The sequence below is a fragment of the Pseudoalteromonas sp. Z9A4 genome (assembly GCF_011378845.1).
Lineage (GTDB): Bacteria > Pseudomonadota > Gammaproteobacteria > Enterobacterales > Alteromonadaceae > Pseudoalteromonas > Pseudoalteromonas arctica.
Map to the genome: position 1 here is coordinate 1 of NZ_WTLA01000030.1, position 43,294 is coordinate 43,294.

38 protein-coding genes and 1 pseudogene are annotated in these 43,294 nt (G+C 40.3%); 18 read left to right on the plus strand and 21 right to left on the minus strand.

From position 1 onward, the window contains the following. A pseudogene (locus GQR54_RS16880) lies at positions 1-132 on the plus strand (elongation factor Tu); the annotation flags it as partial. 426 nt (positions 133-558) lie between these two features. Here GQR54_RS16880 and GQR54_RS16885 read toward each other — a convergent pair. From GQR54_RS16885 to GQR54_RS16905, 5 genes are all read right to left on the minus strand, one after another. Next, positions 559-1,755, minus strand: coding sequence for a dipeptidase (locus GQR54_RS16885; RefSeq protein ID WP_166379155.1), 1,197 nt, complete (start codon positions 1,753-1,755; stop codon positions 559-561). A gap of 64 nt (positions 1,756-1,819) precedes the next feature. Continuing rightward, positions 1,820-2,074, minus strand: a complete 255-nt coding sequence (locus GQR54_RS16890; RefSeq protein ID WP_007582257.1) for a YheU family protein — start codon at positions 2,072-2,074, stop codon at positions 1,820-1,822. After that, positions 2,071-3,063 (minus strand): hydrolase, encoded by a 993-nt coding sequence (locus tag GQR54_RS16895; protein ID WP_007582255.1) that lies wholly within the window; start codon positions 3,061-3,063, stop codon positions 2,071-2,073. Before GQR54_RS16895 ends, GQR54_RS16890 begins: the two co-directional genes overlap by 4 nt. A gap of 737 nt (positions 3,064-3,800) precedes the next feature. Continuing rightward, positions 3,801-4,223 carry a TIGR02444 family protein gene (locus GQR54_RS16900; protein ID WP_166379157.1) on the minus strand — a complete coding sequence of 141 codons (423 nt, stop codon included), beginning with the start codon at positions 4,221-4,223 and terminating at the stop codon, positions 3,801-3,803. Beyond that, entirely contained in the window at positions 4,207-6,129 is a 1,923-nt protein-coding gene (locus tag GQR54_RS16905) for an ATP-binding cassette domain-containing protein (protein WP_166379159.1), read from the minus strand. Before GQR54_RS16905 ends, GQR54_RS16900 begins: the two co-directional genes overlap by 17 nt. 132 nt (positions 6,130-6,261) lie before the next feature. Between GQR54_RS16905 and GQR54_RS16910 the strand changes: the two genes are divergently transcribed. Continuing rightward, positions 6,262-6,465 carry a YheV family putative zinc ribbon protein gene (locus GQR54_RS16910; protein ID WP_007378899.1) on the plus strand — a complete coding sequence of 68 codons (204 nt, stop codon included), beginning with the start codon at positions 6,262-6,264 and terminating at the stop codon, positions 6,463-6,465. A gap of 32 nt (positions 6,466-6,497) precedes the next feature. Here GQR54_RS16910 and GQR54_RS16915 read toward each other — a convergent pair whose 3' ends face one another. Both GQR54_RS16915 and GQR54_RS16920 read right to left on the minus strand, forming a co-directional pair. Next, the gene (locus GQR54_RS16915) at positions 6,498-6,713 is read right to left on the minus strand and encodes a SlyX family protein (RefSeq protein ID WP_007378900.1); all 216 of its coding nucleotides are present in this window, start codon (positions 6,711-6,713) and stop codon (positions 6,498-6,500) included. Beyond that, a complete protein-coding gene (locus GQR54_RS16920; RefSeq protein ID WP_166379161.1) occupies positions 6,700-7,698 on the minus strand; it encodes a hypothetical protein in 999 nt (332 codons plus the stop codon). The genes GQR54_RS16915 and GQR54_RS16920 overlap by 14 nt, the downstream gene beginning before the upstream one ends. A 215-nt stretch (positions 7,699-7,913) precedes the next feature. On the opposite strand from GQR54_RS16920, the gene fkpA reads away from it, so the two are divergent. Then, positions 7,914-8,663 carry an FKBP-type peptidyl-prolyl cis-trans isomerase gene (gene fkpA / locus GQR54_RS16925; RefSeq protein ID WP_166379163.1) on the plus strand — a complete coding sequence of 250 codons (750 nt, stop codon included), beginning with the start codon at positions 7,914-7,916 and terminating at the stop codon, positions 8,661-8,663. A 62-nt stretch (positions 8,664-8,725) separates the two neighbouring features. Here the strand turns inward: fkpA and rsd are convergent, their stop codons facing one another. After that, positions 8,726-9,196, minus strand: coding sequence for a sigma D regulator (rsd, locus tag GQR54_RS16930; protein ID WP_166379165.1), 471 nt, complete (start codon positions 9,194-9,196; stop codon positions 8,726-8,728). Between the two features lie 530 nt (positions 9,197-9,726). On the opposite strand from rsd, the gene hemE reads away from it, so the two are divergent. Further along, the gene (hemE, locus tag GQR54_RS16935; RefSeq protein ID WP_002961084.1) at positions 9,727-10,791 is read left to right on the plus strand and encodes a uroporphyrinogen decarboxylase; all 1,065 of its coding nucleotides are present in this window, start codon (positions 9,727-9,729) and stop codon (positions 10,789-10,791) included. Between the two features lie 107 nt (positions 10,792-10,898). Here hemE and sthA read toward each other — a convergent pair whose 3' ends face one another. Together sthA and GQR54_RS16945 are read right to left on the minus strand one after the other, a co-directional pair. Next, positions 10,899-12,329, minus strand: a complete 1,431-nt coding sequence (sthA, locus tag GQR54_RS16940; protein ID WP_033040546.1) for a Si-specific NAD(P)(+) transhydrogenase — start codon at positions 12,327-12,329, stop codon at positions 10,899-10,901. Positions 12,330-12,342: 13 nt separating this feature from the next. Then, positions 12,343-13,476: a fatty acid desaturase gene (locus tag GQR54_RS16945; RefSeq protein ID WP_165729571.1), complete on the minus strand. Its 1,134-nt coding sequence runs from the start codon at positions 13,474-13,476 to the stop codon at positions 12,343-12,345. Between the two features lie 126 nt (positions 13,477-13,602). On the opposite strand from GQR54_RS16945, the gene fabR reads away from it, so the two are divergent. From fabR to leuD, 5 genes are all read left to right on the plus strand, one after another. Then, positions 13,603-14,226: an HTH-type transcriptional repressor FabR gene (gene fabR, locus GQR54_RS16950; protein ID WP_010555448.1), complete on the plus strand. Its 624-nt coding sequence runs from the start codon at positions 13,603-13,605 to the stop codon at positions 14,224-14,226. A 405-nt stretch (positions 14,227-14,631) separates the two neighbouring features. Continuing rightward, positions 14,632-16,185, plus strand: coding sequence for a 2-isopropylmalate synthase (gene leuA / locus GQR54_RS16955; protein ID WP_008171909.1), 1,554 nt, complete (start codon positions 14,632-14,634; stop codon positions 16,183-16,185). Beyond that, entirely contained in the window at positions 16,182-17,258 is a 1,077-nt protein-coding gene (leuB, locus tag GQR54_RS16960; RefSeq protein ID WP_166379167.1) for a 3-isopropylmalate dehydrogenase, read from the plus strand. Before leuA ends, leuB begins: the two co-directional genes overlap by 4 nt. Before the next feature lie 60 nt (positions 17,259-17,318). Further along, positions 17,319-18,719: a 3-isopropylmalate dehydratase large subunit gene (gene leuC, locus GQR54_RS16965; protein WP_166379169.1), complete on the plus strand. Its 1,401-nt coding sequence runs from the start codon at positions 17,319-17,321 to the stop codon at positions 18,717-18,719. Further along, on the plus strand, positions 18,719-19,318 hold the full coding sequence (gene leuD, locus GQR54_RS16970; RefSeq protein WP_010555450.1) for a 3-isopropylmalate dehydratase small subunit: 600 nt from the start codon (positions 18,719-18,721) through the stop codon (positions 19,316-19,318). The genes leuC and leuD overlap by 1 nt, the downstream gene beginning before the upstream one ends. Before the next feature lie 91 nt (positions 19,319-19,409). Here the strand turns inward: leuD and GQR54_RS16975 are convergent, their stop codons facing one another. After that, on the minus strand, positions 19,410-20,909 hold the full coding sequence (locus tag GQR54_RS16975) for a DUF3360 family protein (RefSeq protein WP_007582201.1): 1,500 nt from the start codon (positions 20,907-20,909) through the stop codon (positions 19,410-19,412). 418 nt (positions 20,910-21,327) lie between these two features. On the opposite strand from GQR54_RS16975, the gene GQR54_RS16980 reads away from it, so the two are divergent. Continuing rightward, positions 21,328-22,314 carry a hypothetical protein gene (locus GQR54_RS16980; protein WP_166379171.1) on the plus strand — a complete coding sequence of 329 codons (987 nt, stop codon included), beginning with the start codon at positions 21,328-21,330 and terminating at the stop codon, positions 22,312-22,314. Between the two features lie 88 nt (positions 22,315-22,402). Here GQR54_RS16980 and GQR54_RS16985 read toward each other — a convergent pair whose 3' ends face one another. Beyond that, positions 22,403-24,028: an endonuclease gene (locus tag GQR54_RS16985; protein WP_166379173.1), complete on the minus strand. Its 1,626-nt coding sequence runs from the start codon at positions 24,026-24,028 to the stop codon at positions 22,403-22,405. A 303-nt stretch (positions 24,029-24,331) separates the two neighbouring features. Between GQR54_RS16985 and GQR54_RS16990 the strand changes: the two genes are divergently transcribed. The 4 genes from GQR54_RS16990 to GQR54_RS17005 all read left to right on the plus strand — a co-directional run bounded on the left by GQR54_RS16990 (position 24,332) and on the right by GQR54_RS17005 (position 29,382). Beyond that, on the plus strand, positions 24,332-26,146 hold the full coding sequence (locus tag GQR54_RS16990) for an assimilatory sulfite reductase (NADPH) flavoprotein subunit (RefSeq protein WP_121955326.1): 1,815 nt from the start codon (positions 24,332-24,334) through the stop codon (positions 26,144-26,146). 61 nt (positions 26,147-26,207) lie between these two features. Beyond that, complete coding sequence (cysI, locus tag GQR54_RS16995) at positions 26,208-27,905, plus strand: assimilatory sulfite reductase (NADPH) hemoprotein subunit (protein ID WP_166379175.1); 1,698 nt, start codon at positions 26,208-26,210, stop codon at positions 27,903-27,905. Between the two features lie 43 nt (positions 27,906-27,948). Beyond that, on the plus strand, positions 27,949-28,689 hold the full coding sequence (locus GQR54_RS17000; RefSeq protein ID WP_007582191.1) for a phosphoadenylyl-sulfate reductase: 741 nt from the start codon (positions 27,949-27,951) through the stop codon (positions 28,687-28,689). Between the two features lie 144 nt (positions 28,690-28,833). Then, positions 28,834-29,382, plus strand: coding sequence for a DUF4124 domain-containing protein (locus GQR54_RS17005; protein ID WP_166379177.1), 549 nt, complete (start codon positions 28,834-28,836; stop codon positions 29,380-29,382). Here GQR54_RS17005 and GQR54_RS17010 read toward each other — a convergent pair whose 3' ends face one another. The 4 genes from GQR54_RS17010 to GQR54_RS17025 form a co-directional block, all read right to left on the minus strand. Beyond that, positions 29,383-29,637 (minus strand): hypothetical protein, encoded by a 255-nt coding sequence (locus GQR54_RS17010; protein ID WP_166379179.1) that lies wholly within the window; start codon positions 29,635-29,637, stop codon positions 29,383-29,385. A 136-nt stretch (positions 29,638-29,773) separates the two neighbouring features. Continuing rightward, the gene (gene acnA / locus GQR54_RS17015; protein ID WP_166379181.1) at positions 29,774-32,518 is read right to left on the minus strand and encodes an aconitate hydratase AcnA; all 2,745 of its coding nucleotides are present in this window, start codon (positions 32,516-32,518) and stop codon (positions 29,774-29,776) included. Between the two features lie 202 nt (positions 32,519-32,720). Beyond that, positions 32,721-33,149 carry a hypothetical protein gene (locus GQR54_RS17020; protein ID WP_166379183.1) on the minus strand — a complete coding sequence of 143 codons (429 nt, stop codon included), beginning with the start codon at positions 33,147-33,149 and terminating at the stop codon, positions 32,721-32,723. Between the two features lie 101 nt (positions 33,150-33,250). Further along, the gene (locus GQR54_RS17025) at positions 33,251-33,634 is read right to left on the minus strand and encodes an RNA-binding S4 domain-containing protein (RefSeq protein ID WP_010554787.1); all 384 of its coding nucleotides are present in this window, start codon (positions 33,632-33,634) and stop codon (positions 33,251-33,253) included. Positions 33,635-33,879: 245 nt separating this feature from the next. Between GQR54_RS17025 and GQR54_RS17030 the strand changes: the two genes are divergently transcribed. Together GQR54_RS17030 and GQR54_RS17035 are read left to right on the plus strand one after the other, a co-directional pair. Further along, positions 33,880-34,167 (plus strand): hypothetical protein, encoded by a 288-nt coding sequence (locus tag GQR54_RS17030; protein WP_007582180.1) that lies wholly within the window; start codon positions 33,880-33,882, stop codon positions 34,165-34,167. A gap of 56 nt (positions 34,168-34,223) precedes the next feature. Further along, positions 34,224-34,889 carry a hypothetical protein gene (locus GQR54_RS17035; protein ID WP_166379185.1) on the plus strand — a complete coding sequence of 222 codons (666 nt, stop codon included), beginning with the start codon at positions 34,224-34,226 and terminating at the stop codon, positions 34,887-34,889. 1 nt (position 34,890) lies between these two features. Here the strand turns inward: GQR54_RS17035 and GQR54_RS17040 are convergent, their stop codons facing one another. The 5 genes from GQR54_RS17040 to glnA all read right to left on the minus strand — a co-directional run bounded on the left by GQR54_RS17040 (position 34,891) and on the right by glnA (position 39,973). Continuing rightward, a complete protein-coding gene (locus GQR54_RS17040) occupies positions 34,891-35,349 on the minus strand; it encodes a cyclic nucleotide-binding domain-containing protein (protein WP_010554789.1) in 459 nt (152 codons plus the stop codon). A 29-nt stretch (positions 35,350-35,378) separates the two neighbouring features. Beyond that, positions 35,379-36,764 carry a nitrogen regulation protein NR(I) gene (gene ntrC / locus GQR54_RS17045; RefSeq protein ID WP_007582175.1) on the minus strand — a complete coding sequence of 462 codons (1,386 nt, stop codon included), beginning with the start codon at positions 36,762-36,764 and terminating at the stop codon, positions 35,379-35,381. Between the two features lie 14 nt (positions 36,765-36,778). Continuing rightward, positions 36,779-37,849: a nitrogen regulation protein NR(II) gene (glnL, locus tag GQR54_RS17050; RefSeq protein WP_010554790.1), complete on the minus strand. Its 1,071-nt coding sequence runs from the start codon at positions 37,847-37,849 to the stop codon at positions 36,779-36,781. A gap of 82 nt (positions 37,850-37,931) precedes the next feature. Next, on the minus strand, positions 37,932-38,453 hold the full coding sequence (locus GQR54_RS17055; protein WP_166379187.1) for a DUF4124 domain-containing protein: 522 nt from the start codon (positions 38,451-38,453) through the stop codon (positions 37,932-37,934). A 113-nt stretch (positions 38,454-38,566) separates the two neighbouring features. Beyond that, entirely contained in the window at positions 38,567-39,973 is a 1,407-nt protein-coding gene (gene glnA, locus GQR54_RS17060; RefSeq protein WP_010554792.1) for a glutamate--ammonia ligase, read from the minus strand. A gap of 507 nt (positions 39,974-40,480) precedes the next feature. Between glnA and typA the strand changes: the two genes are divergently transcribed. Further along, on the plus strand, positions 40,481-42,304 hold the full coding sequence (gene typA, locus GQR54_RS17065; RefSeq protein WP_010554793.1) for a translational GTPase TypA: 1,824 nt from the start codon (positions 40,481-40,483) through the stop codon (positions 42,302-42,304). 181 nt (positions 42,305-42,485) lie between these two features. Beyond that, positions 42,486-43,151, plus strand: coding sequence for a hypothetical protein (locus GQR54_RS17070; protein ID WP_166379189.1), 666 nt, complete (start codon positions 42,486-42,488; stop codon positions 43,149-43,151). Positions 43,152-43,294: the final 143 nt, after the last annotated feature.

The following is a 43,294-nucleotide window of genomic DNA, read 5'->3' on the forward strand; positions in this document are numbered from 1 at the left end:
ATGCCTGGTGATAACATCAAGATGACAGTAACTCTAATCGCACCAATCGCGATGGATGAAGGTCTTCGTTTTGCTATCCGTGAAGGTGGCCGTACTGTAGGTGCTGGTGTTGTAGCAACTATCGTAGCGTAACAATTAACGTTAAAGTTAATTGTTAGAAAAAGGTCACTCAGGTGGCCTTTTTTAATGCCTGAAGAAAAGTGTCATATGAAGGTGGTGCTCTTACCTTAGGCGTAGGTGCTTTGTAGCAACGTTCAAAGCGTAATAATTAACGTTAAAGTTAATTGTTAGAAAAAGGTCACTCAGGTGGCCTTTTTTAATGCCTGAAGAAAAGTGATTTGCTCCTAGGTATAGCTTTATTGCCGTAGCTTGGGTTGAGTTTTACGAAACCCGAGGAAAAAGGTTGCTGAAAATAACTACGCAATTAATGGGCTATTTAATACGTTAAAATGATCATGCTTTTAATAAAATTAGTACCAATAAAAAGCACGGCTAGGCCGCGCTTATATTGAGTTAGCTCTTGGTCTTTTAGCCAATTACTAATATATGATAAAAGCTTTAATGCTTTTTAGCATACTCTTGCGCTTGTTTTAAAACTCTTAATAAATTACCGCTAAGAATCTTTTTAATATCTTTGTCGCTGTAATCTCTGTCCATTAAACCTTGAACAAGATTAGGATAGCTAGATACATCTTTTAAACCGATAGGTAATGAATCGCCAACTCCATCATAATCAGAGCCAATACCTACATAATCAATACCAATTAGCTCAACTACGTGATCAATATGGTCAAGTACTTGCTCAAGGCTTGCAAATGGGTATGGGTTTTTAGCACGGTATGCAGCATCAAAATCTTTGCTTAATTTAGTGCCGTCTTTTTTAACGGACTCTTTTGTGTTTTTTAACTGCTTGCCCCAACTGCCTGCTTTAGCGGTAACAAAGCTTGAACCAAAGTTAATTTGAATAACGCCGCCATTTTCTTTAAGTGCCAATAGCATATCGTCATTCATATTACGCTCAAAGCCAGGCGTGTATTTACGAAGTGATGAATGTGAGGCAATTACGGGTGTTTTAGATAGATCCATAACCTGATAAAACGCATCATCAGAAATATGCGATACATCGATTAGCATACCAATATTATTCATTTCAGTGACAAGCTTTTTACCAAATGGGCTTAAGCCTTTCCATTTACGGCGTATATCGTAAGATGAATCCGAAATATGGTTGCTTTGCGAGTGCGCTAGCGTGATGTAGCGAATACCACGGTCGTAAAAGTGCTGAAGGTTTTTCATGTCCCCTTCGATTGGAGAGCCGTTTTCCATACCCATCGCTATAGAAAGCTTGCCTTGTTTAAATTGCTCTTCTATATCAGTGCTTGAGCTAGCAATAGCAAACTTATCGGGTGCGCGCTGGGCTATGGCTTCCATACTATCAATCATTTGATTGGCTAGCTGGTAGCTTTTTCCTTTACCTTCAAATTCCAAATGCGCAGGAATATAAATTGACATAAACGGTGCGTTTAAACCGCCTTTTACAGCGCGAGGGTAGTCAAAATCGCCATCAGTTGTTGCTTTAGTTACATCAACCCAATTTTCGTGAATTCGATAAGGTACGTCGATATGGGTATCAATTAAAATGGTGTCTTTAGCGAGTTTAATTGCCTTGTCAGATGCTGTTATTGTTTGTTCTGCTTGGGCTTGGCTAGTTAAAGCTAGTGATATGGCTACCACTAGAGTGCTGAGTTTTATCATGTTTTGGCTCTTTGGGTAAAAAGCCATTGTGTACGTTCAATTCAAAAGTTACAAGTACTACACCTTAATCAAACGCCTCTGCTTGATGCTCTTCACTTTGCAGCGCTTTAAATTCGCCCTTAGAAATAATAGTAACTGACTCATGTAATTCAGAGAAAAACACCATTGCTTCGCCATTTTTAAGCTGTAGCTTAACTTGGTTAACTTTAGATTCGATGCTTGCTTCTACTTCGCCATAATCGGTGCCTTCGCGCAGTACATAGCTTTCTATTAGGTTATATAGTGTATCTTTATCGAGTTGTTCAAAAGGGATAATCATAATTGCTCTTTGTTTGCGTTGCCTAAAACATGTTGCCCAAAATAGCATGGCACGGCTTTCTCTAACCAAAATATAGGCTTAAACGGATTTTTACCGCTAATAAAACCAACGTGTCCGCCTTTGTCAGAGATGCGCAGCGTAACATGCTCACTTACGTCTTGCCTACTTGGTACGGCCTTAATTGAGAGCATTGGGTCGTCTTTGGCATGAATAATAAGTGTAGGTATAGCGATATCTTTTAAGTACGGCATTGCACTGGCTTTGCGATAGTAATCGTGTGCGTTTTCAAAACCATGCAGGGGGGCTGTTAATTGATTATCAAACTCTAATAAATCGTCAATTTTCATTAACTGTTTTGGCGTTAATGAAATTTGCTGCTTAATTTGTGGCAGCTTTCGCTGCATTGATTTTTTCATGCGATCGAGCAGATATTTTTGGTAAATTTTACCTAAGCTTTTACGAATAACATCGCTTGATGACGACAAATCATAAGGAGCAGATACCACCGCTGCAGCACTTAGTGGGCATGCTTGTGATTGTTCACCTAAGTATTTGGCCAGTACGTTACCGCCTAACGAAAAACCTACAGCGACCATAGTGCGCTCAGGAAATTGCAGCTTTAAGTGATTTATAAAAAAGGCTAAATCGGCGGTGTCACCGCTGTGATAAGCACGTGGCAGGCGATTGACTTCAGTTGAGCAATTTCTAAAGTGCATAAGCACAACTGCATAACCTTGCTTTTTTAACGCCTTCATCATGCCTTTGGCATAAAAGCTATTTATATTGCCTTCAAGGCCATGTAAAACAACGGCAAGTGGAGCGGTTTCGTTATGTGGAAGTGACCATGCGAGCTCAATAAAGTCACCATCAGGTGTATCAAGTTGCTCAAGTTCGTAGCGAGTGTGGTGAAATGGGCGGAAAAAACGCGGCATTATGGTTTGAACGTGACGATTGGTCATCCACCATGCTGGTTTGAACTGAGAGATCATGTTTGTACTACGCACTTTGTATTAAACGAAAAGCTAGTGTACCAAATTTTTCGCTTCAGAAAATAAAAAGCGCCTAACTAGTAAACTAATAAGGCGCTTTAGTGCGTCGTGCTTAATTTTGTTCGGGGATTTCTGCATCATGTATTTTTTTCAAAAAGAAAAAAGCAAAAAAGATACACAAAGAAACAACGATGGTTAAAAACCCAAAAGACATAAATAAAACTGGATCTGTAAAAAAGTCTCTAAAGAATACGTTCATGAGTTGTTCCCCTCGTTGTTGATGGATTAATCATAGGCGGTGTTTGCAGGTCGCAACGTGATCGAGATCAAGTTATTTACATAAGCAGATATAGGGGTGAAGCTAAGTTGATTTAGATCATGCTTTAAAGGCTACTAAGTTATACCACTGAGAGCTAAGAGAGTTTTTCGCTTGAAATAGTGAGCTGATTGTAATCCATGTTTTTTCACTTCCCCTAAAGCGTAGCGCTTTTAACTTTTTTGAGTAAACCACTTAAAGATTTTTTGCACGAAGAGAAAAAAAGAGAAGCAAATGGGGGCAGGGTAATAAAATGCTGAGCTAAACAGCCGCTCAATATTTATATTTTTATCTAAGTAATCTAGTTTGTTTTCCTCTAAAAGCGAAGCGCCTCTTAACCTCTTTGTGAATTATTTACTTAAAGGTTTTTTGCACAAAGAAAAGAGAATGAGCAGTAGAGGAGGGTATAAAAAGTCGCAGCCTAAGTGGCTTTCATATACAGCTCAATATTGTTTGGTTCTGCATGCTGGATTAATTCAAACTCATTTACTGCTTCAATCAACATATGTTGCTGTTGCTTTTCAAGCTTTAGCTCAGCGCTTAGTAACTCTGCGCGTATTGTGGCGTAATCACTTATCGTATTCTGATTAGCTTTTAAATAGCTAAGAGCAGCGCGCAGAGGCTGTAATGCATAAGTATCAAATTCACTAACTACTTGCGTTAACTCATTTAGCTGTTGGGTATTAATACTTAAATTTAATGAGTCTAAATAAAGTAGCAATAAGCATAAATTAACGTTTTTTCCTTGCTGGTTTTGTAGTGCCAGCAAGGTTGTTTGTTGATCAGGCTTTGCGTACAAGGTGCACGCAAACTGCCAAAAATGGTCGCTATTGAGCAAGTTCATCGGCGAATGCCTGCTCTTTTTCTTCCATTTCTTCAAGTGCCATAAGTAGCTCTTCTTCAACGTCGTTAAGCTTAGGCGTAAGGGTTGCTTGCTTGGCTAATAACTCTTTAAGCTTGGCTTTGTTGTCGTCGTTGTAGAGTTCGTTATCACCTAAGGTCACTTCAACTTCACTTAATTCGGCGGTAAATTTATCGAGTTGCTTTTCAAGCTTTTCAATTTGCTTTTTAAGTGGCTGGATGGCTTTTCTAAACTCAGCCTCTAAGCGCTTTTGCTCTTTACGATTAACACCTGGGTTTGCTTTAGGCTCGTCGTTTTGCTGCGCTTTAACCGCTTCTTTATTCGCATTAAGTAGCCATTGGTAATATGCATCTAGGTCGTAGCCAAACTGGGTCACTTTGCCGTCATCTACAAGGTAAAACTCATCGGCGGTATTTTTAAGCATGTGGCGATCATGCGATACGGTAACCATAGCGCCTTCAAAACCTTGCAGTGCCATAACAAGTGCATGGCGCATTTCTAAATCAAGGTGGTTAGTTGGCTCATCGAGTAGTAATAAATTTGGTTTTTGATATACCAACATGGCAAGTACTAAACGTGCTTTTTCGCCGCCCGAAAATGGGGCTACAGGCTCAAGTGCCTTATCGCCAATGAAGGCAAAGCCGCCTAAAAAGTCACGTAGTGATTGCTCAGTGGCTTTTGGGTCTAGTCGTTGTATGTGCGTTATTGCACTGGCTTTTAAATCAAGAGATTCAAGCTGATGCTGCGCAAAGTAACCAATATTTAATCCGTGATGCTGAATAACTTCGCCAGCTTGCGGCTCTAAATCACCAGAAAGCAGTTTAATTAACGTTGATTTACCCGCGCCATTTCGACCAAGTAAAGCAATTCGGCTGCCTGGTACAAGGTTTAGCTCTATATTATTTAAAATAGTGACGTCACCATAACCCGCTTTGGCTTTATCTATTGTCATTAGTGGGTTTGGTAATGCTTTTGGCTCTGCAAACTCAAAGTTAAATGGCGAGTCGGCATGTGCTGGCGCTAGTTTTTCCATGCGTTCAAGCGCTTTTACACGGCTTTGTGCTTGTTTAGCTTTACTGGCTTTTGCTTTAAAGCGCGTTATAAATTGCTCTAAGTGTGCAATTTGATCTTGCTGCTTATCAAACATTGCTTGTTGTTGTAGTAAACGCTCTGCTTTTTGGCGCTCAAACTGCGAGTAGTTACCTTTGTACACATTGATAAGTTGCTTATCTACATGCCAAATTTGGTCAACCACCGCATCTAAAAACTCACGGTCATGCGATATAAGTACAAGGGTGCCGGTATAAGCACGTAAAAAGCGTTCAAGCCAATAAACGGCATCTAAATCAAGGTGGTTTGTTGGCTCATCGAGTAATAGTAAATCGGCGTCGCGTATTAATGCTTGGGCAAGGTTTAAACGCATACGCCAACCACCCGAAAACGAGCTTACAGGGTTTTCTATTAGGTTATTGGCAAAGCCTAAGCCGTGTAATAGCTCACCTGCGGTTGATTCAATGCTGTAGCCTTTAATGTTTTCAAGCTGAATATGTACTTTGGCTTGTGTGTCGCCATCGTTGTTTTGCTCGGCCTCACGCAGTGCTATGCGCATTGCGTAGTATTCTGGGTGGCCTTGAAGTACATAATCAATCGCGCTTATTTCAAGTGCAGGTGTCTCTTGCTTAACAGAGGCAATAGACCAATCTTTTGGAATGCTGCAGTTACCGGCATCTAGTTGCAGTTCTGATTTTAGTAAACCAAATAACGTTGATTTTCCGCAGCCATTAGCGCCAACAAGGCCTACTTTGTGCTCTGGAAATAATGTAGCTGATGCGTTTTTTAATAAGGCTTTACCGCCACGAAGTAGTTCTATTTCTGAGATTTGGATCATGAATGCGTTACTTTGCTGTGCCCTTGTTAAGTTGGCGCTATCATAACATAGAACTTAATGCTCTTATCAAGCGTATCAACAAGTGAAGTTATACGATAAAATAGCGGCAGTTCAAACCACAGGAAAAATGTTGTGAGACAAAAGAAGCGATTTATTGCTGGTGCATCTTGCCCTGACTGCAAAGCCATGGATACTATGATGCTATACAGAGAACATGATGTTGAAAAAGTAGAGTGTGTTGAGTGTGGTCATAAAATGGCGCAACCCGATAACGCTGTTCAGGCGTCTACTCGTCAATTTGAACAAGTAATTGGTGTATTTAAACCGGGCGACTAACCCGGTTTTTTATTGCCTAATTTTTACCGGTTTTAGTAATGCGGTGGAGGCGGCTCAGGTGCTTCAGACATCATAGACGATGATGACTGCGACTCTTTAATTTTTTCTGCTAGCAGCTCAGTTTGGCGTTTCATTTTTGCTAACAGTTGCTGGTGCACTTTTATTTCATCATTCAAGACTTCAATTGTTTCGTCTTGAAAAGCCACTTTGGCTTCAAGTTCCATTAAGCGATGTTCAATTGTGTTCATTATTCTCTCGTATAATAAATCGCTCTGCGATACCGCTGGAGCTTTCGGTTAACAACGACTTACCGTTATCTGTAAATGTCACATCTAGCACCACCGCCGATTTAGGCTTACTGCCTTCGCGCGGGGTAACCTGCCAAGTTTGAATTTTTTCACCGCTTGGTATTTGCCACAAATCTACGCGCTTATTTGGCGAGCCGGTTGCAAGCAAAGTGCCTTGTTCGTTAAAACGCACAGCAGTAAAAATTTTCTGACGCGCAATATACTTCAGTTTACTCACAAGATCACCTGTAGTCAGCTTCCATACATTTGCTTGTGCCATACTGTCGGCCGTAAACGCATAGCGACCTTGTGGATCGAGCGTTACTTGGGTAACACGCGTTGGGTGATTAAAACGATGAATTACTTGCCCTGTACGTGTGTCCCAAAAGTAAGCAACATAATCGTTAGAGCCACTTAATGCGTAATGCCCGTTAGGTGACAGGTCAACGGTATTAACTTTATCTTGATGACCTAAAAACTCAATACGACGTCCGGTTTCTAGGTTTACAAATACGACAACGCCGTCGCTACGGCCGTATAAAACACTACGGCCTTGATTGCTAATGGCAATATCGCGAATACTGGCTTTTTGTATTTTGTAATAACCTTTATTTTTGCCTGTGGCTATATCCCACACAGCAAACGTGTTTTTTTCGGCGGTAACAGCCACGCTGTTATCAAAAGCAATAGCAACGGCGTATACCAAACTGTCCTGATCTTGCTGCTGAAACCATTGGTATTTTAGTACCTGCTGTTGATTATCCCATAGGGCGACCCCATGGTTTATAGAGGAGATTAAGCTGTACTTACCATCGGTTGACAGCGCCGATGAAAATGCACCTTGCGCGGCATGTTCGTAGCTTGCTACAGCATATTGTTTTTTATCGGTACAAGCGATAGCTAAAAAACAGCTTAATACGATTAAAAAAGTACGAAATATCGACATGTTACAAGTATTTCCTCTTAACTCTTAGTGACTGAGAGGTTAGACTAGGACGCGTTGAATGCCTAGGTTGTTTGTCTAATCACTGGATATGTTTTTAGTTTAGCTAACAATGTGGAATTTAGTCATTAAACAAGCAGCCTATCATGTAGGCCGTTAATCTTTAACTAGTAATAATACATTAAAATGACAACTGCAAAGTGTGTCGGAGATTTAAAATGAAAAAGACGATTAGATTGTCATTGATTGCAGCGTCAGTTTTAGCGCTTACAGCTTGTAATCAAGAAGCAAAAAAAGAACAAGTTGAAGTTAAATTAGACACTGTAGAACAGCAACAAGCATACGGTATTGGTGCATCTGTAGGTAACTTTTTAAATAAAGACCTAGCAGACAAAACAGAAATTGGTATTGAGCTAGACCAAGCACTTCTAATCCGTGGTTTTGAAGATGCACTTGCTGGTAATGCAAAAATTGACGAAGAAAAAATTCGCGAAGTATTAACTGAATTAGATACATCAGTACGTACTAAGCAAGAAGAAAAAGCAAAAGTAGAGTCTGAAAAAAGCAAAGAAGCGGGTGTTAAATACCTAGCTGACAACGCTAAAAAAGAAGGCGTTACAGTAACTGAGTCTGGCCTACAGTACGAAGTACTTAGCGAAGGCGAAGGCGAAAAACCAGTGGCAACTGATGTAGTTAAAGTACACTACAAAGGTACTTTATTAGACGGTACTGAGTTTGATAGCTCATATGCACGTAACGAACCTACAACTTTCCCTCTTAACCGCGTAATTGCTGGTTGGACTGAAGGTTTACAACTTATGTCAGTGGGTTCTAAGTACAAGTTCACTATTCCTTCAGAACTTGCTTACGGCGACCGTGACTTAGGTAAAATTCCAGCTAATTCAACACTTGTATTTGAAGTTGAATTACTTGAAATTCAAAATGAAGAAACATCAGCACAAGAATAAGCTTATTGTGTAAATGCAAAAAGGGACCTTAGGTCCCTTTTTTAATACACGTAAATAACATATTAGTTTGCGTGATTAGAAAACAAGTTATCAATAAGCTCATCTTCAAGTGCAAAGCGTGCTTCTAATGCCTCACCAATAATAGATAAGTCATCATCAAAGCCCTTTAATAAGTCTTCTTTGTCTACTTCAGCGTACTTATCATTAAAATCTAACGCTATGTCGGTTGTACTAGAAATACGCGGGTAAATAGAGTTTGCAAGTTCTTGGCTCTGTAAGCCCTTTTTTTCACATGCTTTTGCTATACCGTCATACACTTCAAAATGGCCTGCAGATAGGTAATCCATTAAAAGTTGGCAAAATGATTCAATTAGTTTTGGCTCTGGCAATGCTTGATCTTGTTTTTCGTACGGCGTAAAACCTGCAATTTTGCAATAAAGTACAATAAGGTCTTGGCGTTCGTTTAGCCATTTATCAATTACTGTGTGGCTACCACCCCATTTTTGTTGAGCTTTTTCTACACGCGTCAGCATAACTGTTCTCCTAGCTGGGTTGGTCTTTCAATTAGAATATAATAAGTTTATGTACATCAAGATATATTTAATTTGCGAGTATATCAACAAGTAAAGTTGAGCTACTTTGAGGGGTGTACCTTTTTATATAATCTAAGGCGAGAGATTTTATTTTAGGCAAGAAAAAACCACCAGTTACGGTGGTCTAATTTCTTTCAGTGACTTGTTATAACAAGCTTTCTTATTTTTATGAGATGATTTTTATTGTTATTATTTTAAAACATTTATTTTTATTGTTTTAAGATTTTTATTATTGTTTTTGTTAACGCGGGACAAACAATAACAAGGTTTTTGTGATGTTGCAAACATATTAATAAAAAGTTTTAAATGTTATTCTTTTTTGCTTATTTTATAGTCAAAATGGATTAAAGCACTCCATTATATTGATCTGCCTCTAGGTAAAGCTGTTTTCGTCCCTAAGCAATAGAGGGTCGGAGAATATGGTGGTACAATCTTGCACAATTTATACAAGTCTTAGGATCATTTACGCCATGAGCGAATTAAAAAACGACCGTTATTTACGTGCACTTGCAAAACAACCTGTTGATGTAACTCCGGTATGGATGATGCGCCAAGCAGGACGCTATTTACCAGAGTATCGCGCTACACGTGCACAAGCGGGCGATTTTATGAGCCTGTGCCGTAATGCTGAGCTTGCATGTGAAGTAACACTGCAGCCATTACGTCGCTACCCGTTAGATGCCGCTATATTATTTAGTGATATTTTAACGATTCCAGATGCGATGGGTTTAGGTCTTTACTTTGAAACAGGCGAAGGCCCTAAGTTTGAACGTCCTATTTCATCACTTGCTGATGTTAAAAAAATTCCAAAGTTAGACCCTACAGACGAGCTTGGCTACGTAATGAACGCAGTAAGCACTATTCGTCGTGAACTTAAAGGTGAAGTACCACTCATTGGTTTCTCTGGTTCACCGTGGACCCTCGCAACTTATATGGTTGAAGGTGGTAGCAGCAAAGTATTTGGTAAAATCAAAAAAATGGCGTTTGCAGAGCCGCAAACACTTCATTTATTACTCGATAAGTTAGCTGATTCAGTTATCGATTACTTAAATGCTCAAATTAAAGCTGGCGCGCAATCGCTAATGGTATTTGACTCGTGGGGTGGTGTATTAAGCCCGCGCGATTACAACGAATTTTCACTGCAATATATGCATAAAATTGTAGATGGCTTAATTCGTGAATACGATGGTCGTAAAGTACCGGTTACTTTGTTCACTAAAAATGGTGGTCAATGGATTGAAGCTATTGCAGCAACTGGTTGTGATGCAATTGGTCTTGATTGGACTATTAATATTAGCGACGCTAAGCGCCGTGTGGGTGATAAAGTAGCTCTACAAGGTAATATGGACCCATCTATGTTACACGGTACACCAGAGCGTATTCGCCAAGAAGTAGGCACTATTTTAGAAGACTTCGGTACAGGCAATGGCCACGTGTTTAACTTAGGCCACGGTATTACGCCAGATGTAGACCCTGAAAATGCTGGTGTATTCATTAATGCAGTACATGAGCTAAGTGCTAAGTACCATAAGTAATAGCTACTTAAATAAACTTTAAAACTGTTTAAAAGTAAAAAACCCGCTAAGTTGCGGGTTTTTTGTTACCTATTTATAAAGGCTTTTAAAACTTCTTAATTAAGCCGTTATTTAAATAAGCGATTTAAACCATTTAATGCCGCAACACGGTAGGCTTCAGCCATGGTTGGGTAGTTAAATGTGGTATTTACAAAGTAGTCGATATTATTGCCACCATTTTTTTGTTCCATAATAGCTTGGCCAATGTGAACAATTTCAGATGCACGCTCGCCAAAACAATGTACGCCAAGTACTTCTTTGGTTTCAGTGTGGAATAATATTTTTAAACTACCTACTTCAGTACCAGCAATTTGCGCACGTGCCAAATGCTTAAACTGAGCACGGCCAACTTCATACGGTACTTTAGCGGCTGTAAGTTCTTGCTCTGTTTTACCTACTGAGCTCATTTCTGGAATGGTATAAATACCAGCCGGAATATCAACAATCAGTCTGTCATCGCAGTTACCACATGCAATTGCATCAGCAGCTATGCGACCTTGGTCAAACGCAGCACTTGCAAGGCTTGGATAGCCAATTACATCACCTACAGCGTAAACGTTATCAATTTCTGTTTGATATGTTTCGTTAACTTTTAATTGGCCACGGCTATCGGCTTTTAAACCAATGGCTTCAAGGTTTAATGTATCAGTGTTACCAGTACGGCCATTAGCAAATAAAATACAGTCAGCTTTTACGCGTTTGCCTGATTTTAAATGCATAATAACGCAGTCGTCACGGGTCTCTATTCGGTCAAACTCTTCGTTATGACGAATAACAATACCGCTGTTCCAAAAGTGATAGCTAAGCGCGTCAGATATTTCAGCATCCATAAAAGCAAGCAAGCGGTCACGTGTATTAACTAAATCAACTTTAGCGCCTAAACCTTTAAATATAGAAGCGTACTCACAACCAATTACACCAGCGCCGTATATAAGTACGCGATGAGGGTCGTGTTTAAGACCTAAAATAGTGTCGCTCTCATAAATACGAGAATGCGTAAAATCGACTTCAGGTGGGCGATAAGGGCGTGAACCGGTTGCTATAACAATTGTTTTAGCAGTCAGTCGCTCAGTTGAACCATCATTTCTTTTTACTTCAATTGTGTGCTTATCTACAAAGCTCGCATCACCTTGAAACATATGAATGCGGTTACGATCGTAAAAGCTGCTACGTAAATTAGATTGCTTAGAAATAACAGAACTTGCGTGACGTAAAATATCAGGAAATGTTAAGCGGCTAGGGCGCTCACCAACATTAAATAACGGATTTGCTTTGTATTCAATATAGCGGCTAACAGAGTGGCGAAGCGCTTTTGAAGGAATTGTTCCCCAGTGCACACAACCGCCACCAACTGATTCTTGGCGTTCAATAACCGCTACTTTTTTGTCATTTTTTGAAAGGTTCATGGCGGTACCTTCACCGCCAGGACCCGTGCCAATAATTATTGCATCATATTGGTATGTCACGGGTACTTTTTTTTGTTCTGGTTGTTTGGCCACAGCCACTCCTAAATTAATTAAAAGAGGCTTTTAATAACCTCGCATTAAGTGCTAGCCATGCCTGTTTTTGATTTTCCCAGGCGGCTTCCAACTCATGGTATTGTGCCATTAATGCTGAGCGTTCACACTGCTTTGCCATGTTATTTTTTTTAACTTCTAACACTTGTTTTTGTAGTGAACAATAATTTTGCAGTTTTTTCAGCAGTAAATCGTACTCTTGTTGTAATAATGTAATCTTATCTTGTGCTAAAGGCAATTTTGCAAGACGCGTTTGCGTTTTGCTCATTAGCGTTTCGGCCTTTGCTTTTTCGATACGTTCAACAGGTGTACGCTTCAATTTATTAGCTAAACCAACAGCGGCTAAAGAGCGGATCATCCATTTTGTTGGATCGTAATGAAACCATTTAATACCGTTACGGTAGTCGCTTGCAAAAATATGGTGGAAGTTGTGATACCCCTCACCGTATGTAAATAACGCTAAAAAGCCGTTATCGCGTGCCGTATTTTTTTCGGTGTATGGGCGAGAGCCCCAAATATGTGCAACCGAATTTATAAAAAAGGTAAAGTGTTGGCTTAGTACTAAGCGTAGTAAACCTGCAAGAATTAACATACCCCACACATCACCAACCAATAAACCAAGTGCAAGAGGCAAACCTACGTTCATAGCAACAGCTAGTTTTAAGTAGTGCTTATGTTGCCACATAACGACTTTATTTCGTTGTAAATCACGACAATTACTATAGTCGTTGTAGCTATCGCCTTGGTAGTCACGTAACATCCAGCCGATATGGCTATACCAAAAACCATTGGTAGCCGCGTAAGGGTCTTTTATTGGGTCGTCAACTTGACCGTGATGTATACGGTGATCGCTACTCCAATGCAAAGCACTGTTTTGTAGTGCAAAAGCACCGCCAAGCGCAAAAATAAATTCAACAGCAGGGTGTGCGTTATAGGTTTTATGTGCCCATAATCGATGGTAGCCGGCAGTAATTGATAAGCCTGCATAAAACATGCAGCCAACAAAAGCAATCCAATGCGCGCTGGTAAATCCGTAGCTAATGGCGTACCAAGGTACAAGTGTGGCAGCCGCCAAAAAGGTTAGGCTAAAAAATAGGACGTTTGTCCAAATAATCGGTGGTTTATTCATAATTCTCAATCTCAGCGTACAACTGTAAGCTAAAATAGTATTTCAAACTCTCGTCGTCAAGTATTAGACTGGACAATTGAGCTAATATCACTAAATATTCATATAAAATAATTCAGGGAGCTGTTGATGTCGGGTGTTAGAGCGCAACAGAAACAAAAAACACGACAGGCGTTAATTCAAGCGGCATTTAATCAGCTGAGTGCTGATCATAGTTTTTCGAATTTAAGTTTACGCGAAGTAGCACGAGAAGCTGGTATTGCCCCAACTTCTTTTTATCGTCATTTTAAAGACATGGATGAGCTAGGTTTAACCATGGTAGACGAAGCCGGTTTAACCCTTCGTCAACTAATGCGTCAAGCACGCAGACGAATAGCAAACGATGGCGGCAGTGTTATAAATACCTCAGTGGTTACTTTTATGGAGTTTATTGATAACTCAAGTAACCAATTTAGGTTGTTGCTGCGAGAACGCTCTGGGACTTCTAAAGCATTTAGAGCCGCTGTAGCCCGCGAGGTAAAACATTTTATTTTAGAGCTGGCTCATTATTTAGAAAGTGAAACTAAATGTAATGCTATGCATGCCTATATTCAGGCTGAATCTATGGTAACGCTCGTATTTAATGCGGGTGCAGAGGCGCTCGATATAGAAGGGTTGCAACGCGACGAATTGATTGAGCGCGTTATTTGGCAACTGCGTTATATTACTCGTGGAGCCGGGCATTACGTAAGAGAAACGAATAAAGAAGCATAGCTTAAAAAAATTGCAAAAAGTTAATATAAGCACGGTATATTGCAGTGCTTATTAATTTAAGCGTCGCTGGTTACGTATTTGTTATTTTAATTCCTTATAGGTACCTTGTTTGAATTAAAAAACCCAATTGAATCGTTTTTAAATCTGTTTTGTGGAATTTTTATGCTTGCTTCCATCGCTTTGTAATGTTAAAAATAGGCTTCACTGAACACACACACAAGAAAACAAGATGCATATTATTCGTTTAATTACACTAAAACTTAACCTCTTACTGCTATGGTCAGTGAGCGGGGATTAGTGTGTTTGCATCGAGTTGAACACTAAAAACCCCGCAATTGCGGGGTTTTTTTTATCTCGCGGCTGGGATTAATTGAAATTTGGGTAACATAGGAATGAGGGGCAGTTATGCAAGAGCAAGATAAAGTATGGATTTTTGATACCACCTTACGTGATGGTGAGCAGGCACTCAAAGCGAGCCTTACTGAAGATGATAAAATTCAATTAGCACATACAATTAGCCGCTTGAATGTGGATGTGATGGAAGTGGGTTTTCCGGTTTCGAGCCCTGCTGATTTTCGCTCGGTGCAACGTATTGCAACCGAAGTAAAAGGCCCGATTATTTGTGGTTTGGCACGCTCAGTTGCTAAAGACATTGAAGCCTGTGGCGAAGCACTTCGCACAGCTCAGCAAAGCCGTATTCATACTTTTATTGCTACAAGCCCTTTGCACCTTGAACATAAATTACGTATGAGCTTAGACGATGCAACGGCAATGGCTGTTAAATCAATTAAATTGGCACGTAACTATACTGATGATGTTGAATTTTCGTGTGAAGATGCCGGTCGTACGCCGCATTGGGATTTATGTAAAATTGTTGAGCAGGCAATTAATGCCGGAGCTTCAACTATTAACTTGCCAGACACCGTTGGTTTTGTAACGCCAGACGAATACGCCGCGATGATCCGCCATTTAATGAATAACGTGCCAAATATTGATAAAGCGCGCTTAAGTGTGCATTGCCACAACGATTTAGGCCTAGCAGTAGCAAACTCGGTGGCTGCAGTGCAAGCCGGAGCACGTCAAATTGAGTGTACTATTAATGGCATTGGTGAGCGTGCTGGTAACTGCTCGCTTGAAGAAGTGGCGATGATCATGAAAATGCGCCACGACCACTTAAAAGTATATACCGATATTAAAAGTGAAGAAATTTACCGTGCATCTCGCCAAGTGGCTAAGATTTGTAATATGCCAGTACAACCAAATAAAGCGATTGTTGGCGAAAACGCCTTTGCACATAGTTCTGGCATTCACCAAGACGGTGTATTAAAAGCGCAAAATACTTATGAGATTATGTCGCCAGAAAGCGTGGGTGTGCCAAGCAACCAATTAAATATGACTTCGCGTTCGGGCCGTCATGTTATTGAGCATCGCTTAGAAGAGTTAGGCTATCAAAAATCTGATTACGATATGGATGGCTTATATAAAAGCTTTATCGAATTGGCTGACCAAAAAGGCACAGTATACGATTACGACCTTGAGGCGATGATTTACTTTAATCAAATTAACGACAAAGACGAAAAATACCAATTAGAATTTGTTAACTCAGCCTCTAACTCACAATCGGTAGCAAGTTCTACGATTGGAATGCGAATTGATGGCGAAGCTAAACAAGAAGCCGCGACAGGTAATGGTCCAGTAGAAGCCTCGTTTGCAGCTATTGAGCGCTTAACCGGTATGAGCGTTGAAATGATTGAATATAACTTAGAAGCGACAGGTCAAGGTGCAAGCTCATTAGGCCAAGTAAATATTATAGCTAAATACGATGGCCGACCTTACCACGGTGCGGGTATTGCAGCGGATGTGGTTGAAGCGTCGGTACGCGCCATGATCCGTGTTTATAACTTAATTTATCGTGCACAAAAAGTGTCTGATTTAAAACAACAAAGGAAAGCAGGATGAGTAAAACAAACTACAGCGTTGCGGTATTAGCTGGCGACGGTATTGGCCCAGAAGTCATGGCAGCAGCAGAGCAAGTACTTGATGCTGTAAGCAATAAGTTTGGTTTTACCCTAAACCGCGAGCATTATGCAATTGGCGGTGCAGCCATTGACGAATTTGGTAAAGCATTACCACAGAGCACGCTTACTGCGTGCGAAAACTCAGACGCTATTTTATTTGGTTCGGTAGGCGGTCCTAAATGGGAAAACTTACCACCAAACGAGCAGCCTGAGCGCGCATCGTTATTGCCGCTTCGTAAGCACTTTGGTTTGTTTTGTAATTTACGCCCTGCACAGTTATTACCTGCATTAAGTGCAGCGTCGCCACTTCGCGCTGATATCAGCGAAAAAGGTTTTGATATTTTATGTGTGCGCGAACTAACTGGCGGCATTTACTTTGGTGAAAAAGGCCGCAGTGGTGAAGGCGCAGAAGAGTTTGCATTTGATACGCAAACATACTCGCGTAAAGAAATTGAACGTATTGCACGCTTTGCTTTTGAAGCTGCAAAACTACGTAGTAACCATGTTACCTCTGTTGATAAAGCCAATGTATTAGCATCAAGCGTATTATGGCGCGAAGTAGTAACCGAAGTAAGCAAAGACTACCCAGAAGTAAGCTTAGATTACATTTACGTAGATAACGCCGCTATGCAGTTAGTTAAGCAGCCTAGCCAATTTGATGTATTACTTTGCGATAACTTATTTGGCGATATTTTGTCAGATGAGTGCGCCATGATCACAGGCTCAATGGGCTTATTACCATCGGCAAGCTTGAATCAATCGGGTTTTGGATTGTACGAGCCAGCAGGCGGTTCAGCACCAGATATTGCAGGTAAAGGCGTTGCAAACCCAATAGCACAAATTTTAAGTGCTGCATTAATGCTACGTTACTCGCTAGGACAAGACGAAGCTGCACGCACCATTGAAAAAGCAGTAGCAGAAGCCGTAGAAGCAGGCGTTGGCACACCAGATATATATCCAAATGCAGGTTACAGCACAAGCGATGTGGCTGCAGCCATCGTTTCACGCATTTAATAACATAGTAAAGTTGCAGCACCGTTATGCTGCAACTCAAACAGATTAGGGAATTAGCAAGTGGCCCAAACGTTATACGAAAAAATTTGGCAAGCACATACCGTTGCCAGCATAAATGAGCAAACCGACTTACTTTATATTGACCGCCATTTAGTGCATGAAGTTACTTCTCCGCAGGCTTTTGCAGGTCTACGTGAAAAAAACCGTACTGTACGTTGCCCAGAAAAAACTTTTGCAACGATGGATCACAACGTATCGACTAAGAGCCGATCACTTGATGCGGCAAGCGAAGTATCTAAAAACCAATTAATGGCGCTTGATAAAAACTGTAAAGAGTTTGGTATTGTACTTTACGATTTAAACTCGATTAACCAAGGCATTGTGCACGTAATGGGCCCAGAGCAAGGTATTACCTTGCCAGGCACAACCATTGTATGTGGCGATAGCCATACCTCTACACATGGTGCGTTTGGTGCATTAGCGCATGGTATTGGTACGTCTGAGGTTGAGCACGTATTAGCAACGCAAACGCTACAGCAAAAAAAGGCGAAATCGTTAAAAATTCAAATTAACGGTGTATTGCGTCCAACGGTTACGGCTAAAGATTTAATTATGGCGGTTATTGGCAAGTTAGGTACCGCTGGTGGCACAGGTTATGTAGCTGAGTTTTGTGGTGCAGGCATTGAAGCGCTTTCAATGGAAGCCCGTATGACGCTATGTAATATGAGCATAGAAATGGGTGCAAAAGCGGGTTTAATTGCATCTGACCAAATTACTTATGATTACTTAAAAGGTCGTCCGTTTGCACCAAAAGGCGCAGATTTTGATGCAGCCGTTGAATATTGGGAAACATTAAAAACAGATGAAGGCGCACACTTTGATTTAGTTGTTGAGCTAAATGCCGACGACATTCAGCCACAAATTACCTGGGGCACAAGCCCAGAGCAAGTAATTGGTGTTGATGAGTGCATACCCGATCCAGATAAAGAACCAGACTTAATTAAAGCCGATGCTATTCGCAGCGCGCTTAAATACATGGATTTAAAAGCGGGCGATAAATTATCAAGCGCGAAAGTAGACACGGTATTTATTGGCTCATGTACAAATAGCCGCATTGAAGACTTGCGCGCTGCTGCAAAAATTGTTGAAGGCAAACATGTTGTAGCCGGCATAGAGGCGTTAATTGTACCGGGCTCTGGCTTAGTTAAAAAACAAGCCGAAGACGAAGGCTTAGCCGATATTTTTAAAGCCGCTGGCTTTGAATGGCGCGAACCGGGTTGTTCTATGTGTTTAGCGATGAACGATGACCGCCTAGGAGCAGGCAAGCGTTGTGCATCTACTTCTAACCGTAACTTTGAGGGTCGCCAAGGTCGTGGCGGGCGTACCCATTTAGTTAGCCCTGCAATGGCGGCAGCCGCTGCAATACATGGTCACTTTGTTGATATTAGAGGAGAAGCCTAATGAGCGTATTTTTTAGTGGCTTAATGGCCCCACTTGATAAAAACAATGTAGATACTGACCAAATTATCCCTAAGCAGTTTTTAACATCAACTAGCCGCGAAGGCTTTGATGCGGCATTGTTTTATGATTGGCGTTACCTAGATAACGACGAGCCAAACCCTGACTTTATTTTAAATCGCCCGTGTTACCAAGGCGCGCAAATATTATTAACGCGCGACAACTTTGGTTGTGGCTCATCTCGTGAGCACGCGCCATGGGCGCTGAAGCAATATGGCTTTGAAGTTATTTTAGCTGAAAGCTTTGCAGATATTTTCTTTAATAACTGTGGTAACAACCAAATGTTAGCCATAGCGTTACCTGCCGACACGCTTGAGCAATTGTTTGTACTTAGCGAGCAGCACGACGATATTAACATTGAAATCGATCTTGAAAATCAAACACTAACAAGCAGTAAGTTTGCACCAATTAGTTTTGATATTAGTAAAGAGGTAAAAGAACGTTTGTTAAGTGGTTTAGACTTTATTGGTGTAACCGAAACACTAAACCCACAAATTGATGCGTTTGAAAAACAACTAGCTACTGAGCGTTCTTGGCAGTAATTTCTTAACCTGTAATTAAGAATCACGTATTAAAAAGCACGGCAATTGCCGTGCTTTTTTGTGGGTAAATATGAGATGTGGTAGCTAAGGCTTAATGCCTAAAGTCAGCCATTAACGCAGGTATACCGGGTAACATACCTACAATTGCCATTACAGTGGTAAGTAGCACAAACATGATAAGTGGAATCACCCAGCGGCTCATTTTAGTTAGCTCAGCGCTGCGCTCTTTACAGCCAATCAGCCCTAAGTTATCAAGTAACATAGTAAGTGACCAACCAAAAGCAGGATTAACCAAGGTCGAAGCAAACACCACAATAGCGGCTGATTGCGTCGTTTTACCTTCGCGCGTCATTTCCATGCCAGCTTCAAGTAGCGGGATAAACACCCCAACAATAAGCGCTACACACAATACAGGCTGCCAAATTGCTAAATCCATAGGGTAACCCCATAAACCAGCAATAATACAAAATAATGCAGTTAAAATAGCGCCAGCAGGGATAGGGCGTTTAGCAATAGCGGCAGGCACAATATAAGTACCCCAAGAGGAGGCAAAGTTAGCACCACCGGCAAGTGAGCCGAATGTTTGTCTAACCGATGCACTTAGCATGGTGTCGTCTATATTCATTTGTACTTTTTCAGTGCGTTGCGGATAGCTTATTTTTTGAAATACTTGATGGCCTAAAAAATCTGGCGACCACATAGCAACGGCGAGCACTGCAAATGGTAGTACAACAACAAAGCTTTCAAGTGTTGGTAAACCTAGCATCCAACCCGTGTTTTCGCCCCACCAGTAAGCTGGGTTCATATTTGGTAAACCCGGTGCAGTATGAAACTCAAACGGTGCACCTAAGGCAAAGGCAACCACGCCACCAATAAGGCAGCTTAACGGCACGGCTAACCAACGTTTTTTAAAGTGCTCTAACAGTGCATATAGTAAAATAGTGGCTAAAATAACAATAAACGCAATGTGTGCCATATCAATGGCTTCAGCCCAAGCAAACAGCTTTTTAACTTGCGAAATAGTACCAATGAAGCCTAAATAAATAAGTAGCCCGCCACATACACCTTTACTGGTTAGGCGCGCGAGCATACTTCCTCCCTTGGTTATGGCTAAAATAAAACCAAAGGCACCAATGAGTAAGCCAAACGCCATAGGATGGCCGCCAGCAGCAACAACAATAGGAATTAACGGAATAAGCGGGCCGTGAGTACCAGCCAAGTTGGCTGTAGGTAAAATAAAGCCTGAGAATAAGATGATAAAAATAGAAACAATGAGTAATTCGTAGCGCACATTTTCTAAAACAAAGGCATCGCTTAATCCAAGAGGCGCCGCAAAGGTTGCTGCAATAGCCCCCACCATAACGACTTTACCAATAGTGCCCGCCATTGCAGGTATAGTGTCTTCAAATTCAAATCGGTAATCTCTAAACGGTAAATTAGGACGCCAGCGCTTAGGCTGCATAATTTGTAATTCATGTTCGAGGTACTCGTCGCGAGTATTAAACTCTGAACTCGGCTTGTGAAGTTGCTCGTAGCTTTGAGCATCCTTGTGCGTGTTTGATGGTGCATCACCGGGTGGTGTAGTTTGCATGCGTTCTCCTGCAACATTGTTGCTTAATCAAATAAATACGGCTTTTGTTAAAGCAAATGAATATTGAACATGCAGGGTAAATCAGCTTTTAGGCTGGGATGTATAGGCAAAAGGTCGTGCATGGTTGTTTTTAATACAGTTAATCTGACAGTCAGCTTTACGTTAAAAATTATAAAATTACACAAAATTATTTAAAGTTATTACAAATCAATGGTTTGTTTTTTATTTCAAGGAGTTTGATCACTGTTTATAGCGGGAAGTAGTGTTAATGGCAGGTTATTATCCTTTAGTCTTAGTGGCTGTAAAAGCCGCTTTGTTTGAAAAGCTTATTGGTAGCAGCCGTTAATTTCGTTTTATTTGTGGTGAAATAATACTTCTGTTACTTTCGGATTGTTAATAACAACAATAAAGAATAGAGATGCAACTCAACTCCCCTAAATCAATTGGTATTTTACTTGGTACGCTTTACGGCATATTTATGCTGCTGTTTGTAGAGCTAGTCAATGCTTACAATTTAGGTAGCTTAGTCTCTATATCATTTATGTTTTTAGTGCCTGTTGCTATTGGCTATATTCGTATTCACTTTGAGTACAACGAATCAAAAACATTAACTAAAAGGCAAATGATCACGATTGCTTGGCAGCCTATTTTTGTTTTTTTATTTGTAAGTGTAATTACTTTGCTTGAAGGGAGCATTTGTGTGGCAATGGCTTTGCCTGCTTTTATGTTTTTTGCCAGCATTGGTGGGTTACTTGCGGGCTTTGTTAGAAAACGTAAAATAAAAAAAGCGAATAGTTCTTTATTATCAATCGCGTTGTTACCTATATTGCTCTCACCTATTGAAGTTAACTTTTTACATTTATCAAAAACATACGAAGTAACAAATTCAATAGCTATTAACGCGCCCATCAATGTTGTGTGGCAGCAGTTAGCTAATGTGAGTGACATAAAACCACAGGAAGTGCCTTTTTCACTCACTCAATTAATTGGTGTACCAAAGCCATTAAAGGCAAGTATGAATGCTAGCGGTATAGGCGCTGTTCGCACAAGTACTTGGCAAAAAGGCGTTGTGTTTGAAGAAGTAATAACCGACTGGCAGCCAAACAAAAAAATGCATTATAGATTTGATATAGACCCAGATGCTATCCCCGATGACGCACTCGATAAACACGTAAAACTAGGCGGTGAATACTTTTCACCTCTTTACGGTGGATATGAGTTAAGTGAAGATAAAAGCGGCAATACGATTTTAACGTTAAAAACGACCGTGCAAGATAATACAAATTTTGGTATTTATTCGCGAATATGGGGTGAGGTGATATTTCAAGATTTTCATCATTCACTTTTAACGTTGATGAAAAACAGAGCTGAAAAATCACTTATCGCAGCTGTTTCTTATAATTAGCTTAAACCATTGTGACTATAAAAAAATATTACACGCTAAAAGTTAAAGCCTTTGCATTTGCAAAGGCTTTTGTTTTAACTGCTAACTTTTACCAGATCATTTCTACAAATTCAGGGTGGTCGATATACGGGTTACGATTACCTTGAAATTCAAACGCTGCTTGGTTACGGTCAAGTTCCATTTGGCTTACAGGATCGCTGTTATGCCAGTTAAGCAGCATGGCTACAACCCAGCTTTCAAACACTTGGTTGCTTGAACCATTAAGTACAGCATTACTTGAGGTCGTTTTTGTTTGCCAAGTGCCTATTACATTTTCGTAGCGCGTTGCCATATAAAAATAAGCGCGAGCAAAGTCACCTTTAAATTCGTCAATTGGCTCAAATACAGTACCTGAGTAATTTAATGAACTTGCGGCAGAACCTAATTTACTTCCGTTAGTTGATGTAAATGAAGCGCTTGCTACTTCACCAAATGGGAAGTTACTACGTTTTGAGTTTACATAACCGTCGGTTGCGTAAATATGATGCACATCTGAGTTCATTGGCTCAATAGTGCCGCCAAACCAGCTTTTAGGAAATGAATGCTCACGGTTGTAACAACCGCCTTCTCCACTATAGTTACCACATTGATCGCTCACCGCAGCATAATTGTAGCTGTCAGAGCCGTTTGGTTTTTCGCTATACATATCTAAAATGCTGTTATCGTTTTCAAAGTATTTATCACGTGCAGATGAGTCGTAAAAATTCCAAATAGCCGAGTAACCCTGTGCATTATGATCTTTAATAATATTATAAAGCTCAGTTTTTAGTGCATAACCCGATAACCCTTGAGCAGTAACATAGTAGCCAGTGGGTGTTGGGGTGGTCCCGCCGCCATCACCAGAGCCACTACCTAAAGTAAATGCTGTGCTGTCGGTGCTATTAAAACTTGCACCGCTAGCAAGTGTGGTAGAGCCTTGCTTAAGCGCATAACTGCCATTACCTGTTGAACAACACATGCCATCGCCGTAGCTGTCGTTAATAACAAGTGTGTAAGTTCCATCAGTTAGGCATATTTGCTCATCATACTGAGTGTTTGATGCGTAACCACTGCCGTTAGCAACAGCGCTACCTTGATTGTTATTAACGGCCCAGCTAGTTTCGCTACCGTAATTATCGGTACTAAGCGTTAAGATGAGGCTATTGTCAGTACAGCTTGTTGATGCGCTGCCATCAGCGTTTGGTAAAAAGTTATCTACGTATACGGTTTCGCTGCCATCAAATCCACTTACATCGTAAAACCTAAGGCCAACACTAATTGTTTTATTACTGCTTGCTGTATAGCTATGGCTAACTGTTTGCCATTGGTTAGTTTGTGCTTGATTTGAATAGCCTTGATAACCATCTACATACAAGCGAGCTTTAATTTTACCTTCGGTGTGGTAAACATCAGCCGAAAAGTTATAGGTTTTACCTGCTTCTACAGCAACCTGTTGTAGTAAATCAGTGTTACTTTGCGATCCTGTTGTTACATTTGCAGCAGCAGAGCTACTACCGCTTTTAACTGTACTGGTTGAGCGCGTTAAAGCAATTCCGCTATCTATCGTAGTCCATGCATCAGGTGTATTACCTGACCATTGTTCAAAGCCGCCATTAGCTACATTGGCCATTACAGGTAATGAGCCAAGTAACAATGCGGTACTAAGTAGTTTATTTTTATATTTCCCGTGTAACATAGTTGTTCCTATTTTTATTTTGAATGAGGAATATACCCTACATTAGTTAGGTTACAAAATTGTTAATTTAAAGTGCTGTAAAAGGCAATAATCGTCCTTTAATCTGTTTTTGAAGGTATTTTTATAAATTAATAACTAAATGGAATATCAAAGCAGATTCTATTCTTTTTTTATCTATGCAGAGCCCGTTATCCTACATACTTAGAAAACCTCAACAGATACGCTCTGGATGAGGTAAAACTCATTTTTAACAATACACAAAGTGTGTTGTGTTTAATTTTCAGGGTTATGGGGAATCGATTCATGTTGTTAGGTCAACTAAATGCTGCGGCAAGCCCGCTATCGCAAGATCAAGTACAAAAGCTGCAAGGTTTAGTGGCTGAACTTAATCCAATTCAACAAGCGTGGGTAAGTGGTTACTTAGCTGCAAATGCTAATTCGGCTGCGTTAGGTGCTTCTACGGCAGGCGTACCGGCTGCGGGTGATGCAGCAGCGCTAACTATTTTATATGGTTCGCAAACAGGTAACGCAAAAGGTGTAGCTACCAAAATGAAAGAGCAGGCTGAGTCGCGAGGCTTAGCAGTTAAGCTTGTTAGCATGTCAGATTACAAACCAACAGCCCTGAAAAAAGAAAAGTTTTTAACTATCGTTGTATCTACTTACGGCGAAGGTGAGCCACCTGAAGACGCAGAAACACTTCACGAATTTTTAGCCACTAAAAAAGCGCCAAAACTAGACGATGTAAAAATAGCGGTTATTGGCTTAGGTGATTCTAGCTATGAGTTTTTCTGCCAAACAGCAAAAGATTTTGAAGAGCGTTTAAATAAACTCGGTGCGCAAACCATATATCAACGTGCTGATTTAGATGTAGATTACGAAGATGAAGCTGCAACATGGATTGCCGGTGCAGTTGATGCATTCGAACCTGATTTAAAAGCGCAGCAAGAAGCCGCTGGTGGTCAAGTTGTATCAATGCCATTTGGCGCACCAATGACCGCTTCAAGCCAATATACAAAACAAAATCCATTTGAAGCAGAGCTATTAACAGTTCAAAAAATTACCGGTCGCGACTCTACTAAAGATGTACGCCACGTTGAAATTTCGCTTGAAGGTTCAGACATTACTTACACACCTGGTGATTCATTAGGTGTGTACTTTTTAAATGATGATGTATTAGTTGATGAAGTACTTACACTTACTCAAATAGATGCAACAAGCATTGTAAAAGTAGGTGATGAAGAGCTAAGCGTACGCGGCGCACTTATTGAAAAACTAGAGCTGACTCAGTCATACCCTGGTTTTGTAGAAAAATACGCAATAGCAACTGGTACGCCTGAATTATTAAAGCTTGTAGAAGATAAAGCCGCAATGCGTGCGTATATTGAACCTCGCCAAATATTTGATGTAATTCGCCAAAACCCTGCAAAAATTGATGCACAAAAATTAGTAGACTGCCTACGTAAACTACAAGCTCGTTTGTACTCAATTGCATCTAGCCAAGCTGAGGTTGAAGACGAAGTACATTTAACACTAGGTCTAGTGCAGTTTGATGCATTTGATAGCGAGCATTTAGGTGGTTGTACTGGTTACTTAACTCGTCGTGCAGAAGAAGGTTGTAAAGTTAAAGTATTTAGCGAACACAACGACAATTTCCGTCTACCCACTAACGATGATACACCTGTGATTATGGTTGGTCCTGGTACGGGTATTGCGCCGTTCCGTGCATTTTTACAAGAGCGTGATTCGCGTGAAGCACAAGGCAAAAACTGGTTGTTTTTTGGTAATCCACATTTCACTCAAGACTTTTTATACCAAGTAGAAATACAGGGTTATTTAAAATCGGGTTTACTTAACAAAGTAGATGTTGCATTTAGTCGCGATCAAGCAGAAAAAGTATACGTACAAGATAAGTTACGCAGTAACAGTAAAGACGTGTTTGAATGGCTAGAAGCTGGCGCTCACTTTTATATTTGTGGCGATGCAAATCGCATGGCAAAAGATGTACACAACGCCTTGCTTGATATTGTTAAAGAAAACACAGGCAAGAGCAATGAAGACGCAGAGCAATATTTAAAAGATTTGCGTAGCGCAAACCGCTATCAGAAAGACGTGTATTAATCACGTTTCTTATTTTATTTAACAGCTAGCAGCCGTCACTGTAACAAATTTAGGATTTAAAATGAGCGAACAAGATAAAAACGTAAAACTTTCTGATAACGAACGTTTGAAAAGAGAAAGTAACTTTTTACGTGGCACCATAGAAAAAGATTTAACAGACGAAATTACTGGTGGCTTTACAGCCGATAACTTTCAGTTAATACGTTTTCACGGTATGTACCAACAAGATGACCGCGATATACGTGGTGAGCGCGCTAAGCAAAAGCTAGAGCCGCTACATAATGTAATGTTACGTGCACGTATGCCTGGCGGTATTATTAAGCCAGAGCAGTGGTTAGCAATCGACAAGTTTGCAGATGACAAAACAAGCTACGGCAGCATTCGTTTAACAACGCGTCAAACGTTTCAGTTTCATGGAGTGTTAAAGCCAAATATTAAAGGCATGCACCAAATGCTTGATAGCGTAGATATAGACTCTATTGCTACAGCGGGTGACGTTAACCGTAATGTGCTTTGTACTACTAATCCCGTTGAGTCTGAGCTACATCAAGAAGCTTACGACTGGGCTGCAAAAATTTCTGAACATTTATTACCAAAAACGAAAGCGTATGCCGAAATTTGGTTAAATGGCGAAAAAGCAGAAACCACAGAAGAGCCAATTTTAGGATCTAATTACTTACCGCGTAAGTTTAAAACCACGGTGACTATTCCACCTAACAACGAAGTTGATGTACACGCTAACGATTTAAACTTTGTGGCAATTGCTGATAACGGCAAACTTGTTGGTTTTAACGTATTAGTGGGCGGTGGCCTTGCGATGACGCACGGCGATACAGCAACTTATCCGCGTAAGGCTGATGACTTTGGCTTTATTACGCTAGAAGATACCTTAAAAATTGCAGAGCATGTTGTATCTGTGCAGCGCGATTGGGGTAATCGTTCAAACCGTAAAAATGCAAAAACTAAATACACATTAGACCGTGTAGGTGTTGATGTATTTAAAGCAGAAGTTGAAAAGCGCTCAGGCGTTACATTTGCACCAAGTCGCCCGTTTGAGTTTACTCACCGTGGCGACCGCATTGGTTGGGTTGAAGGCATTGATGGTAAGCACCACTTAACGCTATTTATTCAAAGTGGTCGTATTTTAGACTATCCAGGCAAGCCGCTTAAAACAGGTTGTCGTAAAATTGCAGAAGTTCACCAAGGTGACATGCGTATGACGGCAAACCAAAACTTAATTATTGCTGGCGTACCTGCAGATCAAAAAGCCGTGATTGAAGAAATTGCTCGTAGCCATGGTCTGATTGACGACACAGATTCGCAGCAGCGTAAAAATTCTATGGCGTGTGTTTCACTGCCAACGTGCCCACTTGCAATGGCCGAAGCAGAGCGTTACTTACCAAGCCTAGTAGAAAAAACTGAAGCATTACTTGCTAAGCACGGTATACCCGATGACAGCATTATTATGCGCGTTGTAGGTTGCCCGAACGGCTGTGGCCGCGCAATGCTTGCAGAAGCAGGTTTAGTAGGTAAAGGCCCAGGTAAGTACAACGTTTACTTAGGTGGTAATTTAGAAGGCACACGTATTCCTAAATTGTACCTTGAGAACGTAGGCGAAGACGTTTACCTAGAAGCATTCGATAAGCTAATTGGCCAATGGGCAAGCGAGCGCAATGACGGTGAGTGTTTTGGTGACTTTGTTATACGCAAAGGCATTGTTGCTGAAGTAAAAGTATCAGTAACCGATTTTCACGCTTAATTAAATACCAGCGCTTTGGCGCTGGTGAGGTTTGGAATTTACCATGAGTGAATTTAAAAACATTTTACAGCTAGATAAACAAAGCCAAACGGCTATGTTAGCTGATGCTAATGGTTTACTAGCGAATATGAGCGCAGAACAGCGTGTTGCATGGGCGCTTGATAACTTGCCTAATACGGCTTTTTTATCATCTAGCTTTGGTATTCAAGCGGCAGTAATGCTGCATTTAATGACCTCACAACGTCCAGATATTCCCGTTGTATTAACCGATACAGGCTATTTGTTTCCTGAAACGTATCAGTTTATTGAGCAAATGAGTGAGCGTTTATCACTTAACTTAAAGGTGTATAGAGCGCCGCTTAGCCCAGCATGGCAAGAGGCTAAATTTGGTAAACTATGGGAGAAAGGCGAAGACGGCATTAAGCAATATAATCAGCTTAATAAAGTAGAGCCGATGACCCGCGCGTTAAAAGAAATAGAAGCGGGCACGTGGTTTAGTGGTCTGCGTCGCGATCAATCATCTACACGTGCTGATAAACAGTTTGTAGAAATTAGCCGTGGTACCGTTAAAGTGTACCCGATTATTGAATGGTCTAACCGCGACGTGTATCAGTATCTTACCAAGCACGATTTACCTTACCACCCATTATGGGAGCAAGGTTATGTGTCTATGGGAGACGTACATACAACACGTAAGTTAGAACCAGGAATGACAGAGGAAGAAACTCGCTTTTTTGGTTTAAACCGAGAATGCGGACTACACATGGATGGTGACGGTATTTAACGCGACTACGGTGTAGTTAAATGCAAATAAAAACGCAGCTTCGGCTGCGTTTTTATTTTCTTTTATTAGGGTACAAAAAATTGCCAAATTAAGTATTTTTTATTAGACTCAAGGCAATAAAGGATTAATTAAAGCAGGAACGCTATGAAATACTTTACCTACTTAGCTATATCAATCATGGCTATTGCAGTTATCTCTTTGTTTTATTTAAAAAAGCCCGATGGTCAAACATGGCTTTCTGCATCATCAATTAGCAATGAATCTCAGCAAATTAAAGAAAAAATGGTTGCGCTATCTAGCAATACTTTGGACCAAGCAGTGCAGGGCGTTAAGCAAGCTGGCGATAAAATTGCGAGCAGTATTTCTGATGAACCAATGCCTGAAAGTACTACCTCAAGCAGCAAAATTTTTAAGTGGCAAGACGAAACAGGCCAATGGCACTTTTCTGATACACCTAACCCGCATGCAAAAAGTATTGAAGTAAAACTCGATCCTAAAGATATTACTGTTATTGCAGCAGAAGACACGTCTATTTTAAATACCTCTCCAAGTACAAATACAATGTCGGCTGCACCAGAGGGGATCAGTATTTTGAACCCAGACTCTGTTAAAAAGCTATTTAATGATGCCGAAAATGTAAAAGACAAACTAGAAAAACGTAATAAAGAAATTAATAATTTAAGTGCACTCTAATTATTTAGAGTGCGTGCTTTTATGGTTTTTTAAATAACGTTTTTCGGCTTCCATCAATAATACGGTTAAATATATTTTAGTGGGAAGCGACAGCAGTACACCTACAGCAATGCATGCCGCGGCTATAATTATTCCTTTAATACCATGATTAACAGTGAAGTAACTCGACACAATTAAAGTGTGGCCAGTCACAATAAGGTACAACCCAAGCACTATTGATGTTTTAAGCAGCCTAATTATCATCGTTTGCGACATAGTTACCTCACTAATAGTCGCTATAGTGTAGGCACGCTTTAAATGCTTAGCATTGATTTAAGACAACAAACAGCACACATAAAAAGCCCAGCTTATTACTAAACTGGGCTTTTAAATGTATTAACTACTGTCTTTGTTAGTCGAGCATATTACGCAGTACATATTGTAAAATACCGCCGTGTTTGTAGTAATCCCACTCTTTAGGGGTATCAATACGTACATCAGCACTCAAGGTTACTTTTTTACCTTCGGCATTTGTAGCAATAACGGTTACTTCATCGGTTTTATCGTACAGGCCATCAATATCAAATTGTTCTTGCCCTGTTAACCCATGTGACTCGTAGCTTTCACCTTCTTTAAATTGCAGCGGTAATACACCCATACCAATTAAGTTAGAGCGATGAATTCGCTCATAGCTTTGTGCTACAACCGCTTTAACGCCTAGTAAAAGTGAGCCTTTGGCCGCCCAGTCACGAGATGAACCCGTACCGTATTCCTTACCCGCTAAAATAATGAGTGGCGTATTATTTTTTTGATACTCCATTGCTGCATCATAAATACTCTCTAGCGTATCGCCAGGCTGAGTACGTGTTACGCCGCCTTCAGTACCTGGTGCTAGTAAGTTTTTAAGACGAACATTAGCAAACGTGCCACGCATCATTACTTCGTGATTACCACGGCGTGAACCGTACGAGTTAAACTGCGCTTTATCTACGCCATTTTCTTGCAAGTATAAACCTGCTGGTGCATCTGCTTTAATAGCGCCCGCAGGAGAAATATGGTCAGTGGTTACTGAATCCCCAAGCTTAGCTAAACAACGTGCACCTTCGATAGTAGGAATGCCCGGTGGTTCTACTTTCATACCATCAAAAAATGGTGCTTTTTTAATGTAGGTAGATGCGTCATCCCAATCGTAAAGTTTGCCATCTGGTATTTTAATTTGCTGCCAACGGCTATCGCCTTCGTAAACGTTAGCGTAGCTTTTTTCGAACATTTCTTTAGTTACTGTTTCTTTAACTAGGTCACTTACTTCTTTAACGCTTGGCCAAATGTTTTTAAGGTAAATATCGTTACCGTTAGCATCTTGAGCAAGGGGTTCGTTGTATACGTCAATATCGGTTCTACCTGCAATGGCATAAGCTACAACAAGCGGAGGGGAGGCTAAAAAGTTCATTTTAACATCTTGGTGAATACGCCCCTCAAAGTTACGGTTACCCGATAAAATAGAGCTCACTACTAATTTATGTTTTTGAATTGCGTCTGATATTTCAGTTGCAAGCGGCCCTGAGTTGCCAATACAGGTAGTACAGCCATAGCCTACTAAGTTAAAGCCTAAACTTTCTAGGTCATCCATCAGGCCTGCTTTTTCTAGGTAGTCGGTAACTACTTTAGAGCCTGGTGCAAGTGATGTTTTAACCCAAGGTTTTACATTAATACCTAACTGTTTTGCTTTTTTGGCAACCAAACCAGCAGCTAAAATAACACTTGGGTTAGAGGTGTTGGTACAGCTAGTAATTGCAGCAATAACACAAGCACCATCGTTTAGTTCAAACTCTTGCCCTTTAAATTTAACCTTGGCGGCGCCCATAAACTGCGCTTCGTTGACTGGTTCATCTGGATTTGTTGTTGGCCCTTCGCCTTCAATACGAGCTTGTTCTTCGTCGCTATTATCACGACGAGCCATACGTTCATCTTGAAAGTTTTTTAAATGCTGGCTAATCACTTCACCAGCCTTGTCTAGGGAAATTCTATCTTGTGGTCGTTTAGGGCCTGCAAGGCTTGGTACAACATCACCTAGTTTAAGCTCGAGTGTATCGGTATAGCTAGCTTCGTCACCATCGTTACGCCATAAACCTTGGTGTTTTGCGTAATCCTCAATTACCTTTAGGTGACTTTCGTCGCGGTTTGTTAAGCGAAGGTAGTTAATGGTTTCATCATCAATTGGGAAAATACCACACGTAGCGCCGTATTCTGGTGCCATATTCGCTATGGTTGCTCTATCGGCAAGTGGTAAGTCGGCAAGGCCATCACCATAAAACTCTACAAATTTACCCACTACACCATGGTTACGCAGTATTTCGGTTACCGTTAACACTAAATCTGTAGCGGTAGTACCTTCAGGTAAGCGGCCGCTTAGCTTCATACCGACTACTTGTGGAATGAGTAAGCTAATTGGCTGACCAAGCATGGCTGCTTCGGCTTCAATACCGCCTACACCCCAACCAAGTACACCTAAGCCATTAATCATGGTGGTGTGAGAGTCAGTCCCTACAAGCGTATCTGGGTAAGCGAATTTTTTGCCGTCGCGCTCTTCATTAAAAACAACGCGCGCTAAGTATTCTAGGTTTACTTGGTGGACAATACCGGTTGCTGGTGGCACTACTTTTAAATTATCAAAAGCGGTTTGTCCCCAACGTAAAAATTCGTAACGTTCTTTATTTCGGTCGTATTCAAGTTTTGCATTTAAATCAAATGCACCATCATTTCCGTAGCCATCTACTTGTACCGAATGGTCAATAACAAGTTCAGCAGGTGATAACGGGTTTATTTTTGCAGGATCTCCACCTAGTTTTTCCATTGCGTCACGCATCGCGGCTAAATCTACAATAGCGGGTACACCGGTAAAATCTTGCATAACAACACGGGCGGGAGTAAAGGCAACTTCAGATGCAGGCTTTGCTTGAGGATCCCAATTAAGAAGGGCTTGAATGTCTTGTTCTTTTATATTTGCGCCATCTTCGTTACGAAGAAGGTTTTCAAGTAATACTTTTAAGGAAAAGGGCAGTCGTTTCGCTTTGTCGCCAAGTCCTTTTAGAGAATGAATATGATATTGCTCACCATTTATTGTGAGCTGATGTTGGGTATCGAAACTATTATTCATTATTTGCCCCTTTATGAATTAGAAAAATATTTTGAAGAGTGACCTCTGTAGTGTTCGAGTTGCAAAGTACATACCAGTGTAAAAAATCGTGTTTAGAGAACGAATTTTATACAGTTAATATAGTAGAGATGATGCTGAAAAGTTTAATTTCAAGAGATGATTTGAAAGAGGTAGGGTCAAAAGTTATTTCGACCCTTATTAATTACTGTAACCAACTTTGTTGCTTACCTTTAATACTCAAACAAAGTAAAGCGATGGCAATAACGATTACAAAAATAGGCATAAATACAGCACTTGCGCCAAGTAGCTCAATACTGTTTATGACCACAAAATTATAATATTGCTGAATTAAAATAGCGCCGAGCGATAGCGCAAAAGTAGGTGTTGCCAGCGCGTTTTTAGCAAGTAAAAACAGACAACCAAAAGTGCTTCCAAATACAGCTATAGCAAATGCAATGGTTGACCAAATAGGAACGTTAGAGTAGGCAGCTTGTTGATCTAGTGGAAGTTTACTTATCATTTCGGGTGTCATCATCATGTGCATAGCAAATGCAATAACGCCAAGTAAGTTCCATACGAGTGCCGCCCATACAACGGACTTAAACCAATTTTTAGGTGTTTTGACAGACATTTTATAACCTTGTTTTTATTATTATTAACTAGGTTATTAAAGAGTAAAAAGGCCAACTATACAAGTTGACCTTTTTATATAAAAAGAGGGCTTTTAAATGCTTAACCAAATGAAATAGGACGACGACCTGTTTTATCATCTACTTTTGGTTTTTTAGTTCGCTTACGCTTACTTTTAGCTGGCTGATTTGTTGGTTGTGGTGCAGCTTGCTTTGACTCTGCTTGAGTTTGTACCGCAGGTTTTTCTGCAGGGGTTGCGTCTTCACTTAGCGCAAGTTTAAAAAATTCGCCATCAAATTCTAATACATCGCCACTGTATAATTTTTTCCGCTTTATTGTACAAATTTCATGGTTAACACCCACATAGCCTTCGGTAATTAGGTTTTTAGCTTGGCCGCCACCTTCAACTAAGTTTAGTACTTTTAATAATTTACAGAGCTCAATCGGCTCTTCTTCTAATTCTATTTCTATGTATTCTTCGTTCATATTTGCTCTCGGTGGGGTAACGCACAAGCTGTAGTATAAAGGCTTGCAGCTACTTTTGCACCAAAGCAAGTGACTTTCGCTAATTGTAATACGTAAATAGCTATGAAATTTTTTATGTATTTTATCTGTCTTTAAAAAAACTGAAGCAATTGAAGAGTAACCTTTGCAGCAGTTAATTTTACGTATGGCCTGCTAATTGCTAAAACTTTGGCGGATTAAATAGTTTTCATTAAATGGAGTAGGAAATGGGCGTAAGATTGGCAATGAAAAAAGAGCTAATGGGATTAGACAATTCAGGTATGTTAACTGCTGACGATGTTAGAGAGCACCTTGCTAATTCTGTAAAAAAGCAAGCTGATCAAGATGAGCGCGGTTTTTCTGTAATTTCAAAATTCAATGATACCCATAGCCGTTTAGTTAGTGGTGATGCCACGAGAAAAACAAAACTTGAATTTGAACGTCATCGTTTATTTAAAGAAGTTTTATATACTCGCAAAAGTGTTGATGCTTGGTTAGATAGCCAAACAAATTAAATTGCGATAAATAGTTACCTTTAATAGACTACAATTGTAATCAAAAAGGGGTAACTATGAAAAGTGGAATTTTAATATGTGTGTTGGCATTACTATTAGCTGCGTGCCAACAACCTACCGTGTATGTATTTAGTGAAAACTTGCAAGATGAACAGAGCAATCAGCTCGATGCTGCGCTAAAAGCACAATCGCTCCCTTATGAATATGTAGAGCTGGCAATCCCACCTGATTTTGGTGAAGCTACATTACTCTTATCAAGTGACAAAATTTACCCAAAAGAGACTGAGCAGTTAGCTACTATTATGCAGGGGCTAGGTTACGAGCCACAAGTTAACTATGCAACGCGTTCAAATCATTTTTATGGTGATGGCAATATAGGCTTTTATCTAAAAAATGCAGTGGCGGGTACAACCTTTATTATGCCTAAAAAGTTACGAACAACTCAATGCAGTGAAGACAAGTACAATGATTTACTCGTCACATTTACAGATAAATATGCTGACTTTAGCTTACCCAGTGGCGCTGTTGTAAGGTTAGGTTGGGAGTTTTTATACGGTTACGTTGTCATTTATTATAAAACCTATTCGCAAACATACAGTTACTCACAACCACTTATAAATACGCCCTTTGGCGCCAAACCATCCGATACTTACAGGTTTACAGCTCACGTTAATAACCCCAGCTGGCTTGATTGCTCACTACAAATTATTTATATGGACTGAACTAACCGTGAGTTTCTATATGCTCGCTTAGTTTGGCAATGCGCAGACTCATACCTTCTATAATTCGGTCTTTAATTTTTTCGCGGATAACATTAGGTAAACGAGTGAGTGCTTCAGGGGTAATAGCGAGGACTATACTGTCGGTTTTAGCGCGAGCGCTAGTACTACGCTCTCGGTTATTTATAAAGGCACCTTCACCTATAAATTCACCGGGCTCTATAGTGCCAAGTTCTAGCAAATGATTATGTTTAAATACTAATAACGCGCCGCTAAGTACAATGTACAAACGTTTGTCGTTATCGTATTGCTTAAATAAAAATTGATGCTGACTTACTAAATATAACAGGCCGAACGACTCTAATAAGACTTGGCGCTCGCTGAGCGTAAATTCTTTAAAAAAGTGCAGCCTGTTTATAATTTCCATTTGTTTGAATAATGGAATATGTTCGATTAGCTTCATCAATAACCAAATGTGTTAAAAGCGTTTAATCAGCTAATATTGCGCTCTTTTAATTTTCGGGTCAACGTGTTGCGTCCCCAACCAATTTTTATAGCAGCATCTTGCTTATGACCAGAACAATTAGCCAGTGCGGTTTTAATTAAGCGAGTTTCTAGCTGGGCTTGAATGTCAGGCCAAATATTTTCTTTGCCTTGTTTAAGCTCTTGATTAAGCCATTGCTGAAACGCATCTAGCCAATCACCTTCTTCCTGGGTTGGCGAAGCATCCAGAATCTCTGGCGGTAAGTCTTGCTCGCTTACAAGCTCACCCGGTGCCATTACAGTAAGCCAGCGACAGGTGTTTTCTAATTGGCGTACATTGCCTGGCCAATTAAATAAGCGTAATTGCTCAGTTGCCTTAGGGCTCAGCACTTTGCTTTCTACTTGTAGCTCTTTAGCGCTTTTATGTAAAAAGTGTTGCGATAAGCTTTCTATATCTTCAGTGCGCTCTCGAAGAGCAGGTAAACGTAGGCGCACAACATTAAGACGATGGAATAAATCATCCCTAAACTTGCCCTGTTTAACTAAATCTTCAAGGTTTTGGTGCGTAGCCGCAATAATACGCACATCTACTTTTATACTTTGATGGCCACCAACGCGATAAAACTCACCATCGGCAAGAACGCGTAATAAACGTGTTTGTACATCAAGTGGCATATCACCAATTTCATCTAAAAATAGTGTGCCGCCATTGGCTTGCTCAAAGCGGCCTTTACGCACGCTGTCGGCGCCCGTAAATGCGCCTTTTTCGTGGCCAAATAACTCTGACTCAACAAGCTCTTTTGGAATGGCTGCCATGTTAAGTGCAATAAATTGATTTTCTTTACGTGGGCTATGATTGTGCAGCGCACTGGCGACAAGTTCTTTACCTGTTCCAGATTCGCCATTTATTAATACGCTCATGCTAGAGGCCGATAGTTTACCTATCGCTCTAAACACTTCTTGCATTGCGGGCGCTTCACCAATTATGTGGGCACTTTTTGGTGGAGCTTGCTTGCGTTTAGTTTTTTTAGTGGAGTTTGCTCTGCATGCGCTTTCGACTAGCGCCACTGCTTCGTTTAAATCAAACGGCTTAGCGAGGTATTCAAAAGCACCTTTTTGGAATGCATTTACAGCTGAGTCTAAATCTGAGTGCGCAGTCATTATAATAACCGGCAGCCCAGGGTTTTGCTCTGCAATAAGTTCAAGCAACGCCATACCATCCATACCAGGCATTCGTACGTCAGAAACTAAAACAGTAGGTTGGCTAAACTTTAGGGCGCTTAGTACATCTTGCGCATTAGCAAAGCTCTCTGTGTTAAACCCTGCACGGGTTAGTGCTTTTTCAAGTACAAATCGAATAGAAGCATCATCATCTACAAGCCAAACTGTTTTCATGCAAACTCCAAACATTAATCTGCAAAGGGCAGATAGATATTAAATTCAGTATGTCCAGGCCAGCTATCACATTCTATATAGCCATCATGTTGATCTATCAGTGTTTGCGCTATTGAGAGTCCTAACCCAGAGCCACCTTCTTTATTGGTGATCATAGGGTAGAACAGTGTTTCGCGTACACTGGGATCAATACCTGGTCCGTTATCAGATATTTGGATCAACAAGGCTTTTTTAGGTGCTTTACCTGGGCGACGATGTTGATGATTAATGCGGGTTTTTATTGTTATTTCACCGCCATCTACAAGCGCCTGTTGGGCATTTCGAACAATGTTTAATACCACTTGCTGAATTTTGCCTTGATCAATGTATACATCAGGAATACTCGGGTCGTAATCTTTAACTAAGCTAATGTTAGAACAATTATCTAACGTACTTAGCCTTGCAACTGATTCAAGTGATTGATGTATATTGCCATACGATTTTTGCGGAAGTTGATTGGGCCCCAAAAGCCTATCTACTAGTTCGCGTAATCGGTCGGCTTGCTCAATGATGAGCTCAGCACATTGATCTCTTTCTTGTTGATCAACCTCATACTGCAATAACTGCGCCGCTCCGCGAATTCCACCTAAAGGATTTTTAATTTCGTGAGCTAACCCTCTAATTAGGTTTCGGGCAGCTTGATATTGATGCATTTGATTAGACGCTTGGTCGTGCTTAATTTCGTCATCGGTTTGGCGCCACTCAAATAAAATGTAAAGCGAGCCATTAAACTTAATTTGTCGTGTACTTACGGCTACTTTTGCATGGCGAGAATCGCTAAAAACCACGTCAGCTCTATGCTGCTGGCAATCTACGCCTTCAACTAGTGAGTATTGTTCTATACGCTGTAAATCGATTGAATGGTAGTTAAAAAGGCTATCAAACGGTTGATCTAATAGGCGCTTATTACCAAGGCCAAGCAGCTCGCTGGTACTGGTATTGGCATATACAACGGTGAAGTTTTTATCAAGTAACATGATAGCGGTTGTTTGATTTTGCCAAATGGCATCGAGTAGCTCAGGGCTAAAGTTTTTATTATTAATCATAGCTGCACCATTTTAGTGCGTGGATGTTTGCAAGCAAGTTATATGGTTAAATACACTGCTGCACGTTTAGTAATGCCCCAATTTAGTTACCTAGGTTTAGCCCTTTTCGGTGCATAAAAAATATGCAGGGTTCGCTTGTAGCAATAACTTGGTTTTTACTATTAAAAAGCTTTAATTGTAGTGTGTGCTGACCACGTTCTACATCTCTAATTGCAAAGGTTGAGCTGTCACTGGCTGGGCCGTGTGCTTTACCATCAATAAAAAGTTGTATAGTAAAACCAGTTTCAAAGCGTGGTTTTATTCGGCTAGTTACATAAACAGTGCCGGTATTTTCACGAATAGTCTGGTTATGATCAGGTGAGGAAATAGCAATACTAAAGGCCGCTTGTTGAGGCTGAGGTTGCCCGTCAAAAATGTCAGTATTTGTTGCAGGCATATTAAGATCTTGGCTGGTGAGCTTTACCTCTTGGGCCCCTTTATGAGGGGTGTCTGAGAACACTAATACGCCATTTTTATCTTTCCAAGCGTATATTTTTGTTTCACCGGCATAACCATAATTACTTAATCCTAAAGTAATTAATAGTAATAAAATCTTGTTATTCACTCTGCAGCCCTGCATTTTTATCGGTAACTTAACTTTAGTGGAGATTGACTAATTTTACCATTAAAAAAGCCCGCAAAGCGGGCTTGAGAACACACATATTTTTTACAGCTTAATTAACAGCTGTAGTACATTTCAAACTCAACTGGGTGAGTTGTCATGTTAAGCTTTTCAACTTCTTTAGACTTAAGTTCGATGTAAGCATCGATTAAGTCATCAGTGAATACGCCACCTTGAGTTAAGAATTCACGGTCTGCGCTAAGTGCAGATAGTGCTTCGTCAAGTGATGCTGCAACAGTTGGAATTTCTGCTGCTTCTTCAGCTGGTAAGTCGTATAAATCTTTATCCATAGCATCGCCAGGGTGGATCTTGTTTTTGATACCATCAAGGCCAGCCATAAGCATTGCTGAGAAAGCAAGGTATGGGTTAGCAGTTGGATCCGGGAAGCGTACTTCAATACGACGACCTTTTTCAGATGGAACCACTGGGATACGGATTGATGCAGAACGGTTACGTGCAGAGTATGCAAGCATAACTGGTGCTTCAAAACCTGGTACTAAACGTTTGTACGAGTTAGTAGACGCATTTGCAAAAGCGTTAATTGCTTTAGCATGCTTGATGATGCCGCCAATGTAGTAAAGTGCATCTTCAGAAAGACCGCCGTACTTATCACCAGCAAAAAGGTTTACACCGTCTTTAGCTAAAGACTGGTGACAATGCATACCAGAACCGTTATCACCAACAACTGGCTTAGGCATAAACGTTGCTGTTTTACCGTATAAGTGAGCCATGTTATGGATAACATATTTCATTTCTTGGATTTCATCCGCTTTTAATACCATTGTATTAAAGCGAGTAGCGATTTCGTTTTGACCTGCTGTTGCTACTTCGTGGTGATGTGCTTCTACTACTTGGCCCATTTCTTCTAGAACTAGACACGTAGCTGAACGCCAATCTTGGAAGTCATCAACTGGAGCAACTGGGAAGTAACCGCCTTTAACACCTGGACGGTGACCAGTGTTGCCATCTGCATATTCTTTATCTGAGTTCCAAGCAGCTTGCTTAGAATCGATTTTGTACATAGAACCAGACATATCTGATTTGTATTTAACATCGTCAAATACGAAAAATTCTGGCTCAGGGCCAAATAAAACAGTGTCTGCAATGCCTGTAGAACGCATGTAATCTTCAGCACGCTTAGCAACAGAACGCGGGTCGCGCTCATAGCCTTGTAGTGTAGAAGGCTCTACTACGTCACAACGTAAAATTAATGTCGCTTCTTCAGTGAAAGGGTCTAGTTTGATTGACTCAGGAACTGGCATTAATACCATGTCTGATTCGTTTATGCCTTTCCAGCCTGCAATTGAAGAACCGTCGAACATTTTACCGTCTTCGAAAAAATCTTCATCAACTTGGTGATGAGGAATCGATACATGTTGCTCTTTACCCTTAGTGTCAGTAAAGCGTAAATCAATGAACTTGACGTCATTTTCTTTAATAAAATCTAAAACCGATTGTGACATGTGTCCTCCAACTATTGGGTTTTGTTATTGCTGCATAATTGCTTTGGTATTTACTAAGCTGATTTTGTGCCATTATTGTAACTGGCTGTTTATAAATTAAAAAAATATCATTGCATCAAAATGGAATATATAAACGCACCATGTTGGTGCGTAAATATTCCATTTTAGTGCAAAATTTACAGAGCGTAATTTGTTGTTAATTTAATCAGCTGAAATTAGCATAACCTAAATGTAAAAGAGTAACAAAAAGATCGGAAAAATAGCCAAAAAGACTGTTTTTCAAAAAAATATTGAAATTTAATTCATATAATTGTCATATATAAAACAGATACTTAGTAAAAGTATTGAGAAAGTTTTAAAATATGTATTGGATAAACTTTCATCCATGTCATTAATGAGGGATAATATGCGCCCTTTTAAATCCTATGCTGGGACATCTCGCGAAAGCGTGGATGAGTGCGTAGATCTTGCAGGATCATTGAGAATTTAATTTCTCTGAGTAAATATATGAGCATCGAAAAGTTAAGAAATATAGCGATTATCGCGCACGTTGACCACGGTAAAACAACTCTGGTTGACAAACTACTTGAGCAATCAGGTACATTAGAAACACGCGGCGGTAACGAAGAGCGCGTGATGGACTCAAACGACATTGAGAAAGAACGTGGTATTACCATTTTGGCTAAAAACACAGCCATCTCTTGGAACGACTACCATATCAATATCGTAGATACTCCGGGACACGCCGATTTCGGTGGTGAAGTTGAACGCGTACTTTCGATGGCTGACTCAGTATTATTACTTGTTGATGCTCAAGAAGGTCCAATGCCACAAACGCGTTTCGTTACGCAAAAGGCATTCGCGCAAGGCTTAAAGCCAATCGTAGTTATCAATAAAATTGATAAGCCAGGTTCACGTCCTGATTGGGTTATGGATCAAATCTTTGATTTATTCGACAACCTTGGCGCAACTGACGAACAGTTAGATTTTAAAGTAATCTACGCTTCAGCTATCAACGGCTGGGCAACACTAGATTTAGACGAGCCATCAGACAACATGGAACCTATGTTCAAGATGATCGTTGACGAAGTATCACCACCGGATGCAGATCCTGAAGGTGACTTCCAAATGCAAATTTCTCAACTAGATTACAACTCTTATGTTGGTGTAGTTGGTATTGGTCGTATTAAACGTGGTTCTGTTGCTCCTAACCAACAAGTTACTATTATCAGTGCTGATGGCACTACACGTAATGGTAAAATTGGCGCAGTACAAAGCTACCTAGGTCTTGAACGTATCGAAACTGACAGAGCTTACGCTGGTAACATCGTAACTGTAACAGGTATTGGTGAGCTTAAGATTTCTGATACAGTTTGTTTCCCAGGAAACGTTGAAGCATTACCACCACTAAGTGTTGATGAGCCAACTGTAACAATGACATTCTCTGTAAATAACTCACCTTTCTGTGGTAAAGAAGGTAAGTTTGTAACGTCACGTAATATCCGTGAACGTTTAGACAAAGAATTAGTACACAACGTAGCACTTCGCGTTGAAGATACTGGTAGCCCAGATAGCTTCCGTGTTTCTGGTCGTGGTGAATTACACCTAGGTATCTTAATCGAGAACATGCGTCGTGAAGGTTACGAGCTTTCAGTTTCTCGTCCAGAAGTTATCTTACGTACTGTAGATGGCGTTCTAGAAGAACCGTTTGAAACAGTGACTATTGACTGTCAAGACGAGCACCAAGGTTCTGTTATGGAGCAAGTTGGCCTACGTAAAGGTGAACTTACTAACATGACTCCAGATGGCAAAGGCCGTATGCGTTTAGACTTCATGATCCCTAGCCGTGGTTTAATTGGTTTCCAAACTGATTTCATGACGCTTACTTCGGGTTCTGGTCTTATGTACCATACGTTCGATCATTACGGTCCTCACAAAGGTGGCGACATCGGTGTTCGTAAGAACGGCGTAATGATTGCAAACGCAACTGGTAAAGCACTTACTAACGCATTATTCAACTTACAAGAACGCGGCCGTCTATTCATCGGTCACGGTGTTGAAGTATACGAAGGTATGGTTATCGGTATTCATAACCGTGATAACGACCTTACAGTTAACGCCCTTAAAGGCAAGCAGTTAACTAACGTACGTGCATCTGGTACTGATGAAGCGCAAACGCTTTCTCCACACCTTAACTACTCACTTGAGCAAGCGCTTGAGTTCATCGATGATGACGAGCTAGTTGAAGTAACTCCACTAAACATTCGTATTCGTAAGCGTTACCTTACTGAAAACGAACGTAAACGTGCAGGTCGTGGACCTAAGTCATAATCTATTAATTTAGAATAATGATTTTAAAAGCCGCTGTATTGTAAAATACAGCGGCTTTTTTGTGTTTGTGACAAAGAGAAGCTTTAAAGTCAAGGCAACTATTTGCGGCAAGGCTAGAGTCGCTTTTAGAAACAAAGTATTATTTCTAAGAATACACTGCTAAATTGCTATGGGAGTTATTATGGAATTTGATGAAATAATTTTAGGTGATAGAACTATTGCAGGTTTTAAATCTGATTTTGAGATTGACGTAATTCAGATTTTGAAACATTTAAATACTTGTGAGACCGCTTTCAAAAATTTCATACTTACAAATGAGAACCCTAAATTTAAGTGGGTTCAAGAATATGTATTCTTGTCTTTAGAGACTTCGGTTACTTCATTGAGATTATTAGCCGAAGGTCATATTAATGCCGCTGGTAATACTATGAGAATATCTTATGAATCTCTCTGTATGTCTATCTTGCTTTCATCCCCAGTAAGGTTAAAAGTTGGTCGTGGTAAACAACAAAAAGAAATAGATTTTTATTCTGGCTATTTAAATAAAGATGCCTTCACTAAAGCGCACTTATCAATTGATTTAGTAGTAAGAAATGCAAGCGTGTTAGGCGTTACATCGGGGAAAGGTTGGCTCAAACAAGCTAAAGATTTTTATAATGGTTATAGCCATGCTTCTGAAATGGTATTTTCTTCTTTAATACTTAAGTCCGGTAAATCGATTATAGGTGGTGGCTATAATGAAGAGAAACGAGAAATAATTTCAGCTCATTTAAAGCAAATTCATAAATTAGCCAAACAACTTCCAGAACTTATTAAGGAAATTTCTTTGCGTAACCAATTAAAATAATAAATAAAGTTATTCTTTGATAAGATGTTTTTTCGTTGGGTTTTGCTTCGCTCAACCCAACCTTGTATCTCTTCTTGATGAGTGTTTAGCTAGCACTTGTCACATCGGGAAGACAGTGAGCTCGTACCCAACCAGAGTGTGAA

What these genes read in the sequence shown, in the direction of transcription:
- GQR54_RS16945 (WP_165729571.1), bottom strand. Translation starts at nt 13,476, where the DNA reads ATGAATAAACCACCGATTATTTGGACAAACGTCCTATTTTTTAGCCTA.
- cysI (WP_166379175.1), top strand. Translation starts at nt 26,208, where the DNA reads ATGAGCGAACAAGATAAAAACGTAAAACTTTCTGATAACGAACGTTTG.
- ntrC (WP_007582175.1), bottom strand. Translation starts at nt 36,764, where the DNA reads ATGAAAACAGTTTGGCTTGTAGATGATGATGCTTCTATTCGATTTGTA.
- glnL (WP_010554790.1), bottom strand. Translation starts at nt 37,849, where the DNA reads ATGATTAATAATAAAAACTTTAGCCCTGAGCTACTCGATGCCATTTGG.
- fabR (WP_010555448.1), top strand. Translation starts at nt 13,603, where the DNA reads ATGTCGGGTGTTAGAGCGCAACAGAAACAAAAAACACGACAGGCGTTA.
- leuD (WP_010555450.1), top strand. Translation starts at nt 18,719, where the DNA reads ATGAGCGTATTTTTTAGTGGCTTAATGGCCCCACTTGATAAAAACAAT.
- GQR54_RS16895 (WP_007582255.1), bottom strand. Translation starts at nt 3,063, where the DNA reads ATGATCTCTCAGTTCAAACCAGCATGGTGGATGACCAATCGTCACGTT.
- GQR54_RS16920 (WP_166379161.1), bottom strand. Translation starts at nt 7,698, where the DNA reads ATGTCGATATTTCGTACTTTTTTAATCGTATTAAGCTGTTTTTTAGCT.
- GQR54_RS16900 (WP_166379157.1), bottom strand. Translation starts at nt 4,223, where the DNA reads ATGAACTTGCTCAATAGCGACCATTTTTGGCAGTTTGCGTGCACCTTG.
- GQR54_RS16885 (WP_166379155.1), bottom strand. Translation starts at nt 1,755, where the DNA reads ATGATAAAACTCAGCACTCTAGTGGTAGCCATATCACTAGCTTTAACT.
- rsd (WP_166379165.1), bottom strand. Translation starts at nt 9,196, where the DNA reads ATGCTGACGCGTGTAGAAAAAGCTCAACAAAAATGGGGTGGTAGCCAC.
- acnA (WP_166379181.1), bottom strand. Translation starts at nt 32,518, where the DNA reads ATGAATAATAGTTTCGATACCCAACATCAGCTCACAATAAATGGTGAG.
- fkpA (WP_166379163.1), top strand. Translation starts at nt 7,914, where the DNA reads ATGAAAAAGACGATTAGATTGTCATTGATTGCAGCGTCAGTTTTAGCG.
- GQR54_RS17040 (WP_010554789.1), bottom strand. Translation starts at nt 35,349, where the DNA reads ATGAAGCTAATCGAACATATTCCATTATTCAAACAAATGGAAATTATA.
- GQR54_RS17010 (WP_166379179.1), bottom strand. Translation starts at nt 29,637, where the DNA reads ATGTCGCAAACGATGATAATTAGGCTGCTTAAAACATCAATAGTGCTT.
- GQR54_RS16890 (WP_007582257.1), bottom strand. Translation starts at nt 2,074, where the DNA reads ATGATTATCCCTTTTGAACAACTCGATAAAGATACACTATATAACCTA.
- GQR54_RS16980 (WP_166379171.1), top strand. Translation starts at nt 21,328, where the DNA reads ATGCAACTCAACTCCCCTAAATCAATTGGTATTTTACTTGGTACGCTT.
- leuA (WP_008171909.1), top strand. Translation starts at nt 14,632, where the DNA reads ATGCAAGAGCAAGATAAAGTATGGATTTTTGATACCACCTTACGTGAT.
- GQR54_RS17030 (WP_007582180.1), top strand. Translation starts at nt 33,880, where the DNA reads ATGGGCGTAAGATTGGCAATGAAAAAAGAGCTAATGGGATTAGACAAT.
- typA (WP_010554793.1), top strand. Translation starts at nt 40,481, where the DNA reads ATGAGCATCGAAAAGTTAAGAAATATAGCGATTATCGCGCACGTTGAC.
- glnA (WP_010554792.1), bottom strand. Translation starts at nt 39,973, where the DNA reads ATGTCACAATCGGTTTTAGATTTTATTAAAGAAAATGACGTCAAGTTC.
- GQR54_RS16975 (WP_007582201.1), bottom strand. Translation starts at nt 20,909, where the DNA reads ATGCAAACTACACCACCCGGTGATGCACCATCAAACACGCACAAGGAT.
- GQR54_RS17035 (WP_166379185.1), top strand. Translation starts at nt 34,224, where the DNA reads ATGAAAAGTGGAATTTTAATATGTGTGTTGGCATTACTATTAGCTGCG.
- GQR54_RS17020 (WP_166379183.1), bottom strand. Translation starts at nt 33,149, where the DNA reads ATGTCTGTCAAAACACCTAAAAATTGGTTTAAGTCCGTTGTATGGGCG.
- hemE (WP_002961084.1), top strand. Translation starts at nt 9,727, where the DNA reads ATGAGCGAATTAAAAAACGACCGTTATTTACGTGCACTTGCAAAACAA.
- GQR54_RS17005 (WP_166379177.1), top strand. Translation starts at nt 28,834, where the DNA reads ATGAAATACTTTACCTACTTAGCTATATCAATCATGGCTATTGCAGTT.
- GQR54_RS16990 (WP_121955326.1), top strand. Translation starts at nt 24,332, where the DNA reads ATGTTGTTAGGTCAACTAAATGCTGCGGCAAGCCCGCTATCGCAAGAT.
- GQR54_RS16985 (WP_166379173.1), bottom strand. Translation starts at nt 24,028, where the DNA reads ATGTTACACGGGAAATATAAAAATAAACTACTTAGTACCGCATTGTTA.
- GQR54_RS17000 (WP_007582191.1), top strand. Translation starts at nt 27,949, where the DNA reads ATGAGTGAATTTAAAAACATTTTACAGCTAGATAAACAAAGCCAAACG.
- GQR54_RS16915 (WP_007378900.1), bottom strand. Translation starts at nt 6,713, where the DNA reads ATGAACACAATTGAACATCGCTTAATGGAACTTGAAGCCAAAGTGGCT.
- GQR54_RS16905 (WP_166379159.1), bottom strand. Translation starts at nt 6,129, where the DNA reads ATGATCCAAATCTCAGAAATAGAACTACTTCGTGGCGGTAAAGCCTTA.
- GQR54_RS17070 (WP_166379189.1), top strand. Translation starts at nt 42,486, where the DNA reads ATGGAATTTGATGAAATAATTTTAGGTGATAGAACTATTGCAGGTTTT.
- leuB (WP_166379167.1), top strand. Translation starts at nt 16,182, where the DNA reads ATGAGTAAAACAAACTACAGCGTTGCGGTATTAGCTGGCGACGGTATT.
- GQR54_RS17025 (WP_010554787.1), bottom strand. Translation starts at nt 33,634, where the DNA reads ATGAACGAAGAATACATAGAAATAGAATTAGAAGAAGAGCCGATTGAG.